Below are 51,162 nucleotides of genomic sequence, written 5' to 3' on the forward strand. Positions count from 1 at the left end.
CACAATTGGTTCTGATACCGGATTCCCTCCAAAACAAATCGTACCATCCAAGTCCAAAATAGAGTCCATCTCCCTCATCCTTCACTGTTCCTATGATTTCTCATCGGTCTTCAACCATACAATCAATTCCCCGTTCCTTACAAAGACAGGATGCGTCGTAAGCCTTTCATGAGAAATCTCCTTACAAATCCCGGTCCTTTCATCAAATGTCCAACCGTGCAGAAAACATACAAGCCCACCCTCCTCTGTTTCTACGGGGTATCCCATATGTGGGCAAATGCGAGATGCCAAAAGATAAGCAAACTCATTCTTTAATAAATAGTACGGCTGGCTCTCAATTTCAACGGGTACCGGAAAATGATCAAAGTCTTTTTCCTTTCCCAACTTATATTCATTCATCACTTCAACCTCGCGATCTATTTTCATTAGGTTTCACAAGTATATAAAAAGATGATCAGCACGTAACCGTCCAAAACAAAAAAGTTCTAATCCTCCATTTCTTTCGAAAACTGGATGGCATAAAAAGTTCAAGGATTGGCGGGTTACGAGCTCCGTTGAATCCTTTATATTAATCCCATTCCATGAATCAACATATAGGAGGGGTGAGTACGATGCCTAAACGACCTTACAATTTTTATGCCGGACCGGCAGTGCTTCCACATGAGGTATTAGAACAAGCACAAGCAGAAATAACGGATTTTAAAGGGATCGGTTTATCCTTAATGGAGATTTCACATCGTTCGCCCGAGTATGAAGAAATTCACAATGAAACCCAGCATTTATTTAAAGAGTTGCTGCAATTGCCTGAAGGGTACCATGTGCTGTTTTTGCCCGGCGGCGCCAGTCTGCAATTTTCCATGATCCCGATGAATCTTCTCGTGCCGGGCAAAGTAGCCAACTATATCCTGACCGGTGTCTGGGCGGACAAAGCGATTGAGGAAGCCCGTAAAGTGGGCGATGTATATGTCTCCTATTCAGGAAAGACAAACAACTTCACGGAAATGCCTTCGCTGAAGGATATACAGGTTCATGCGCAAACCGATGCTTATCTGCACATCACTTCGAATGAAACCGTCAATGGAACGCAGTTTCACAACTTTCCTGCTATCCGGAACGTTCCGGTCATCGCGGACATGTCCAGCGACATCCTTTCTCGTCCGCTCGATGCATCGAAGTTCGCTTTCATTTATGCCGGCGCTCAAAAAAATCTCGGCCCTGCCGGAGTAACCATCGTTATTTTACGGGAGGAACTGATCCAACATCATACGGCCCCATTGCCCGCCATGCTGGACTATCGTACGTATATCAAGCACAACTCTCTTTACAACACTCCACCCGTCTATTCGATCTATATGGTGAATCTTGTGTTAAAGTGGATAAAACGCAGCGGCGGTTTAAGCGTTCTGGAGAAACGTAATGAGGAAAAAGCGAGACTGATCTATGATACCCTCGATCAAAGCGGCGGATTTTATAGGGGATTTGCACAGCCAGCCAGTCGATCGCTGATGAACATTACATTTAAAGTGTGGAATGATGAGTTGGAGAAACTCTTTTTCCAAGAAGCAAACACCCAAGGATTTGTCGGACTGGAGGGCCACCGAAGCTTGGGGCATATTCGTGCCTCCGTATACAACGCCATGCCATATGAGGCTTGTCAAGCGCTTGCCGATTTTATGAAAGACTTTCAAAGACGTTATCGTTGAAATCAAAAGGTTGGCATCCCCGAAGCCAACCTTTTATTCTTCCTTATCCGCTAGGATATCCATGTAGTGAGCCAGCTCACTTGATCGAAGTACAATAAAACCCCCAGCAGTATCATGATTCCCCCGCCAATTCTCATCATGAGCCCGGAATATTTCAACACCAGCTTTATTTTCCCGATAAAATAGCCCATAACCAGAAATGGAATACCAAACCACAGGACATAAGCCGTTACATTCACAAAAGTAGGCCATGGGGACGGATTCATCATATTCGAGTACATAATCGCCCCGAAGATGGGACCGATGCAAGGTGTCCATCCGGTTGCGAACACGATTCCGGCAAGGGCAGAACCAAACTTCGGACTGATCCCTTTCATCGGGGTCGAAAAGCGCAGCTCCCGCATGAGAAAGCGGGGACAAACAGACCCAGCAGAAAACAACCGAGCAAGAAAATAAATACGCCTCCGAGCATCCGGACCAAATCGCGATAAAGCTCAAATCAATGCCCCAATAAGCTGGCCGAAAAGCCTAACAGGTAATAAACTAGCGAAAACCCGGCCAGAAATAATACCGAATGTAGGAGTACAGTTCCGGAGACGCCCGATGCGCCGCGCGACTGAAGGTCGCTTATAGAAATGCCTGCAATATATGAAAGAAAGGAAGGGTATAACGGCAACGTACACGGGGATATAAAGGCCAACACCCCTCCGCCAAAGGCGATCCATGCGGTGACATGATCCATATGAACCAACCTCCTGACCTATCATCAATTTGAATGGATGGCTAAGAAGCATCCAGGCGAAGCTTTTCCAACAACGCTTCGATATCATCAACACTTCGCAGTTCCCCCGTCCTTCGCTCCACAATCCGACCGTTCCGGTCAATGAGCAGCGTAACCGGCAGCCCACTAATTCGATAGCTTTTTTTGATTTTATTGGTCTGATCCATCGCGATCGAAAAATTCAACCGCAGTTCTTCAGCGAACCGTCTCACCCGCTCCGGGTTTTCTCCTACATTGACAGCAATCATTGCGATATCGTCCGTTTGCGCGTAAGCTTCGTTCAAGAGCGACATTTCTTTGACGCATGGGCCACACCAGGATGCCCAAAAGTTTAGTAGAACGCCGGTCCCCCGAAAGTCGGCCAAACGCACCGTTTTACTTTGCAAACCGGGCAGCTCAAATGAGGGCGCTATACTTCCAACACTGCTGTCTTCCTGATTTTGCGGCAAGCTGTGCACAATCGCATAACCAATGGCGACAACCGCAAGCGCGAACAGGCCCCACTTTGTCCACACTCAACGGGCAATTCTGTCCATATCCAGTCCCCCTTTGCTTTCTCATCCCCTATCGCTGCAAAGCTTTAATATCTTTGATGATTTTCTCATACGGCGTGTTTTCCATACCGTCATATCTGGCAACGACTGTCCCGGACTGATCCACCAGATAAAAGGAGGTGCCGTGTATCACCTGATCGGAAGCGCCATCCTTGGCGATCGGAGCTTTAAACGATTGCAGCACAAACGATTTGATTTCGTCAAATTCATAACCGGTCAAAGCGCTCCAATTCGTAAAATCGGCATCGAATTTTTCCAGGTAGCTTTTCAACGCAGTCGGATTGTCTCGCTCGGGATCAACCGAGAAGGAGATCAGTTCCGCCTCCACGCCGGCCGACTGCAATCGCTTCTGCAGTTCGGCCATATTGGCCGTCATCGTCGGGCATACCGTCTCGCAATACGTAAAGATGAAATCGGCCACCCATACTTTTCCTTGCAAATCGGACAAGGAAACTTCCTGCTCGTCCTGGTTGATGAATGCGAAAGGTTCGACCGGGTAGCTGAGTTGGTTCGGCTTGCCGTTGCCGCATGCCGCTGTCACCATCAAGACTAGAATCAACAAACCGGCCAATGCTGCTTTTTTCATATAAATCCCGCCTTTCTCATTTCATTTTGGCTAACCATTGCGCCAAACCTTCGATCTCTTCTTGCTCCAGCCTGTTTTTATATGAAGGCATTCCCTTTTCACCTTCTTGGATAATCATGATCAGTTGTTCTTCGGTTAATCTGGACCCGATTTCTTGCAGGCTGGGCCCAACCCGGCCGCTTAAATCGGTAGCATGGCAAGACATGCATTGCTTTTTGTACAAAGCAACCGCTTCGCCATCTGCAGGCGTTGAAATGCTCGACTGAAGCACGGTGTCATCTATCTTCTGCCCGCATGCGGACAAAAGCAGCAGCACCGTCAATGCCACTGTGAAACCATACATTTGCCTCATCGTTCTCCCGCCTCCACTTCTCCGTTACCTGTGCTGACCACAAATTCCCTTTGCGGCATAACGTGCATGTCCCTTGCCGTTACATGGGCGATAACAACGTAAGTGCCTTCTCCCATGAATGCTTTGTTTATGGTGTAGATCCCGTTCCCTTGCAAAGTCGCTTCGATCTTTTCATGCTTGTCGCGATCTTTTTTCCAAACCTCAAACTCCACTTTCTGCGCGTCATTAACAGCCTGTTTGCCTTGCGTGACATATGCTTCGATTTGCGTGGACATTCCCGCTTTAATGGAATCCGAAAGTATTCGGATTTCCACCTGAACCAATTCAGCAACCTCATTCTGTGAAGACCGCTCGCCTGAACAGGCGGTTATCAGAACAAATACAACAGCAACCATGATGATCCCTAACTTTTTCATATTCTTGCCTCCCACCGCCTTCATTTAAAAGGGTCGCCCAGGCGTATCCAAAATCATAATGAAAAAGACAATCATCAAGTAATTGACTGAAAAGAGAAAGTTCGTTTTGGCCCACTGGTCATTGCGGTCCGCTGCGGTTCCCCGCCATGTGTGCCAGGCCCAGCCCAGGCCTGCGAGCAGAGATACAATCAGAAATACGGGGCCCGAGTAGTCCAATTCATAGATCAACAGGACAGTTGGCAGCAGCAGTACAACATAAGGAATCATTTGCAGCTTGGTTCGCCGAATTCCTTTGCGCACTGGCAGTAGCGGATAGCCTGCGGCCCTATATTCCTCCACACGCCGAATGGCAAGCGACCAGAAGTGGGCAGGCTGCCATAGAAATAATAGGGCAAACAAGAGCCACGCACCCGCATCAATTTCATTAGTATATGCGCAATAACCGATTACCGGTGGCATCGCGCCGGATATGCCGCCGATCGACGTACTCCAGGTAGAGGTCCGTTTCAACCACATCGTATAGACCACCGTATACACGAACATGCCGGTCAAGCTCAGCGAACCGCATAGCGCATTTACTTTCCCGAACAAGATGATCTCACCGGCGATGCCCAGTATCAGGGCATATAGGATCACATGTCTGATGCGAATCCGGCCTGCCGCAAGCGGACGTTTTTTCGTTCGTTCCATCCTGCGATCCAGTTCGGCGTCCCAAATATTGTTGACCACGCAGGAAGCGGCCATCGTTAACGCCGTTCCAAGTAATGTCCACAATAGCAATCCCCAGTCCACCTGCCAACGCGATGCCAGCCAGAAACCTCCGAATGCGGCAATCAGATTAAGCTGAAGAATGCGAGGTTTGGTCAGTTGCACCCAATCCGAAATCAAAGCTTTTGGACTCATAAAGCCACCATGTTATACATCATGATCCACATCGATCCGGCAACAATAACAAGCAGAATAACTAGCCCCAATATAAGGGAAATCAAATTGTAACGCGGCTTCTTCTCTTCGCGCAAATGCATGAAGAACAACAATTGCACCGCCAGCTGCAGGACGGCTGCTATTATCAGCGCGACCGAGTTGGCCGTCCCCTCCAGCCAGCCATTCAGGACAATGGCAATCGGGATAACGGTCAAAACAAGGGAACATAAAAAACCAATTGTATACGATTTAAACGAGCCATGCGTTTCTTCCGACGAATGTGTCGCATCCGGTTGTGCCATTTAGCTCACCCCCATTAAATAAACGACCGTAAAGACGAAAATCCAGACAATATCAAGGAAATGCCAAAACAGGCTGATCACATTCACCTTGCGTCTCGTGACCGGCGTAATGCCCTTCCTCGCCAATTGAGTCATAATAGCGATCATCCACACCAGCCCGATCAACACATGTAAGCCGTGCGTTCCGACCAAGGTGTAAAACGCCGATAAAAAGGCGCTGGTGCCCATCGTTGCCCCTTCATGGACCAGATGAGCAAATTCGCTCATTTCTAGCCCAATAAAGATCGCGCCTAACAAGGCAGTCACGCCAAGCCAACCAATCAATGCCCGACGTTTGCCCTTATGCATGGCCAGTAGTGCCAACCCACAGGTATAGCTGCTGGTCAGTAAGATGAAGGTGCTTGCGATGATGCCGCTTAGTTCAAACAACTCGGCAGCTCCCGGTCCGCCGTTGGTGTTTCCGCGAAGAACAATATAAGTGGCAAAAAAAGTACCGAAGATCATCACATCGGTCATCAGGTAGATCCAGAATCCGAACGTACGCATTCCCTCCAGATCCGGATGGTCGTGATGCTCCGCATGAAATTCGGTTTGATGTACCGATCCCGACGAATGAGATTGTGCCATTAAGCTATCACCTTGCCTTTCCGCGCTTCCGCTTCCGTACGTTCAATTTCCTCGACCGGAATGTAATAGTCGGTATCGTAGTTGAAGGAATGGGCAAGCATGCAGATCGCTACACCAGCTAATCCTGCGACAATGAACCATGTCCAATGGAACACAAACCCGAAGCCGGCAACAAACCAGCAGGCCGACATGATAATGGGAATACCTGAGTTTTTGGGCATATGGATTGGCGCCAATTTTTGGGGCGTTGTCTTTACTAGCTCTCCCTGATCCTGGCGCTGCTTCCGCTCCCACCACTCATCCTGGCTGGTCACTTGAGGCAGCACAGCGAAGTTGTAATGCGGCGCCGGAGAAGGAATCGACCATTCCAGCGTTCTTCCGTTCCATGGATCCCCTGTCGTATCCAGATTTGCTTCCCGATGTTTTACACCATGCGCGATTTGCCATACTTGGAACAGGAATGCAATGCCCATCAGCACAGCACCGATGGTGGAAACCAAATTCATTTCCCACCAGCCCTTGTCCCATCCGTACGTGACGACACGCCGCGTCATACCCATCAGCCCCAGCACATATTGCGGCATGAAGCACAGATAAAAACCGATATTCCAGAACCAGAACGCCCATTTGCCGATGCGCTCGTTCAGCTTGAAGCCGAACAATTTGGGCCACCAGTAATACAAACCGGCAAAATAGCCGAATACAACGCCGCCGATGATGACATGATGGAAATGCGCAACCAGAAAGTAGCTGTTATGAAACTGAAAATCGGCTGGAGCTACCGACAGCAGCACGCCCGTCAGTCCCCCTGTCACGAAGCAGGGAATAAAACCGATCGTCCATAACATCGGCGTTTCGAATGTAATTTTGCCCCGAAACATCGTAAACAGCCAGTTGAACACCTTTGCACCTGTCGGAATGGCGATCAACATCGTCGTCAGGGCAAAGAAGGCATTGACATCCGCCCCCGTTCCCATCGTAAAAAAGTGATGCGCCCACACGAGGAACGATAGAATGCTAATGATCATCATCGCGTACACCATCGACTTGTAGCCGAACAGTTTCTTCCGGGAGAAGGTCGAGACGATTTCCGAGAAAATGCCAAACGCGGGCAGGACAATGATGTACACCTCGGGATGCCCCCACATCCAGATCAGGTTGATATACATCATCGGATTGCCGCCGCCGTCCAGCGTGAAGAAATGTGCACCGGCGTAGCGGTCCAAAAACAGCAGTGCCAACGTCGCCGTTAGGATTGGGAACGAGAAAATGATCGCGATACAGCTCGACAACACTGACCACGGAAACATAGGCATCTTCATCAGCTTCATGCCTGGCGCACGCATTTTCAGAATGGTCACAATGAAGTTGATCCCGGTCATCAGACTGCCGATCCCGGAAATTTGAATTCCCCAGATATAGAAGTCTTGCCCGACGCCCGGATTGTACATCAACTCCGAATACGGCGGGTAAGCGAGCCAACCGGCGTCCGGCGATCCGCCAATGACGAAAGAGAGGTTAAACAGCATGGCTCCGGAGAAAAACAGCCAGAAGCTAAGCGCGTTCAGAGATGGATACGCCACATCCCGCGCCCCGATTTGCAGCGGGACCATCACGTTAAACAAGCCAAACATAAACGGCATTGCCATAAACAAAATCATGATGACGCCGTGCGTCGTAAAGATCTGGTTGTAATGATCCGGCGCCAAGAAGCCGAACTCCGGCATAACCAGTTGCGTCCGCATCAGCAGCGCGTCCACACCACCGCGGAACAGCATCAAAAACGCCGATAAAATATACAGGATGCCGATTCTTTTATGATCGACAGTGGTCAGCCATTCCCGCCACAGCCATCGCCATTTCCTGAAATACGTTAATACGGCAACGACGGCAATCAGCGTAAACCCGATACTGACATCCGCCCCATAAATCAACGGATCGCCTGTTACAAAAAAATCGGAAGCAAAGCTTTTCACTTCGTCCCACATAAGCAACTCCCCCTTAGCTGTTAATGTCCCGCCACCGTCTCTTCGAGCTCGAACTTTTGCGCTTCCTCCCATGACAACCCGTGGTTGTGGGACGACGCGTATTTGGTCACCGTCATTTCAAACAACCCCTCAGGGAGGGAAGAAAAGGCCTGCACCTGCGAGACGGAAGGTTCTGCCAACTGCATATACCCGTCTAACGTTAATGCGGGCGAACCGTCTTTGATCCCTTCCACCCACCTGTCAAACGATTCCTGTGACGTTGCCTCCACATCAAAGTACATATCGGCGAAATGAGTGCCCGTAAAATTGGCGCCGGAGCCCCAATAGGTCCCTTGCTCATCGGCCTGCAAATACAGCGTCATGGCCATGCCGGACATCGCGTACATCTGGCCGCCAAGCTGAGGGATCCAGAAGGAATTCATCGGTGAATCGGCTGTAATTTCAAACCGGACTGGTACCCCCTGCGGAATCTTCAGCTCATTCACTGTCGCGATGCCCTGTTCCGGATACTGGAACAGCCATTTCCAGTTCAGGGAGGTTACTTGGATAGTCAACGGCTTTTGCTCCGACTCTAATGGTTTGGAAGGCTCCAAGGCGTAAGTGCCTTTCACCGTAATTACCGCCAACATTAAAATGATGACAATTGGAATCCCCCACCAAATGGCCTCCAGTCTCATACTGTGCTCCCAACGGGGCGTATAAGCCGCTTTCCGATCCTTTCTGTCGCGGTAACGCCAAACGATGATCGCAGTCAGAATGAGAACCGGGATAATGACGATACAGCACAGCACCAAGGAGACGAGCATCAAATCCCGCTGTTGCTCGGCGATCGGCCCTTTGGGATCCAGTACGATCATGTTTTGGGTACATCCGGTAGTGAGCAGCAGCATGATCGGCATCAGAACTGCTGCTAACCGCTTGCAAGCTTTCGATAATTTCATCGTACTCAGCTCCTGTCGACTTTCTTTCGTTCTTGAATCAATCTCACTGTATAAGAGAACGATATAGGTGTCACCAACCACTGAATGGTAACATGCAACCAACCATGTTCAATAAATTGCTACATAATCAGATGATTGGGACAATAAAAAACTCCTCCGCGCGGCAGAAGAGTTGTACGTCACATTTGACGTTGCTTCCATTCTGTAAGCACACTGAACAGCAACGTTGCCAAACCATTGTGGAGAAGGCCTGCAAATAAATACACCTGAGCATTAGGGATGGTTACGGTCAGCCATGCGCCGCTACCCATTTGTCCAGCAACAAGGAAAAGCAGCAACAGGACTTCGGAGGACACTCCATTCCCTCTTCCTGATTCGCTCCATCGAACGAAGATAGAGAATACAGCAAGGAAGAAAAACAGGAGCAATGCAGCCACCCGATGAAGGAACACAATTCCGGATGCTCCGGACATACAGGAAATGATTTGTCCATTGCATAACGGCCAACCTGCACATCCGCCATCCGCTTCCATATGGCGGATGAAGGCCCCCAAATAGACAACACCATAACAGAAAAGCCATATCCCCCATACCGTCAAAGCAATGGGCTTGGGCGTTTGATTCCATTTCGTTTGTCCTACTCCTTTATTCATGCGGGTTATCCATAAAACCAGTAGCATACTGCTGGTAACCGCAAACAACGAAATACCAAAATGAAGCGCCATCACAGCGGGTTGCTGCGGTCATTTCACCGCAGCGGCTCCCATGAGCGCCTGAGTGACCGTAAACAATAGCGTACCACCTGCGTACACCAGCGCTTCCCTACTGCGCTTGTGGTGACGCCATGTATAAATGAAGGTGGCCAGCACCAGGAAACCGACGATCCCGGTGACCATTCGATGTGAGTACTCAATGAGGGATTCCAGCGTATAGGCAGGAATAGACTTGCCGTTGCACAATGGCCAGTCTTTTCCGCATCCGCGTCCGGAATCGGTTTTGGTCACGATTGCTCCAGCTAACAGCACAATAAACATACCTATGAAAGAGGCCCAAGCCAGCAGCCGATAACGCAACGAAAACAGATGGCTCACCGCCTTCACCTCTTTCTTTAATCGGGAATGACATACCTGCCTTTTGGTCTGGTCGCTTCATGTTGCTGCGCGCCATCCACGATAACTTTAATCTTCTGCAGAGTTGAATCCTCCGATCCTTTTACCGGGAGGCCCGCTTCCACATGACGCTTAATGTAATCGATGATTTCACGGGTTATCATCTGCCCGGGCATCAGGACTGGAATTCCCGGGGGATAGACATAGATAAATTCCGTGCAAACGCGTTCGCAGGATTGGTCCAGATCCAGTGACTCCGAACGTGTATAAAATGCTTCTCTTGGCGATAACAAAAAACGTGAAGCGGTAGGAACAGCAACAGGAACTCGGGGGACTGCTTTTTCACCAAGCCGGAACGTTTCCGACAAACGCCGCAATGCCTGAAGCAATCGTTCAACCTCTCTCTCGGTATCGCCAATCGTGATCAGACACAAAATGTTCGACAAATCGCTCAGCTCAACTTCGATGTTATTCGTTTCCCGCAGCCACTGTTCCGCTGCAAAACCGGATATAGGCAGCTGCTCCAGATGAATGCACAGCTTGGTCGGATCATAATGAAATACCCCTTCTTTTTCACATATTTCATCCCCATAGCAATAAAGACCGGGAATCTCGTTGATTTGGCGCCGGGTATCCTGAGCCAACCGAATCGTTTGTTCTGCCAAAGATTGTCCGTACAATGCAAGCTGCCTTCTGGCAGCATCTAGCGAAGCGAGCAGCAAATAAGATGTCGAGGTGGTCGTCAGCATGCTCATGAACGTACGAATGCGCTTAATGTTCACACGATTGCCCTTTACATTGAGTACGGAGCTTTGCGTCAGCGAACCTCCTAATTTATGCACGCTCGTGGCCGCCATATCCGCACCCGCCTGCATTGCGGACATCGGAAACTGATCGTGAAAATGGAGCAGCGTGCCATGTGCCTCGTCTACTAGAACCGGGATGTCGTAACTGTGAATTAACTCGACCATTTGAAGTAGATCAATGCTGGTCCCGTAATAAGTCGGATTGATGAGCAGTACGGCCTTTACATCCGGTTTCCGTTCAATGGCTTGCCGAATCGATGCCAGGGCCACGCCATGCTCGATTCCAAGCCGCTCATCCTTCTCCGGTTCCACCCATACGGGGATCGCTCCAGCAAAAATGACAGCGGATAAAATCGATTTATGCGCATTACGCGGAAGAATAATTTTGTCGCCTGGGGAACAAACTGACATCAGCATCGTCATAATGGCTCCAGTCGTTCCTTGTACGGAAAACAGCGTATAGTCCGCGCCAAAAGCATCTGCCGCCAATTGCTCAGCCTCGCGAATCACACCTGCCGGTTGGTGGAGATCATCCAGCGGTACGATATTGATCAAGTCGATGGACAAAGTATTATCTCCTAAAAAGGCTCGAAATTCCGGATCCGTCCCCTTCCCCTTCTTGTGGCCGGGAATATGAAATTGCAGCGGATCGCGGGCGGCATGCTGCTGCAGTGCTGTAAACAACGGTGTTTGGTGGTGATCCATGCATAATCTTTCCTTTCAGAGAACGCGATCCTTGCTGTCGCCGCCATCTTCCATAAAGAGCTTCTTTGCTAGAAGTATGGCATTGATCAGCCTATCGACATCTTCTCTCGTATTGTATACATAAAAACTTGCACGGACGGTCGCCGAAACATCCAGCCACCGCATCAGCGGCTGGCAGCAGTGGTGACCGGCTCTAACCGCCACCCCGCTAGAATCCAGTATGGTCGCCATATCGTGCGGATGAATGGAACCGACATTAAACGTGATCAAACTCTTTCTGTTTGCCAACGGCCCGTATATAACAACATCCTTGATAGAGGACAATTGCTGTACCGCATAATGGAGAAGGTCGGCGTCATGCGCCTCAATATGCTCCATTCCCACTTCGTTCAAAAAATCGATTGCCGCTCCCAGCCCTATCGCCCCGGCGATCATTGGCGTACCGCCTTCGAAGCGCCAAGGGGATTCACGCCATGTTGCCGAGTACAAATCCACATGATCGATCATTTCGCCGCCAAATTCGATCGGCTGCATCGTCTGGAGCAGTTCTCGTTTGCCGTATAACACGCCGATACCGGTTGGTCCACACATCTTATGACCCGAAAAGGTATAAAAATCGCAATCCAAATCTTGTACATCCACCGCCATATGTGGAATGCTCTGCGCTCCGTCGACCAACACGATTGCCCCTTTCCTATGTGCCTGATGGATGATTTCCTTCACCGGATTAACAACGCCCAGAACGTTGGAAATATGGGAAATCGCTACGATTTTGGTCCGCTCCGAAAGTGTATTTTTCACATCCTGCATATCGATCGTGCCATCGGACTGCAGCGGAATATAACTCAGCGTGGCCCCCGTCGCGGCTGCGACTTGCTGCCATGGAATCAAGTTGCTGTGATGCTCCATGGGCGTCATGACGATCTCGTCCCCTTCTCGGCATATCGCTTTGGCAAAACTGCTCGCGACCAAATTAATCGCGGTTGTGGTGCCTCTGGTAAAGACGATTTCCTTTTCTGAACGGGCATGTATAAACCGGGCTGTTTTGACCCTCGCCTGTTCATAGGCATCGGTTGCACGCGAGCTCAGCGTATGAACGCCACGATGTACATTCGCGTTATCTCGTTCGTAATACCGCTTAATGGCTTCAATGACCTGGATCGGTTTTTGCGAGGAGGCTGCACTGTCCAAATACGTAAGTGGGTGCCCATTGACTTGCTGATTGAAAATCGGGAAATATTTTTTGATATCCGCAACATGCATTCAGCGCACCTCCCGCAAGTCGGTAACAATATGAACCAATTCCTGGGCCAGTTTCTGCATGGCAACAAAATTTCCCGATTCGATCCAATGCCGATTCACCAGGTTTCCGCCTATCCCAACTGCGAAAGCGCCAGCCTCCAGAATCTCCCGAATGTTGTGCAAACCGACACTTCCGGAGGCGATCATCGGAACATGATCCAGCGGTGCGCGAATTTCCTTCAAATAAGCAGCGCCGCCCAGTGAACCGGTCGGAAATACCTTGACGGCTTTCGCTCCGGCTTTGACCGCTCTTACGATCTCCGTTGGCGTCATGACGCCGGGATAAACATCGACTTGATTCCTGGCGCCATAGGCAATGACTTCTTCGTCCAGATTGGGCGAAACGATAAATTGAGCGCCTGCGTCAATCGCTTGTCTCGCCATCTCGGCATCCAGTACGGTGCCGACACCGATTAGCAAATCGCGGCCGTACGCCTTTCTCCAGCGTTCGACCAGCGTGTAGACTCCCTCGGTGTTGGTTGTGACTTCAAGAAAACGAATACCGCCTTGCACCAACGCTTCAACGGTTCGATCCCCAACACCCGGATGCACGCCTCGAATCATCGCCATGATTTTTTCTTTATTCAAACGTTCTAGTATATTCATAACGTAGCTCCCCTCCCTCACCGTAAATTTAATCCGAATATAACGGGTATCTTGCATCGCGTAACCATCCATTCTTGGTTTTTTCCTTACCATCCGCTTTTCCGATCAGATGAAATCGGCTTGCTCATAAGTATCGTCAAATGGGTGGTTACTTTTCGGGAGAAACCATTTATATTCATGCCATACGACCAATTTTTCAATGTAGGAGGGGATAAAGCTTGAACGATACATTCAACATCAGGGTGCGAGATACACTGCAAAAAATGACTCCCTATTCGCCGGGAAAGCCGATCTGGGAGCTTCAAAACGAATTAGGACTATCTAACATCATCAAATTGGCCTCAAACGAAAATCCGCTGGGGCCATCACCCAAAGCGCTTGAAGCTGTTGCAAGCTCGTTATCCGATATTCACCGCTATCCGGATGCAAGCACCACCCGCTTGCGACAAGCACTTGCCACAGGGCTCGAGATGATTCCGGAACAATTCATCATCAGCAACGGCGGTGATGAGTTGATCACACTCGTCGCCGAAACGTTTCTTGAACCGGGCGATGAAGTGATTGTCTGTTCGCCTTCCTTTAGTGAATATGAATTTGGCGCGCATCTGATGGGGGCAACCATCGTTCCGGTAGCCCTTGACGAATCCTTTCGGTTCGACATCGACGCCATTGTCGGAGCTGTGACCGCGCGGACCAGATTGATCTGCCTCTGTTCGCCCAATAACCCGACCGGCACCTATCTATCGAAAGACGTTCTGCATCACCTACTCGACGTTTTGCCGAAACATGTCGTTATATTGCTCGATGCCGCTTACAGCCAGTTTGCGACCGCGTCTGACTATACAAACGGGTTGGAATTTGTTCGTGCCGGGTACCCGGTTATCGTGCTGCAAACCTTTTCCAAGATATACGGTCTGGCGGGACTGAGAGTCGGGTATGGGGTTGCATCCGAAACCATCATTCAACAAATGATCAAGGTAAAAGAACCATTTAATGTGAATGCTCTGGCTCAGGTCGCTGCCACTGCTGCTCTTCATGACGCTGAGCACGTACGTTTGACGCTGGAAGCAAATACGAAAGGCAAATTGCAGCTTTATCAAGCCTTTCAAGAGATGGGCTTGTCTTTTGTAGAAAGCATGGGTAACTTTGTGTTGGTCGAAATCGGGGCCGAGGCAAAACACATATACGAAGCCCTCATGACCCGAGGGATCATCGTACGGTTCGGAGGGATCTGGAACCTGCCTTGCCATCTTCGCATTTCAGTTGGATATAGGGAGGAGAATTCAACGTTCATTCAAGCCATGGCTGATATTTTGACGCACGACAATTAAAATACCGATATGTCTTAAGTAACATAACTCTGGAGATAGGAGCTGAAAGCTATGCTTACAGAACAAACTTTACAGGGCGTTATCGTTCCCATCGTTACACCGTTTAATCAACGCGGAAATTTGGATGTGAAATCGTTCAAAGAACTTGTCAAGCGATTGGTGAGCAAAGGGATACACGGTCTCGTAGTAAACGGAACGACCGGGGAATCGCCGACCGTTGAAGAAACCGAATTGGAGACCTTGATTTCAACAGCGCGCAACGAAATGGGGGAGATTCCGCTGATTGTAGGCACCGGTTCCAATAACACCGTTGCCACCGTTAAAAAAAACACTTGGGTCAAATCTCTTGGAGCCGATGCTGCACTCGTCGTTACTCCCTATTACAATCGTCCTTCACAGCAAGGCATTATTCAGCATTTTCAGGCTTTAGCCGAGGCAGACCTGCCCATTATTCTATATGATATCCCGCATCGTACCGGCGTATCGCTGGAGCTGGAAACGGTGAAGGCCATTATGGGGATGGATCATGTCATTGGACTGAAAGAGAGTTCAGGTAATATAAAGCGTGCTTTTAAGCTTGCCCGTTCCCTGACCAAGCCAGTCTTATGCGGAGAAGACGAGTTATTTTTCGCTTCACTTTGCTGTGGGGGGAAAGGCGGGATTTTAGCTAGCGCCAATCTGGATAGCGATCAGTTCGTTCAAGTATATGAGTTATTCCGGGCTGGAAAAATAGAGGAATCGAGTCAACGATTTGACCAGTTGCTTCCTCTTATACAATTCCTGTTTTCGGAGCCGAATCCCGCTCCGCTAAAATGGCTTCTCGCCGAGCGCGGACATATCCGCTCAGATCGGCTTCGCCTGCCCATGACCTCGATTAGTAGCGAAACAGCAAAAAAGGGAGTTCAACTGCTATAAGAGACATCAAGGAAATCTAAAAAAATTCGATAGCGGCATTATTGAATGTAACAGCTAACAAGGAGTTGAACAGCTCCTTGTTAGCATTACATTCTTAACGCTTGTCTGCTCAGACAAATATGTAAAATTGGCAAATCGGATAGTTAGCAAAGGATATTCCTAAACGAAATGTCTTATGATGGATAGCAAAAGTAAAAAAGCGATTACGAAACAGAGGCGCATCAACCATTTATCTTGGCGATCAAATATATTCATGACAGGACCCCCTTCACATATCGAGCATTGAATAGAAACAGCCTAAGCAGAAGAACAAGGGATGGAACCAGCAGCACGAAACCCGCGGCAAAGGCAACGACCAGTGCCCGTCCCATTGCCGGATTTGTCACGCCACCATACAACGTCAAATACGGGTATAGTAGGTAGGTAGGGAAGATGAGAAAGGCCGTATCCGTAAAATGCGAATGCGAACTGCAACATCACCATCACAAATGCAATTCCATAGGATTTGTGGTGGCTGCTTCGGATACTCGGAGATACCCTCGTATAATCCATGGCTGTCTGCCAACCTCCGCATAAAACCAATGTACGAATCCATAGACGGAGGCGTCGTCACGCAATTGGTATTCCTCTTCCTAATCTCCTTCGCTTTCTCAAACAGTCTCTGCCGGAATGCGTGCAACATTTCCCCTCTTTGCTCCATCGAAACATGCGCTGGCATGCGATAAAAGGAGGACGTACTTCAATACCCGCATAAGCGAGTGTCCATACTTGATCTCGATCAGATGATGCTCTAACATACCAATCTGCCGATCTTGCCATAGTCTTCTGCATCGGCACCCGTTGGCGTAACGAAGGAGTGAGAGGGCAAAGACCCGATCCTTGTTGCGTCTGCAAAAAGAGTTGCAAGGCTGCTCGTATGACATGCTCGTCAGTCATACGACAATTGTATTCACGCGATATATATTGCTCGCCTGACAGCACAGACAGAGCACAGACCAACGGTCCATTGGCGGACTGTTCTATTTGCTTTGCGATGAAGTTGGTACGATTGATTGGGCTGTCGCCCTGCAACAATTGGTTGATTTGATCACCGAGATCGCAACGAAGGCAGGGAAAAAGATTTCCGCTCTTATTCAACGTCAACTCCAGCGGGCAACTTTATACAGTGACTTCAGGCAAAGCCGTTGTCCGTCCACGATGTAGCGCTTGTTATCGTTCTTGACCATGCCAATCACATGAAGCCCGCGATTCATGACTTCTTGGATGAGCGGCGCATGGGTACACCTCATCTCTAATGGTAGAGTATATAACTAAAGTTTCATTGGAGGGCGCACACCCTCCTGCTAGGCCTAAATTAATGTCCTAGACTGTGTTTGTTTTATTGAACTCCCTCGGTACGATTTAATTTTCTCACGATTGCTCGCTTATTCGCAGGATTTCATCCTTTTTTTAGGGAATGAAAGTTAGGAAGAGTGACCCCATTATAGACGTTGGCAACATGAAGGCGTACGGAAATAAAGGGGGAGGTTGTCGCCCCATTCATTTCCAGATACTGCACACATTCTCCACGCCGCCCAGGGAGGTTTTCACTCCCATGTCTCACAGGACAAAAATCATCCGAAATAATTGAGCGCAGGTGAACCCGGATTTTTTCTTGAAGCCCGCGTTGTTCAAGTGTTTGATGACTTTCAGTTCCTGAAATGCTGGTTTGATTTAGGTTGGCAGTTGATCGAATGGCTGTTTTTGCTCTATCATATAGAGGACACCTCTTCTGTGTGGTAGTGGAAGCTCGACACTCTCACTTTACCAAACGAAGTGGTGTTTTTCTATTTATCAAGCTTGTTATACAATCAATCATACGTTCAGGCTGCAAGTGGTCTTATACTGATTTATTAGGTGCGAAAGTTGAGTTAGGAAGTCCAGTCTAAGACTTTATTTTCATTTCACACCTGATGCCTGGTTTTTATTTCGTGAACCTCCTTTCTTGCTCATGTTTGATTACGAGAAAAAGCATAATACAAGTAAGTATATAAATCAAACGATATTCGTATAAAGCGTTTAGTTCGTAAAAATCTTTTATTGTTATTTAGTTTTTATGTATACTATATAGACCAGAGGAGGCAACGAAAACATGAATTCCAATACAGGGAACGATACCAATCCCCAAAAAGAGATGAGAAACAAATTAGTCAATAAAGTGCTTCCAATCATCGTCAAAAATGGCTTCCAATCATTGCGGATGGAAGAGATCTCGAAATATATGGATGTAAGCAAAGCAACGATGTATAAATACTTTGCTTCAAAAGATGAAGTTTTAGAAAGTATTGTGGCTTCTCTTATCGACTATATAAATGAATTGGTAGTAAAATTCTGCGATACTTGCCAATCTTACGGAACGGGGTTTCAGCAGTTGTTTGAACAATCACTCTTACTGGCCGCATACATTTCAGACGTTTTCTTAACGGAGCTGCAAGCGATGTATCCGGAACTTCACAGCCATGTGACAGATGCGATGAGGCTGCGGGAAAAACATATTTTGCAATTTTATCAGGAAGGACAAAATAAACATATATTCAATGAGTTCAATGGATATCTGATCTTCTTGCAGGATAATGTCCTGGTCCGGGCCATGCTGGATATAAAATTTTTAATGTCTTATCACTTGACCCTTAATCAAGTTCTAGTGGATTATTATCAATTGATGAAGCATCAACTGTTTAGACCAGAGCAACTGCATACTGTAGACGATACCAAATTTACAAGCAAACTTGATTTTTTGGCGAATAAAATTACCCGTGACCTGTTTTGAAAGCGCAACTGCATTTTTTTGCAAAATGGTATAGCCGATCCGTCTGCAATGAATTGCATGTTGCTAACCGGAAGATGACGGAACGGGACGAACTTGTTCAACGTTTGTAAATTAAAGATCATCATCGAAAGTACAGCCTGATGGAGACTAAAACTGGGAGCAACCGAGCAGGCAACGCTTGAAACGCCTTCTCGTTTGCTTTTTTTATTTTGTGAATTTACATTGTCGCTTGCTCAAACTTTTCCTCCTGCATCATCAACCACATACTTCCTCAGCGACCCACACGTTCAGCTGTGAAGCTGACCTGCCAAAGCTTGCAGTTAAAAAGTGATGTAAACTTCATTAAACCCAGGTTCAGCTCAGTGTAGCTCCGCTTAATTAAGACGGTAGCTCCCGCTCATTGACTCACTGGCTCTATGTCATTGAAATATTCGAATTAAACTAATTTTACATATAACGTTTAATTTGTTTGACTTTTGTCGTTGACTGATGCTACACTACGTCTTGAAAATGAATTTATCCATTTGAGGAGGATCACAAATGAGTACGATTTTGATTACAGGCGCTTCTTCAGGGATTGGAAAAGCAACAGCCCGCTTTTTTGCGGATAAAGGTTGGAATGTGATTGCCACGATGCGTTCCCCGGAAAAGGAAACGGAATTGACAGGACAGGAAAACATTGAGGTGATAAAGCTGGATGTCGAGAATCGCAATGAAATCCACGAGGCCATTAACTCCGGCATCGCACGCTTTGGAAGGATCGATATTCTGCTGAACAATGCAGGCTATGGAACAATGGGAGTTTTTGAAGCGGCGACGGAAGAACAACTCCAAAAACAATTTTCGGTAAATGTATTCGGAATATTTGCGGCAACTAGGGCGATCTTACCGCACTTTAGAGCTAACAAGAGCGGAATTATCATTAATGTCTCTTCCATGGGCGGGAAGATTACGTTTCCCAACGGTTCGTTGTATCATTCCACCAAATTCGCCATCGAAGGCTTCACCGAGGGGGTTTATTATGAACTCGCCTCACAGAACATAAAAGTCAAGATTATCGAGCCTGGAGCCATCGCCACTGATTTCATGAGCAGATCCATGGATCATCTCGTTGATGAATCGCTGACAGATTACAAAGAATATCTAGACAATATGAACCGGAAATTGTTGACCATGTTTGCAGGAAACAACTTTACTCAGGCAGAGGAGGTTGCCGCGGTCATCTATCAGGCGGCGACGGACGACTCAGACCAGCTCCGATACGTAATCGGAGAAGACGCCAGATCAGCTATTGAGATGAGAAATCAGGCAGGCGACGAGGCATACGTGAAAAATACGGCGCAAATGTTTGTATAAGCCTTCTCACGATTTCAACGTGAACGGCAAAGGAGGCGTCTATTGCGAAGACGGCGATATCGCGGAGGTCGTATCGGCAGACAGCCCGCTGCAGCGTGGAGTCCTTAACTTTGAGAAATGGAAGGAGACTAAAAATGAGAACAGTCGAATTGGGAACACAGGGTCTAAAAGTGAGTATAGAGGGCTTGGGCTGCATGGGCATGAGTACGACCTATGGCCCGAGTAACGACGAGGAGAGCTTGGCTACGCTTCGTCGTGCCATCGAGCTCGGTATCACTTACTTCGACACAGCAGAGGTTTATGGGCCTTTCCACAACGAGGAACTGCTTGGACGCGCATTCGCAAGCATTCGTGACCGTGTAGTCATTTCGACCAAGGTCGGATTCGGCCACACTGATGACGGCCAGCTCAAAATCGTCGACGGCATACCTGTCGTGAATGGCAGACCAGAGAATATCATCGGGGCAATCGAGGGGTCGCTACGCCGGTTGAAGACGGATTATATCGACCTCGTATATCTTCACCGCATCGATCCGACGGTACCGATCGAGCAAACAATCACGGCGATGAGCAAACTGGTCACGGACGGTAAGATTGGCCACATCGGTCTGTCTGAGGCATCTGCTGGCACAATCCGACGAGCTCACGCTGTTCACCCCATCACTGCCGTTCAGACCGAGTATTCCCTATTCGAGCGCGGTGTGGAGTCAAACGGCGTGTTAGAGACGGTGCGCGAGTTGGGCATTGGCTTTGTTCCTTACTCGCCGCTAGGACGTGGGTTCCTGACCGGTCAGCTTAAGGTCGATCAGCTCGACCCTACCGACTTCCGTAACTATGACCCTCGGCTAAGCGGAAAAAATTTAGAGTCCAACATGCGTATCGTCGAGGCGATCAGCCTCATCGCTAAAGAGAAGGGAGTTAAGCCCTCCCAATTGGCCTTGGCTTGGACCATCGCACAGGGTGGCGTCCCGATCCCCGGTACCCGACGGATTAAGTATCTGGAGGAAAATGTCGCCGCGGCGGATATCATTCTGTCTAAAGAAGAGTTGGCCAAGTTCGACGAAGTTGCCCCCGTTGGAGTCGCATCGGGTGACCGTTATGCCAAAGGCTTAATGACGCAACTCACCCTATAATCAATTAGCCCAGTATCCGGAATCAATACAAGACAGGAAGTACGTTTCACCGACAACGTAGGTCGCTGTCGGTCCGGGAAGCCGCCAGGTTACAGTCGTTCCCGGACAATTTCTTTTTTGAAGGGCCGCGAACATCCATTTTCATACAAATTAGAAATGCGGTTCCTCCCCTTATGGCAGAAAATATTGCGAAAAAGATTGATCTGAAGTTGAACGATAAATTCGAAAAACAATTGACTTTAAATTTGTAGTGACAGCCTGTCTTTGGCATGTATATAGTTGGAAAGCAATAATTTCAAGACCCCACATCTTCAGATTTGGGGTCTTTTGTCATTTTTTATTGCAAACATCAACCTAGGCGTAAAAGATGGCACGGGGCTTGCCTAGGCATATCCGGGTTTCCATCGGTACAATGGAGGAGAACGAAACCTTTATTTCGAACCTTCAAGTGATCTTGAAATAAATGAGAAATAAAATGAACCAACCTTAATCCAGAAAAAGCCGGACTAAGGTTGGTTTCGAGTTTTCACATATTACGGTGTTACATTCCTCCTCTTCAGTAACTTCAACATAGCCATACCGGCCAATAACGCCCAGACTGGCGTTGAGACACACAGCATATTGACATGGAGCGCGGCTATTGAAAAGGTTACAAGCACGGGTATGAACAGGACCCTATCTGAGAAAGAGCTCTTCAGCCCTTTAAGAAATAACCCCATTAATGAGAATCCTGTCATCATGGTTACAAATGGGGACGGCAATGCATTGATCATATCAATCACTCTCCATGACAAGGCACCAAAGCCTATGACAATCAGACTCGAAATGAGGGCCGCCCCATATCTTTTTCCCTTGGGTCCCGCTTCCGCACTGCTGCAGAGGGCGCTCATCAATCCTCCGACAGTCGCAGCGTTCCCCCCAAACAGACCTGCGACTATACTTGCAAACCCGGATGCCGTCAGAATTTTATTCACGGGGGGATGAAATTGATTGCCTTTCAACGATGCAAGCGCTACTGCAAGATCGTTACTCAAGATTAACACAGACATCGGAACCGCAATCGACAATAAGCCTTCCATTGTGAAGTGAGGGATCACTGTTAATGGAGGAATAAACTCAACATGCGGCAAGGTAGGATACCGGTATTCGAAGCTCAGTCCAATTAGACCCAGAAGAAGTGAGCACAATGCCGGAGGTAATCTTTTGGAGACTCTAGGTATCAAGAAGTACCCTATTCCGGCTAATAGTCCGGCATATGGTAACTCAACGGCTGCAGGAATGATTCCAATGACATAAGATAGCAGAACTCCTGCCAGCAATGCGTCAATTAATGGTTTGGGTATAAAATCTATTACTTTTGCGAATATTCCGGAGACTCCCGCCAACAGAATAAGTACTCCCGACATCACAAATGCACCCGCCAGTTGGGGATAGGAAAAACCGATAGCAGTTGTACCTAGGAAAGCAGTGGCCGTAATGGAGTGAGCGCCGGCAAACGGGACCTTGTATTTCAAGGTCAACAACAGATTCAATAAACCTCCAATAACATATGCCGAGGTGAACCATGAGACAAGCTCACCTTTGGATAACCCAGCAGTTTCCGCTGCTTGAACAACCATTATTGCTCCACCGGTACAAGCCAGCAAAGCAGACATAAAACCGGTCATTATCGTTTTTGTGCCCACGATAACCACCTCCCGCTTATTATCATAAGAGGAACTTAAAAACATGTCGACATCCACTTTCATGGGGTTTCTGCTGCCATTTCATAATTAACTTTTGGACATAAAGGATACACAGTATTGAAAAATCCTGATATATCAAGCATCAGGAAAGGATTCGTTTAAAATCCTCGATCTCTCAATTATTATCATGATAATAAAAAGGCAATGATATTAAACCATCCAATTGAAAGGGAGAGATACCATCCACAGAATGCTAAATGATATTGACGAAAAAGTCGGTTAATTTTGATAAATAAGTGGTATTATAAAATTCAAATTTGTCTGGTTTGGTTAGATCTGACTACTCAAGGGGATTATAAAATGTGGAAGCCTGATCGCAGTAATAAAAAAGCTCTTTACGAGCAAATTGCCGACCATCTCGAGCAAAGAATTTCATACGGGGAATTTCCTCCGGGCAGTTTACTTCCCTCCGAACGGAAACTAGCCGAACAACTTGATGTGAACGCAGCACCATTATTTCGGCATTCGCGGAGCTTCGATCCATGGGAATTATCGAAAGCCGTACTAGCAGCGGAACGCGAGTTAGTACATCCAAATGGGGGGCGACTCCAAAGCATACCCCAAACTGGAGCCGGTTTGCCGAAGGAGGAAGCTTTCTTCCTAACTTACCGTTTATGCGGAGGATCCGTGAAGCACTTGTTCAATATCCTTCACTGATCGATTTTGCGAGCGGTGAACTATCGGCTGATTTAGCTCCAACAGATGAAATCGCTACGTTAATGAGTAAACACGGATATACCTCTTATTTGGGTTACGACAACCCCCAAGGTTCGATTCCATTAAGACAGGCTTTAGTTGATTATCTGCAGAATTATCGAGGAATCCAGACAACGGAATCCTCCATTCTAATTACATCAGGATCTCAGCAATCGTTATATTTAATAACACAATGTCTTCTGTCTCCTGGTGATGCTGTTGCAATAGAAGATCCTTCCTACTGCTATTCACTGCCTATGTTCCAATCGGCGGGACTTCGTTTATTCCGCCTACCAGTCGACAATCATGGCGTACAGCCAGATGATATTCGCGCTTTATACAAAAAGCACCGAATCAAGATGGTGTTCTTGAATCCGAATTACCAGAACCCATCAGGAACGGTACTAAGTTCTGAGCGGCGCAAACGTCTTCTTGATTTGGCAAGCGAATTAGGTCTTCCTATTGTAGAAGATGATCCATTCAGCCTGACGTCTTATGATGTTGATCCTCCTCAGGCGCTCAAATCAATGGATTCCGTGGGCTCGGTTCTATATATCGGCTCGTTCTCCAAGATTGCCGCTTCTGGCTTACGGATCGGGTGGATGGTAGCACCTCATTCCATTGTGGAACGGCTTGCGGATGCCAGACAACAGATGGATTTTTGATTAAGCATCATCCCACAGCAGGTAGCGGGACAATTTTTACAACCATCTATTTTGATCCTCATTTGGATAGTCTTCGTATGCAACTGCAATTTAAACGGGATTTGCTCATCGAATCCTTAGAAAAGGAGCTTCCCGGTCTAATCGATTACGTGGTGCCAGAAGGAGGATTGCATCTATGGTGTAAATTGATCCCGGATATCCCCGACGGTAAACTATTAGAGGAATCGATTAAGAAAGGAACTATTTTTGTGCCAGGGAGTGTTTATGGTTCCGATTCTGGTTACGTACGTTTTACATTCGCCAGACCGAAACCAGAGGAAATTGCTCCGGGGATATCCAAATTTGCTGCAGCACTCCGTGAGTTAATTGAATGACGTTTACAGAGTAGGTGAATAAAAGAAAACAACCGCCGAGATCGTATCTCCGCGTTTGTGTATCGATCTATATACGTATTCCATAAAAAGGAATGATTTAAAATGGATGGTCACCAAAGACCTAAATTTCCCCATCTTTTTCATTGCCATGATCTTCCCATCTTCTTGAGTAGGCTTTATTTGTAACCCAGAAAGTCATCCAAGCAAGCACGATGATAATGAGTGCAGCGGCTATCCATACTCCCACCGGAACATTCATGTTTGTACCTCCTATTAATTAATATTCGTCTCGGTAAGCATTGCTCGGATATTATCATAACCATGTTTAGTGTTTCTGTAACCGTCCAATTTATTGACAATTGACCCATCCACTTGTGACGGTTGGTTCAGTCGATTAATTCTCTCTGGTTACCCGCAATCCTTCGCGTTATTCGACATTGAATCTTAAAACAAGGAGCAGTTGCGGTTGCAAAAATTTCATTCAACCAAATTACCCGTTAATTCAACCTTTACTTCAGAAGTTTACCATCGTATTCCGATAATTGAATTGCGACCAACCAATTTAATACCAATGTCTTCAACATCTATGGAAGGGTCCTTCAAACCAATATTAACAATTCCACCATTTGCCTGATCAATATAATTAGTATATTCTCCATTTCGGGTTTGGACGCAACATCGAATCCGTTTACGGTGGCGGTTCCGATATCTGGTTTGAGCAGCGTGGTGAGGATTTTGACAACCGTTGTCTTGCCCGCCCCGTTGGATCCGAGCAGGGCGAAAATACGGCCCTTTTCCACCTCGAAATCCACCATCCATGCCTTTAAGGGCAGCATAGGTCAGCTTATCCATGACTGCGCCGTCAAAGCAGATGGTTTTGATGGCACGGTAATATTTTTTTGACCACGAAGACGTCGGAAAAGACACGTTCTTGAGTGTCGCGCCCTTAAACGAAACTTCGTTCAGTGCCGCCTTGTCAAACTTGACGCCGATAAAGGTTTGCCCGTCAAAACACAGCCCACCCAGGTCGGAATATTTGAACTCCACGCCGTCAAAGATACAGTTTTCAAAGATTGTTTTTCTAAGGTCGGTCGCCGTTAATATGACGTCGGCCAGCTTTACGCCTGTAAATTTAACTCCGTTCAACCCTGACGAGCTGAAGTTGGTGCACACAAGAATCGTTTTATTGAAGCTTGCATTTCTAAGGTCAAGCGCTGAAAAGCTGCAAGCTATCCGTGCGCTGCTGTCAGGTCAGACGGTGGGCAATGATATAAGGGTCGCGCTTGCGTGGTGCATCGGAATTATGCTCGTAGCTTATATCTTTGCGATTGATAAACACCATTTATGCCTTTATTTTTTCAAAAAGGAGCAGACGGCGGATGTATTTGCCGAATCGCGTCCCATAGAAGCACTTAAATGATTATAGCCGTCTTGAGCGGGATGAAACATTATTATATTGATATTCCTAATTACGTAATAGAAATGGATGTTTCTATTTTCATAAAAATAATGAGAAAAAAGGAGCCTTCTTTTAAGCTCCTTTTGACTTGGGGGCAACCATTGGCAACCAATATAGAAAGGAGATGTACAGGCTCACCAGAGGTAAGTGGTGATCACAATAGGAAACCCGAAATTACCGATAGCCGTAGTAAACAGAGTGATGATCTGACGAGAGAGTTACGTATAGGCATTTCACAGTATGTAGAATTTTATAATACAGACCGCCCTCATTAATCACTGGACAATGTAAATCCTGATGACATTTACTCTCAACATATATTAGCAGAAGCATCGTAATCGGATGACCGAATTACCCACTTCAAACAAAGGAGGACATAACTTAATTTATTGAAATTCGTGTCTTGACAATGAGCATTATAAATTACCCTAAATTACAATTTTGAATATTATCAAAAATACAGTTCCATTAGTCCATAGCATTGTAAATTTTGAAAAAATAAACTAGGCATTTGTGCTCAATTATTGATGAAAAGGGAAAATTTACTTTTTATTTACTTCCTGTTATCATTCATCAAACAAAACTGAACTATTCTATAAAAATGAAAATTAGGAGGTTAAAAGAATGAAAAATCAAGGTAAACGGCTTGTATCCACTATTATTGCTCTAATAATGTTGTTTAGTTTGGCTTGCAGTGCATGGGCAGAGTCTAATAGTTTAACTTCAGGGAAGTCTAAGAGAATAACTCCTTTGGGATTTTCGTCTAACGTAAGAGCGTCAGACACATTTTCGTTTAAGACATCTTCAGCAAAAGATAAATTAAATATTACAAGCGGTAGCGTTCCAGATTATATTTCTATAAATGATGGAACTAAGAATATAAATTTGTCTAATGCTAAAATCAGTTTACTAAAAGGCACAGATGGAACAGCATATTCTATAACTAATTTACCTACAGTTGATAAGGCTAAATCGTACACGTTAAAAATTAGTAAGTCTAAAAATTCTTTAGATAAAATTGCTTTTAAACCAGCAAATTCTTCTAACACGGATCTTAAAGTGCTACATAACGCCATTCACATATCAAGCATCGACAACGCTAATAGCTCTATTTATATGATACCTCAATATAATGTTGAACAATTGCTTGCTGAAATTGACTCAACAGACAATTCTATTCAAAATTATTCTGTTACAGATAGTTCGGGATCAGAAAAAAGGTTATCTGATGAAATAGTTAATAATGATATATTAACTGTTGTTGCTGAAGATAGAACGTCCAAAAAGTTTACAATACATATATCAACTTTAAAAGCAAACTTGCAACAATATACAGTAGGTCAAACTCAAGATATAATATTAGAATATTCTATTAATAGAACCACACCTGAAAGAAAATATTTATACGGAACGTTAACATTTAATTTGCCAGATGGAATAACAGCTTCATCTACAGATACTTTCGATTTAATTGGTCGTGGTTTCGTACAATTAAATGATGCTGCTATAGCTTCTGCAAAAGACTATAACCATTCAGGAAGAAACTGGGTTAGAGATATAAATTCTAATGAAGATTTACGAACAAAAGTGGAAATAACTAATGGTGGAAAAACTGTCTCTATAAAGAATACAGATTTTAGCGCTTACAATGGTGTTGATGTTATTCTTGTTTTGAAAAACAAAACAATTCCAAGTCAAGGCGGAACTTTCAGTGCAACTTTTAGTGGCAAGGCTTATTCAGGAACACCTCGCGAAGTGGATTATACTGAAACAGGAACTACAAACTTCAATGTAACTTCAAACGTAACAAATTTAGTTAGAAAAGCTGATGATGTTTCATATAACACACCAACAACTGTTGTTCTAGAAGCGGATTCAATTAATAAACAAGCTAGTGTTTATGCAAGCTTAGACAAAGGATTAACTTGGGTTAATACAGGAGCAGTTTTAAATTCACAACAAGCAATACTTACTAACCTTTTACCAGATACAAACTATTACTTTAAGCTTGTAACATCAGATGGAAGTTCAAACATGGTAAGCTATTATTCAGGTATATATGACGTTACAAATTTTGGAGCTGTTGCTGACGCAACAGTAACAGATAGCGCTGGTGACATTATTAGATATACCGGAACAGATAACTCTGCTGCTATAAATGCAGCAATTGTTGCAGCAAGCAAAAATGGCGGCGGAACGGTTTACTTCAAAGGAAACTCAAATTTCGCCTCTAATAGCATACATTTAAGAAGCAACGTATATTTATATTTTGACAAAAACTCTCAACTTATAGCTTTAGACAATATCGACTCAAGAGAAGATAGTTTAAATTATCCTTTCGCATTGGGGCAAGATGACGGTCATGGCTATTGGGAAGACGCTCTTATGTGGGGCGTTCGTGTAGAAAATATAAAGATTCTTGGAAATTCAGCTAAATTTTATGGAAATATGAATTTATATACTGGCTATAGTAGTCCTTATGTTCCTGGTAAAGGAACTAAAACTATTTCGTTAAAATTATCTAAAAATATAGTTATTGGAGGAACAGATGAGGATAACGTTTTAACCTTTGAACAAGGTGGCTGGTTCTCTATCAACTCAACTGGCTGTGATAACATTAGAGTTCAAAATATGTTATTGCCTAACTCTACTTCTGGTCGTCAAAGAGATACATTCAACTTTATGCAAAATAACGACGCATCTGCTTATAACGTTACAACTTTGAAGTCTAGTAATGACGTAGCAAAATTAGGAAGCGATTTTTCTTTAGGATTTGTTAGACACGTTTCTAATATAAATATTGAAAAAATTGTTGCTGGCGACATAGCCGGTGGAAATGTATTCCAATTAGGCTCAGAAACAGTTGGGGATATTGAAAATATAACAGCAAAAAATTTATCTCTTACAACAAATGCTAACAAAACTGGCGTTGCCATATGGGTTAACGACGGTTCAAACGTAAGTAACGTAGTCCTTTCAGATTTAGATTTAGAAAACACATCTGGTGGAATTGCTTTTGGTGTTTCTCCGCGTTTTGAAAGCTCTGGGTTTGACGAAGATGGAATTTTTCAAACTTCAAGACTACCTCTTGGAATTAGAAGACCTGGTTCTATTTCAAATGTAACGGTTGATGGGGCTGTTTTATCAAAGAACGCTGGAGGAGATGGAGCGTTCCCAATTGTTATTCAAGGATACAAACGATTTCCAAGCACTGGATCTGCAGGCCAAGTTGACGTTGGTTCGGTTGGAACTATTGTAGATGGAGAAACTTATCCAGTCAGCAATATAACATTTAAAAACCTTGATCTTACTGCTTCCTTTAACCCTGCCAAAACTGCTTCTATGCCAGTTTTATCAAACACTACAAAAGTTATAGCTGAAGCTAAAAATGGAGGTAACTATAGAACATCATCATATGCAAATGCTAGTTTGTTCCCTGCATATGGTATTCTTATGAAATATGTAGATAATGTAACGATTCAAGACAGTTCAATAAAATATGAAGACGCATTAAGAAATGATAGATTTGCTATTGTTATTGATAATGGAACTGACGTTAATTTAAGCAACCTAGATATTTTACAAGGCGGGTTAATTGGCAGTGCTATACAAGTTAGAGGTACCTCAAGTTATAATTTTAGCAACATAGGTGTTAAAACTTTCAATAAAAATTATAAAACACAAACTGCAACTGTGTATCCTAACGCAAATGGCAATTCAAATTTTGATAGTTCCGTAGAGGCAAATTTATCACAGTCATATGTTTTCCCAAGCATTGTCTCTGACACAGCTGTAGATATTGCATATACAAGCACACATATTAACTCTGTTTCAGGCAGTGCAATTGACATTAAAGTTGGAACTACAGTTGGGGATGTTTTAGGCGAGTTAATATCCCTAAATGGTGTTCAAACTATTTCAGTTATAGATGGTAGTGGAAATGCTGTTGCTTCAACTGTAGTTATTACAACAGGTAATAGTCTTAAAGTTATTTCAGCTGATGGAACAAAAACTACGTCATTACCATTTACTATCGATGGTGCCGTACAGGCAAATTTATTACAATCATATGGTTTCCCAATCATTACCTCTGGCACAGATGTAGATCGTGGTTCACTACCTGATGCAGCATAAGCGCAATGGACATCTCTGATGATTCAGCGCAAGCGGAGGACATGGAATTAACAGAAAAGTGGTGGTGCAAGTATAACACCTTGCACCACCACTTTTCTGTTTTAGTCAATTGTTGCCTTCTTCAGCAGGGGAAAGCACTATAGTACGAAGCTAGACCGCGATGGTGAAGGAATAGCTAATGAGCGAATATTTATCAGCAGGCACGTCTGGATTACCGGAAGAATTGTTCGACGATTTAATCCATGCGACAAATTTGAATCCCGGTGATCGATTGTTGGAAGTGGATTGTGCTACAGGAAAGGCTACTCTCCCGTTTACCAAACGCGGATTTAATATCACGTGCGTAGAACTAGGCGCTGAGCTTGCTGCAGTTGCCCGTCAAAACCTTGTCGGAATGGACGCTGACATATAATCAACGGGATCTTCGAAGACTGGCAACCGGAGGCGGAGAATGGGTTTGATCTGGTATTCGCTGCAACCGCTTGGAAATGGATTGATCCCGAAGTTCGATACATTTAGGCATGGCAGGTCCTTCGTCCACGATTCTTTTGTATTATGGTACTAGGTTCTTGTCGTAAGCCATCGACAAAGAACCTGGCACCATAATTGTAAACGACATATCTTTGATCCTTTTACTTTGTTAATAGGCTTTTCCAACTGCAATCAAAAATGACACAAATCTGCAACCTGTGCAGATCGAATGTAAAAGAAGATCGGGGCAATAATACAATCTTTCTGACTAACTGTCTCTATCGCCCAGCGTTCTCGGTAGATCTGACTGATTTCGTCGGCCCCCAATTTGTCGGCAGGGGGATGTAGAGTGTTATGGTCATGAAGCTATAGCGGTATTAATGAGGATTAAAACCCTGCGTGAACAGCTATATTCACTACCTAACATTCGGGATATTCTAATGAACGAGGTATTTTAACATCTTCAATACGGATTTAATATTACAAAAATATTCAAAGAAGACCTTTGGTGGAAACATAAAAAGACAATTCGTCAATGAATACGATGAATTGCCTCACTGCTTCATTTTTAATTCGAAAACGTATGTTTAACATACATCATCTTTCGCCTATAACTGATTGTCGTGTACTGGTTTTATATATTATTTGATTTTTTTGGGTCAACGTCTTTTCTATCTCCGCGAGCTTGAAATGCTTTTTTTTCAATTCATCTAACCGTTCCTTAAGCTGCTCGATTTTCGTTTCATACGCTTGTTGTTTTTCTGAATAGAGAGTGAATTCTTTTTCCTGAATCCCCATCTTCTTCAATTGATTTGTTGCCTTTTCAGATGTTTCTATTTCGGCATTGTATTTCTTTTTTAAAAGCATTTTCTTAAGCGTTGAGGATTGAACTTCTTCATATATCGGTTTGTATTTAGAGTACGTTTCAATGGTTTGAATGGCTAGCTTCATTTTTTGATTCATTTTATTTGCATCTTTTATGACCGCATTGATCTCCCGAAGTTGATGTTCGATTGTATTAACTGCTTTGTTCAAGTCGCTTCGGCTTTTCAAATTTTGATTTGTAATAAATTTAAGTTGTTGAGACAGTTTGGATATTTCAATATCCGACTTAAAATCCCTTTTGGTATTTCTTTGTTTTGAATAGGTGGCATTACGATCCGTCAACGTACGAAGAAGAGCAATAGTCAGGATTAAATTAACGGCTAATGATCCTCTTCTAAATTGGTACTGCCTTGCAGCCTCCAGTAGTTGATTTTGTTTTGGTTTACTATTAAATCGATACTTATACTTCCGTTTCGATTCTGTGAAATTAAATTCCGCAAGTTGAATACGTTCTTTAATCTTTTCTTCCGAGTATTCGTATCCAAGTGTTTTCCCTCTTACCGATCTCTCCATATCTGGATGCTTGAAAGTCATATACTTAACACGGCCTTGCTTAATCGTATAGCGAAGCTGCTCCATCTGTACCATAAAATCTTCAAATGATTTCGAGGATTTTATGACGGTATCAATATCATTCCTAATTTGCGTTTTCCATGAATTCCCGCGCTTATCATCTTTCCATTCCTTATAAGATTTTGATATAGAATCCTTCTGGAACGGAATGACATTGAGGTTATAATCCTTCGCAACCTCATCTGAATATTCCCTTGCGTCTTTTAGGCTTTGCTTGCATGCGTTGAATTTCCTTCCATCAAGCGAGACCGAATTAATAATGATGTGGTTGTGATAATGCCCTTTATCCAAATGGGTGCTGATAATAAATTGATATTTGTCTCCGAACATTTTTTCAGCCCACTTCAATCCAATCTCATGTGATATGTATGGATCGGTTATTTCTTTCTCCTTGAAAGATTGAATGAAATGAAATCCTAATGTCCCCTCTTCCTTATTGTGTTTTTTCTTATTTCCAATCATCTGCTTATAGGCTAGTTTGTCATTTGTTGCACAATTCACGCCTGTCACTAACCAGCCTTCATCTGTTTTTGTCTCATTTACGATGTATTTTAGGGATCGATTCAATGTCGTTCGTATGGTTATTTGTTTTACGTAAGGCACTTTAAAAATCACCCCCCATCGTAAAATTTTTCGATCTGTCCATAAATGCCTTCTAGCTGTTTCTTCAAATATTTAATATCATCCAAACTGACATATTCCACTTCATTAGCACGACGAGCTACTTGGTTGATGTTATTTCCGATCTTATTGACTTCATACACTAGTTGCTCCACCTGAGAAAAATCTTGTTTAATGATATATCCCTCCAGCGCCATTTTCCGAAGGTACTTGCTTCGATCCAGTTCTGCGATCGCCGCTTTTTTATCGATCATTTCCATTTCATGTCCCGTCACGAAGAACTTAACTTCCTTATTTCTATACCGGTTTTTCGGCAATCATATCACCTACTTTAATGGGTCTTAGGGCAAGCCCTAAAATAATTGGGGTCTTAGGGGGAACCCCTAACAAGCAGTAATTACGGAAGTGTGGCTACCCTTCCAATGCTTGCTTCCCCACTCCATCACTATTCTATCTCCCCCCATTTTATCATTTCCATCATTTGGTTTAAATGAGCCTGAAATAACAAAATTTTCAATCCCAACTTCCGTGGTGTATACCGTTACGAATGCAGCCACTTGTCCCCCACCTCCTGTTTTCCATTTTACACCGGATCAAGTGGGGTGTCTCTATATTGAAGTGAGAAGAGCATGCGAAGGTGCTCAACGCATTGGCTTAATTTCATTTCCCTCGGAATCTATGAACTTTACCGCCAACTTCCCATTTAAGCCAAAGAATTGTTCGACCTCTGTGCCTAGGCCGATAGATCGAAGCTGATTGGCCATAGGAATTTCGCTGAGCAACACTTGTATATCCTTTTCTATTCTTTCAAGTATCTCAACAATCCGTTCGAACCCTTGAAATAGCCTGCTTCATCGAGGGCAGTCGTTTCGCCTCAATTCTGTGTTTTTATCGATCTTTAAATGTAATCTCATCTGTTGACAAACTATAACCCCCTAGGTCATATATTGATATGGCGATACATCTATAGAGCCATTAACATTAATCTCATAAAACTCAACAGTAAATTTATTATCCTCCCATTTAGTAATGCAGAAAACTGGTCGATACATAAATTCATAATAAGCCGATGGCTAAACGTACTTCTCATGGCATCCTTTTTGAAAATGAACATCTAATTAAATCTGCTGGAATACAGGCTGCAAAAGAATTTTTTGTGACTGGTACCTGGCATTCACATCCAACAGGCTCTAGCCTGCAGCCATCTATTATTGATAAGAATACTATGTTGCGAATTATTTCGGTGATTAAATCGACCAACTGCTGCAGGGCGACAACCCAGTCGATTGAGCCGACTTCATCGCATAGCAAATAGAACAGTCCGCCAATGGACCGTTGATCAGTGCTCTGTCTATGCTGCCAAGCGAGCAAAATATATCGTGAAAACACAATCGTTGTGTGACTGACAAGCATGTCGTACGACCGGCCTTGAAATTCCTTTTACAGGCGCAGCAAGGACTTGGCGCATTTGAAAAATACTTCAATCTCCCAGCGCATCTTGTAAATTCGGATGATATCGGGGGCACTCAAGGTCAAATCCGTCGAGAGAATTGCCAGCCACTCGTTCTTCTTGGATCGATGACGGACAAACACGACACGACTATTACGGGAATACCGGGGACAAGCTCCGTACGAATGAGACGCAAGATATTGCGGTTCTTACCTTCTACCTGCGGTGCGGCTATATACAGGGCCTTCAGGCATAGTCTTTGCCCGTTCACGAGGTAACGCTTGTTATCGTTCTTTACCATACCGATCACATGCATCCCGCGATTTACGACTTCTTGAATGAGCGGCGCATGTGTAAACCAACTTTTCATAAGTTGCGTAAGAAGCAGACATGCCAATCGCAACCAGCGTGCGAAACATCATAAATCTTTACCCATGAAGGGTTCATGCGACCGAATAATAATCCACCATTTTCAATTTTTGAATTTTCTTTTGTCAATGCACATATTTTATCTAAAGCATCACTAGACACTTCGCCACGAAAGCAGGAAAGAAAATAACAGCCCTTATTCAACGTCAACTTCAGCAATGGATCACTGGTTTACCCAACTACATCAAGGCGTATCTACCCATTTCAAGCTGCGAAAGTTGAGTTAATAACGCCTAGATTCAACAAACCTTCTCTAACAGCTCTTGTCCAGATGTGTGAGGATAGGTGCAGAAACGCTGCGCTTTAACAAAATGGTATTCCTCCTTCAGGATCTTGAATTTTTTCCTAACTGTCAAGATTGCATTTCATTATTTCTTTCTTGCCTCCGATAATTTTAAGGGGTATTTTTATGTTTAAGTTGCCTATTTTTGGGGTCAAAGGCAAAGGGGCTGTCCCGTTTGCGAGGACAACCCCTTCTTTGTTATCAGCGAACACCGATTCTTCTTACTCCATTACCCTTTTACGGCACCAGCCGTAATCCCCCGGTTAATTTGGTCAGTAAAGCCCAGATAAACAACGATGGATGGGATGCAGATAATCGACAACACCGCGAATTGGGCGCCGTAGTTAGAAGAATATTGCCCCATGAAATAAACGACTGCAAACGGAAGCGTCCGCAGCGAATCTTTATCGATGTAGTTAACAGCCATAATGAACTCGTTCCAGCAGCTCAGGAAAGCAAGCACGGATACGGTGGCGATAGCTGGCTTGAGAATCGGCAGGATAATCCGATAGATCATGCCAGATACATTGAGACCGTCAATAACAGCCGCCTCTTCGAGCGCGCGCGGAACGGACTCCATAAATCCAGTGATGATATATACACTGATAGGTATTTGGAACGCTGCATATGGCAAAATGAGTGCCCAATAGGTATTTAAGATGTGAACCTGATGAAAAAGGCTGAAGCTCGGCAGCAGTGTAGAATAAATCGGGATGATCATTGCCGCCATAACAAGAGCTAGAACTGGCTTGCGCAGCCGCCACCGCATTCGTGTAATCGCATAGCTCAGCGGGACAGAGCACACCACAATCAACGCAATTGAAACGGTAGAAATCAGCACACTATTCCAGAATAGAAGCGGAATATGCGCATTTTTGAATGCATCCGAGTAGTTCTTCCACATCGGTGGATTAGGCCATTTTAGAATGTCAGAACCGAAGAAATCACCGCTCTTCAGCAAGGAGAAGTCAAACAGCCAAATGAGCGGAAACAGCTCCGCAGCTACTAGAAGAATCATCAAGGCGGCGAAGATAATTCGAAGAATCGAAAAGCGGGTCCGGGTTGACTGCTCTCTTATTTGCGGCTTCGCAGTTTGTAATTGTTTAACGTTCATCGGTTATCCCTCTACTTCTCGGCTCAAGGCTCGGTTCATGATGACAGTGACGATCAGACAGATGACGACCAATAGAATGGAGATCGCATTTCCATAGCCGTAAAGACTTTCCCGGAATGCCTTGGAATAGAGATAGGTCGACATAAACTGCGTGCTGTTCGCAGGTCCTCCGCCTGTCATTAGATAGACCGTTTCCATCTGTTTGAATGCCGAGACGACAGCGAGCACCAAATTCACTCGGATCACAGGCATCAGCAGCGGGAATACAATTCGCATGTTCAATTGAAACTGGGATGCGCCGTCAAGCATGGCCGCTTCATGCAGATCCTTCGAGACACCTTTAATGCCCGCATAATAGAGCAGAAATGCATAACCGAAGCCCTGCCACATGCAAACAAAAATGATACAAATGATCGCCCACACCGGATCGCCCAGCCAATCCTGCTTCCAATCGGGGAGATGTACGATATCGAGCAACCGGTTCAGCAGACCGAACTGCGTATCAAAGATACTGGTCCATAACTTCGTGGTAACGAATGTAGAGATGATAGCCGGAATAAAAATACAGATGCGCAGAAACTTTTCATAGCGTCCGCAGTATTGCACAAGCATAGCGATCAGGATTGAGAATGGATGCTGGATAAGAATCAAGCCGGCCGCAAGCAAAATCGAGTTTAAGAGCGACTTCCAGAATATGCTGTCTCCCCCGAATATGTCTGCATAGTTGCTGAATCCCACATACTGGTAAGTACCCACGCCCTTCCAATCCGTCAGACTATAGTTAAAGCTAAATGCAATTGGAATGAAAATTAACAATGATATGAGCAGAAGGCCCGGAGCAACCAGCCATATTATCGTTTTTTTGTCGCTCAAGATTTTGTGCATATGTCTCCACATCCAATCCTAGATTATCCCTTAAAACAATCAGGGACAGCGGTAAATCGTCGCCGCCCCGTTGTTATATCTCTAAGTTACCCTTTATTTTCCTAGCGATTTTTTGGCTGCATCATTGATTGCTTTGGAGAACTCATCAGGATTGATTTTGCCGCCTTCCAGCTGTTGCAGTGAATCATAAAACGTCTTCTGCGTGTCGGCGGTGAATTTGTCCTGCGCCTGCGTACCGGAATAGGAAGCTGCGCCGTTGAAGATTTTGCTGAGGTCCTGCTGAACCGGTGTTTCTTTGCCGGTCAGGAACTGATCGTATTTCTGAGCTGGGAAGGTAATACCGTTCTGCCATACGCCCTTCGCCCAGTTCTCAGGCTTGAACATCCAGGTCAGGAATTGGATCGCTTCCGCTTTGTGCGGAGACTTCGCGGATACGGAGTAGCCTCCACCGAACCAAGCCGTCAGATCATTGGCCGAACCTTTGCCGCCTTCGATAGCCGGCAGTGCGAATGCACCCATATTGTCTCGAACTTCCTGCGGGAAGTTGGTGTCCGTAGCCATCCCCATTTCCCACTCGCCCATCATGTACATAGCCGCTTTACCTTGACCGAACATGTTGCGGGCTGTGCCGTAGTCCTGGTTCAGGAAGCCTTTGCCGAACGCGCCTGCGTCAACCCACTTCTTCATAGCCGTCGCGGCCGCTACTGTGTTTGGATCATCGAAGCTGCCGCTGCCGTCCATTGCTTTCTTGGATACATCCCAGTTGCCGGCGTAACGCTGCAGAAGCGTTTCGAACCAGATGCCTGAGGTCCAGGCGTCGCGGCCGTCCATTGCGATCGGAATGATATTCATCGCCTTGAGCGTATCGATCGCTTTCATCAGATCACCTTCCGTCTTAGGGACCTGAATTCCGTTATCGGCGAAGATTTTCTTATTATAATAGAGGACAGAGAAGTCGGAGTTCCGTGGGAAGCCGTACAGCTTGCCGTTGAAGCTGAAGCCTTCGAGCGCCGCGTCGATGAAGCCTGCGTCCGCCAGCGTGCTGCGGTCGATCTCGGCGAGAGCTCCACTGTCTACGAGAGGCTTCAGGTAGTTGTTGTTCCCCCACGACGTAATGATGTCGGGAAGCTGGCCGGAAGCGTTGTATACTTTGATTTTGTCCTGAAACTGCGGGTCCGGTGAGAGCGTCTCTACCTTGATCGTTACATTCGGATTTTCCTTCATATAGGCATCGATCAAGTCCTGCTCCATCTTGCCTTGTCCAACCGTACGGTCGGAGTTGTTCGTGAAGAAGCTAAGTGTATATTTCTCTGCAGCCGCGTTTGAATTTGAGGCCGTATTGCTATCTTTTGCTGTATTGCCACTGTTTGACGCCGTATTGTTGGCTGCATTTGTACCGCATGCGGCCAGCAGTCCAACCGATGCGATAAGAACAGCCATGCCCAATCTTGATTTCTTCCAGGAAAAACCTTTCATTATATCCCCGCCTCATTTTGTTTGTTGTTTCTTCCTCATTATAGAAACAGATGTGTCTCTTTGAAAGATCCCATTCTTCAGAAGCTTTTGTACAGATTTCATATCAACGGCTCCAGCCTCCCAGACTATTCCAATATTTTCAGTCGATGCGTTAATAATTTGTTCGTTTTTTCGATTTATTTGTACATTCATGCTATATTTGCGCTGCTGCTACTTTCTAACATTGCATTCATATGTGAAAGGATTATAGTAAGAGATATCATTGACTAGCGGAGAAGGATACACGAAATGTATACAATTTTAAGGAAATGGTATTTGGATCTGCCGATCCGCAGAAAGATTCTGCTTTGGTTCGTTCCTCTTCTTGTCGTAACCATTATGGCTACGGGCCTCTATTCCTTTCGTATCGCATCCAACGAAATCACGGACAAGATGGAAGCAGAGCAGCTCAATACAGCTAAACAAGCGATTGACCATCTGGATTTTATTGCACAGGATGCTGTCAATATTTCCAACTATTTGTTCCTTACGCCAGAGATTCAAGCCTTGCTGCGGCCCGATCCAGTAGATGGAGGGTACGTCACGAATCAGACCGTCTTCGACTCTATCAACCGGCTCATGGTGACGCGGCCCTATTTTCAATTCCTGACCGTGTACTCGACCCATTTTGCTCCGATCCAGTTCAATAATAAAGGACTCTCCTCCGCCATCCCCTTCGAGGAATACAGAAGCGTCTACGATTACGAAAACATATTAAAAAATCCCAAAATCGAATCGTGGAGTGTGGAGGTCCCGGGCCGGAAGAAAAGTATTTTCTATGGCGATACGAAAATCAAACTCTTGCTGACGAAAGTTCTCAAGAACAACTCGACTTACAAACCGGAAGGCATTCTGCTGCTGGGTATCGACGAGAAAGATATTCGCAAATCGTATACGCCTCCAGAGGGAAACGTTGAAATCGCCGTCGTTAATACAGATGGTACCGTGCTGTCGGACAGTTCAGGGAAGTGGGTCGGCACCTCAATCAACCAAATGCCTTATTTCGATGGGGACATTCAGAGTCCGTCGCAGATAGGCGGTAAGATTGACACATCGAAGTGGGTGTTCGCCCATGTCGAATCCGCCATTACCGGCTGGCATATACTCGTCGTCCAGCCGCGCAGCGAACTCTTGAAGCAGCTGAACCGAATTACCTGGGTGACGGTATGTATCGTGTTTCTTACCCTCGTGCTGAGCGTGTTCGTTTCCTTTGCGGTTTCCGGCGTCATCATCGATCCCATGCGTAAAATTTTGACATCGATGAAGAAATTCCAAAAGGGCAATTTCTCAGAGCAGGTTGACCTTGAAGGACAGGATGAAATCGGTCAGTTAGGTGCTGGGTACAACATTATGGTGCAGCGAATCAGGGAACTCGTCGATGATGTGTATTCCTTTGAGCTCAAACAAAAGCAAGCCGAACTGAAGGTGCTGCAATCTCAAATCAACCCTCATTTTCTGTATAACACCCTGAACACGATCGCGTGGACGGCACAGAAGAATGGGGACCGCCAAGTCGGTGACATGATTTATGCGTTGTCTGGAATCTTCAAGCTCAGCTTGAACCAAGGCAAAGATATCATTAATCTTCAACAAGAATTCAAGCTGCTCGAGCATTACCTTTTCCTGCAAAAAATGCGGTCGCCAAATAAACTGGCGTACGAGTTGAACCTTTCCCCAGAGCTTGAAGACTATGCAGTGCCAAAGCTGCTGCTTCAGCCGCTGGTTGAAAATGCCGTCGTCCACGGCATCGAACCGCTGACTGACGAGCTTGGTTTCATCGAGGTAAATGCATCCATTACAAGTGGCTCCATTACGATAGAAATTACAGACAATGGCATTGGAATTACTGCAGAGAAGCTGGAAGAGCTGCTCCAGATATCCCGCGAGGGAAAGCCCCCGCCTGGAAGCGAAGGCTTCGCGATTGCCAATATTTGCAAACGGATAAGAATATATTACGGTGAAAGCGCAGCGTTCAATATTCAAAGCATACCAGGTTCAGGCACACGGGTTCTGCTGGTATTGCCAGACAACAGGAGGTAACGGACAAGATGCTGAAGCTGTTAATCGTGGAAGATGAAGAAGCGACACGCGAAGGACTACGATCACTGATCAACTGGGAATCGCTCGGCATAACCATTTCCGGTCTAGCCGCGAATGGGATGGAAGCACTTCGAATGTTCGAGGCGCTTCCGGCTGATCTGCTGTTAACCGATATTCGCATGCCCCTTATGGATGGCTTGCAGCTGATCGCAGAGCTGCGAAAACGCGGTCATGATATACCTTGTGTGCTGCTGTCGGGTTATAACGAATTTGAGTATGCTCAGCGCGCAATGCGAAGCGGAGTATCCGACTATGTCATAAAGCCCTGCTCTCCGGATGAAATCCTTGCGGTATTTGCCACCCTCACAGCCCGGATTGCCGAGGAGCGCCGGCACACGGATGAGCTGAAAGGTTTGGCTCAGCAGCTTCATGTGCATCTGCCGCATGCCAAAACTCAACTATTCCGCCAATGGCTGAACTACCCGGCGATGGTAACGGAGAAAAGACTTGAGCAGATGAAAAGCGTAGAAATGGCCATTGGATACGAGCATGTGATCGTCATGACATTCCAAATAGATAGCCGCATGCTGGAAAACTTGAACTACGACGAGACAGGCACGCAGCTGCTCAATTTCGCAGCGGCAAATATTATTAAGGAGTCCTTGGAACATGCTCTTCTGCAGCCCATTGAGATCGTCCAAGAAGGCGATCTTATTGTGGCAATCGGCAATGGACTCATTGAATGGATTGGAGATAAACTGCACACTGGTTTGGTACTGGTCGCAGCTAATTTGAAGCAATTTCTTAATCTGACGGCCAGTGCAGGGATAAGTCGTTCTCAAACCGACATCAACAAGCTGCACATCGCTTATCGTGAGGCACTTGAGGCGCTCGAGCTGAGATTCTTCCGGGGTGCGGGTCATTATTTCTACAGTGAAGCTGCAGGACAAAAGAAAGAATCACTGCCGGATTGCATTAACCCTGTGGAGCTGCTCAAGCTGGAGCAATCGGCATTAGAGCATATGCGGGGAAGTTTGTATGCCGAGGTGCTTAACGATACGGAACGCTGGCTCGCCGCCTTCCAGGCGGATTATCATCAGTCGCGTAAACAGATAAACGGACGGGCGCTTTTGTTTCTGAACAGGCTGCTCCATGTTGCACAGGAACGTGACAGCAGCGAGACAGATCTGTTGGGCTATTTTGACCAGATCAGCGAGCAGCTGCAGCTCAACGAGACCCTAGAGGAGTTATCCGGCTTCGTCTACGGTTCAATCCGTCGGATCGTAGAAGTGCTCAACCCGCAGAAAGCGCCAAAACGCAAAGTTCAGCAGGCACTCGACTATATCGAGGAGCACTATCGTTCATCGGGGCTTTCACTCGCCGGGGTTGCCAAGGCACTGTTTGTTTCCAGCACGTATTTGTCCACCTTATTCAAACAAGAACTAGGCGTCAACTTTCTGGATTACGTTCACCAGTACCGTATCGAGAAGGCCAAGGCACGTCTGCAAGCCGGCGATCAAAAGATCCAGACCGTTGCCCGCGAGGTCGGCTACTTCGATGAAGCCCATTTCACGCGGACCTTCAAAAAATGGACGGGCACTCTGCCCTCCCAATATAAGAAGGAGCGACTGCAGCGAAGCTGATTGATGATCGCATTTGGCAGACTCTCAAAGCCTAAGTCCCGTATTAACCGGGTTAAAGCCTTTTTATTCTCCCTTGGAAAAAATTCCGCCTAGTTAAAGGCGGATGCTGCGCTCTTTTTTTAAATAAAGATGTCTATAGGTTTTATAATATGGGGGAGAATATGCGTGCTGCTTGCTCCATTATGCGCTGTGGATAGGAGCGCTGTTCCAATTCTTCCATAAGCAAAGGTACGGAATCATTTAGATCGCGCTCAAATTGCTCTGTGAGTTCCCACGCCGCGCCGGTAATGTACAACATTTCAATTACCTCATAATTCAGACGAAAACTTCGCATATCGTGCCAATGCCGCAACCTTTACGTCCGGTGCGCTGGTGATTGGGATAAGCAGCTTTCTTCCGACGTATATGCAGGCGTGATGGGTCATTCAGCTATCGTAGCGGGCTTTACACTGACCGTAATGACGGTAGGATGGCCGACAACTATTCCGAGAACGGTGTAACTAGCCAGCTGTATGGTGCTTAGCAACAATATCTTTTCGGCTTTCGTTCAGAATCGGACAAGTGGTAAAATTGGAGTATAAATAAAGAAATTATCGGCATAAACTAAAAAGAGCCTTCGCCGCTGTAACGGCAAAGACTCTACGGACAAAAAAGCTGTGGTTGAACCCCACGGCGCGCTAAGAATGAATCTAAGCGAAACCCACCGTTAGGCGACCAACCTTACGCGGTGGGTTTTCGCTTGTTTAGTTTCCGTTTCATCCATCGATAGAGCTTCCGAATACTAAACACTAGACTTAGTATCTAATTTGGTAAACATGTCCGAAAGGGATCTGTTGATTTCCTTACAAATTCTTAGTGTCAGAAATGAGAAAACGGCTTGCCATTAATTAGGTTAGCCGTTTTTGTATGTAAGATCCTCAATATCCCGTACGGGTATATACATCACCCCATAAGGCTGTCGTAACTTCAGGATAGCCTTATACGGATTGCTGGGCTAGTCTCCCTTGCATTGCAGTAGCCGCGATCTTAACGTTTCTGCCATTGTATTGAACCAGTTTGCTGAGGAAGAATGGAATGACCCCGGCGTAAAATAGTGGTTTTCTTCTATGTATTCGATATGGCGATTAACTTTCTCTGGCATGGTTTCTGCTGACCAGTTTTCTTGCAAAGCCCTTCTTATAAAATTTAAAGGTGATTTAACGGGCCTTGGTGATTGTCGTATTATTAATAATAATTCTAATACTCGCTCAAGCGGAAGCGGCTTCAATAGCTCATAAACTGGAAACAAATATCTGAAATCTGCTCTAGTTGAAGCAGCCCTTTCCGTTGCAGCGTCAAAAACCTACCTCGTTGCCATGTAGTACAGCAGCACGAAAGGGTAAAAAACCGAGCAGCAATAAATGTAGCCCATGCTATGTTAAGAATTGCCTCCTATCTCTTAACTCGTAACAAAATGTATGCAGACTTAGGGGAAGATTACTTTGACAAACAAAAGCAACAATCTATTGTTAAGTACGCCGTTCTGCACCGTTCCGACGTCATAAACAAACGAAATGATTCCGCTCACGACGGTGTGAACCGAGTGGCACTCGATTACCTTCGGACCGACCTCATAGTTCGGCTTCGCCAAATTGCGGCCGGAGCGGATGACCCAAAGCCCGCTTTGTCGTTCGAAAGTGCACTCTTGTAACGGCGCTGCTGATCGGCAAACAGCTGTGGAATTTGCTTTTTGAAGACAGCCTGCGCAAAAGGGAAAGAGTAAGCCTCCGCATAAGCAAACGCGGAGGCTTCGCATTGCTGCGTATTCACAGAGCTATCCTATTCGGATGGAACATTAATCACTTTATGCTCAAACAGCCATGTAACCGATTCTTTGATGGATTCCAGAGAGCTATACTTAGGCTGGTATCCAAGCAGCCGTTTTGCTTTTTCAATACTACAGTTGGGACTGTGCGCAATGTGATCCCAGGTCGCCTGAACCTCCTGCTCGGTTACGGTAAGGCGCCATTTCTCCCATGGGAGAAAGGATAGATTCGCCTTTTTACCGAACCATGAAGCGACTGATTCGGCATATCCCCGCAGGGTCACTGCCGATGGGGACACAACATGGAAGCTCTCTCCGACGGATGCTCCCCAGTTCTCGATCGCTTTCTCGAACGCTTGCGCCACATCGTCTGCGTGAACGTGATGAACGGTTTCCATCCCGATATTCGGTAACGCCACTTCCGCTCCCGTAGCCAAATCGGCAAAAACTTTTGGATTAAAATGTCCGGCCGGATTTAGTGGGTTCCATCCCGGACCGACGATATGACCCGGATGAAGCACAGTTGCTGGAAAACGTGAGCGTCGTGCAAAATCCAGCAAATACTGCTCGATTTGGGCTTTCTGTATGCCGTAATTCCCAAAAGGTCTTCTCGGCTGGTTTTCGGTAATCGGAACTTCTACGCCGGGACCGTGCACCCAAATGGTGCCGCAGCTGATAAAATGGCATATTTCGCCCTTCAAAGCTTCCGCAAGCTGTTTCGTGCTGTCCAATTCAAAGCTGATCATGTCTATTACTACGTCGGGCTTTAATCCAAGGATCTTTTTCCCGAATTGACCGCTTGCTTCTTCAGCAGTCCGGTCTGCAGCAATTTGCAATACTTCCTTCCATGCAGCGTCAGGAGAGTACGGGGAATGTTGCCCCCTGCTGACGTTGACTACTTCGTGTCCCGCTCTGACAAGTCGCGGAACGAGATACGTTCCGACATGACCGCTGCCTCCAATAATGACAATTCGCACGTTCGTCACTCCTCTGGTTAGTGTTAACTGCATAACAGCTTTGGTGCTAGTATTTCAATTGTAATTATATTGAAAGCGCTACCTCAAATTTATATATAATATATAAACATTCGTTATTACTATGGGAATTTCCTCCTATGATTAAAGTTTTAGACCATCTTGATACTGCAAAACAATAACGACTGCCACTGATGCCCGTATTACCGTACCCATTTTCTGTTTTCGCAATTTGTCTCCGTTTAATAACACGGTCATCTTTCAGTTATTATTTTTAATATCGCTCATCGTTTCACCCACATCACTACAAGCTGCAACCTTGAATAGTCCGGCAGATGTTGTTTTGAAGAAAAAGTATCCCAAAGAAAGAATCGCCTTGGTAAAGTCAGCAGATATCAATTATGACACAAGAAAATTGAACATTTCATTTTGACTGAAACAGGCAACTTTTATCTTGTCAATTCAAAGGGTATTATCGTATTAGTAAGCGTATTATCCTTCGAACACTCAGAAAGAAGTATATCGTTTGAAGAATGGCTCTCTTACCAAAGTCCTCGATATTGGTTCAGACCATCGGTAACTGAACTGGTTCAGAAAATCAGTTAATTATAATGTAATAGAGCCGGTAGGATATTCCCTATCGGCTTTTTTTCATTTCGATATGTTTGCTGTGACAGCTACGCTGGTATTACCCCCAATATGTGTGATCTTTTCATGCGCATTGTAGCGATCACTTTTGTTTATACATAAAGCCTGATGTCTAGCTCCCATGATAGATCATTCCCTTCATCTAATTGATCGGAGACGATAATTTAAAAGTGGTAGCAGCAGTCTAGGAATTATGGAGATGGCTAGAGCCTTTATGCGCATATAGAGCGCGTTAACGCTATGCTGCGAGTGAGATGTCCGATATAATAAAAAATGGAAGCGAAGTCCTAATAAAAGGAGTGGAGTAGAGCATGTCGAAGCAAACGATCAAATGGGGAATACTCGGTCCGGGCGGGATTTCATCCACATTCGTCAAGGATCTGGCCTATACTGCTGGCGCGGAGCTTATAGCCGTCGGCGGAAGGAGCCTGGAGAAGGCGGAACGCTTCGCCAAGGAATATCATATTCCGCGGGCGTACGGCTCGGTTGAACAGCTTGCCTGGGATGCCGATGTCGAAATCGTTTATGTTGGAACGCTGCATCCCGCGCACAAGGAAAACGTGCTTGCCCTGCTGCGCGCGGGCAAAGCCGTGCTATGCGAGAAGCCGTTCTGCATGAATGCGGCGGAAGCGAAGGAAATGATCACCCTTGCGGGCGAAAGCCGTATTTTCCTGATGGAAGCAATGTGGACGCGCTATCTGCCTCCTATTCGCAAGGTGAGGGAATGGCTTGCCGAGGGCAGGATCGGCGAGGTGAGGATGCTGAAGGCCGACTTCGGCTTTAATATCGGCTGGCAGCCGGAAAGCCGCTTGCTGGACCCCGCGCTAGGCGGCGGCGCGCTTATGGATGCTGGCATTTATCCGGTCTCGTTCGCGTCGATGGTGTTCGGTGGGCAGCCGGCCAAAATCATGAGCAGCGCGAGGATCGGCGAGACTGGCGTGGATGAGCAGTTCTCGCTGTTGTTCGAATACGAGGGCGGGCGCACGGCGGCCTTGAACGGAGCCGTTCAGCTCGGCATGGTAAACGACGCCTATATCTATGGAACGAACGGCTATATCCATGTTCCGAATTTCCTGTTCGGCAAATCGGCCTCCCTTCACGTCGCGAAGGAAGAACCCGTTGCGTATGAGGATGACCGTCCATCGAATGGCTATGCTTTTGAGGCGGAGGAAGCGATGGCTTGCTTGCGCGAGGGTAGATTGGAGAGCGCCGTTATGCCACTCCAAGAAACGCTTGACATTATGACTACGCTTGACGAGATCCGGCGGCAGTGGGGTCTTCGCTATCCTGCGGATGGATTAGTGTAATCATTTGAAATAATGGCTTTCCAGTTAGCTCAGGCACCTTACATGGATTTGATGTAACGTAGATTGGCTAATGTCCTCTAGGGTAATCGAATGTCTCATCCGCAAATCTTCCCTGTCTATGTTATTTCATAAATGCAAACAAAAGGTGCTGGATTTGATTCTTGGCCAGCACCTTTCTATCAGTTTGTGTAGATCTTAATGGGCTACATAATCATATTATTCCGCCTCGTTATTACCTTGTTGATTTGGAGACCAGCTATAAGTAAGCATCAATAAATGAGAAAATGCTCTGCTCCCTAAATATGGTTTGGAAAAAGCATCATTTCTTTTCGGCTGCTGCCGATACGTTTTTAAAAGAAATTCAGGCCAAATTTGGCGAATGATCAGGATTTTATTCGTCAACCAAACCGGAAAGCATATCGATCCGCTGTCGGTACTCTTCGACGAGCAGATTATCTTTCCATGAAATCTCTTGCAACTACTCGTGCTGTTTGGCCACGTCATTATCCAACAGGCGCCAACAAAATAGTTATGTATCGAATTTTTACCCTCATTTAACTATTGTTATGTATCGAAAAACAATTGATTTAAGTGATTTTTCAATACATAACTTATCTTGTAGAGTAGAGAACTGAAATTTCATTGGAGGGCGAAATCCCTCTTCTTTACTGTTCCAGCTCCCCCTGCATCACCGGACGTGAGGTTTTCCCTCATCCGGCTTTCCGATGTTCTTCTTTCTTCCGCGTTACGGTATTTTCCTAGCCTACAAGTTTCTTTAATCCAGAATGCCCGGCAACAATCCCCACTAGTCTGGAGTCACTGTGCTTCTTACGACGATTTCGCTTCTTATTCCAGAACAGCGTCAGTCTTTTCCGAATGTACCAATCGATTTTATTCAGGAATTGATCTGCAAAGGAATCCATTGCATAGTAATTTCTCCACCCTTGTATTTTAGGGTTGAGCTCCTTGACCATTTGGTTCATTGTCCAGAATAGTCGGTTACGTGGCTCCGTGACTTCCTTTATCTTTTCCTTCATCTTCTTCATGGCTTTCTTCGAAGGATAGCTTCGTAGAATGTAGCTCACGATCTCGATGTTTCCATGAAAAAAAATGACAAAAGAACGGCTCTGTTCGCAAGGTTTGCGGTAGAGCCGTTTTTCGTCATCTAACTCCACAGCCTAGTCCCATTTTTGTAAAGATATTTGTGGATGAGGATCAATGGCGGACGAACACGCCTATCCCGTTAGCCACTGAGCGCTCTGAGCCGTCGGACGGGGTGTTTTTCACGGTTACCTTTTGCTCCCCGGGCTGCAAGGCAGCGAGAGTGGAGGAGCCACCGCCGTCCAGGTTGACCGCGTCGTGCGCGCCGAACGACCACATCAGCTGGGCCAGCTCGCTGACACTCATTCCGACGCTTGCGGCAGCCCGGCCGTCTAACACCGCCAGATATACGTGCCTGCCGTCCTCGCTGACACCGGCCGAGGTCCTCGGCGCTAACGTTGTGTCGTCCAGACTGTTCAACGGCTGACCGTCACGTAGAATCGGGAACCCGCCGACAGCAAACTCGAAACGCGGAGCGTCCTTGGTGACAAGACGGTAGTCGACTTTAACCCGGTCCCCTAGCTTGAAACCGCTGAGTTCGTCGACTCCACCCTCGCGGCCGACCAGGACGATAGTATCATCCGGGATCACACCGGCACCGGGCTGAGAATTAATCGAGGTTACGATACCGTTCTGAACCGTAATTTCCAGGGTGTCGGTGCTGCATAGGGCATTCCGGTTAGTATCCGTTCCGCAGGTCGGCCTGACCCGTGAGGTGGCACCCCAATCGTGGGTGTACACACCGACTCCGTTGACCGGTAATGCATACTGATTGAGACCGTCGAGGTCGAATAAACCATTCTTGGTCCGCACCTGGCCTTTCAATGTTAAACTGGACACTCGGGCCCGCCCGTCGACGCCCAGCCCGAACACGTCCTGCGTTGACGTGCCTGCAGGGAGGCCGGGGCCAAAACGCTGACCGTTGGGAACGGCCGCCTTAAGAGACTCGCCATCGGCAATCTCCGGTCCCACCGAAGAGTTGGTGGGCGCAACGCCCTCATGCGTTTCGCTGATATTGAAGAAGTCGCCATTCACCCCGGCTACTGCGTGCTGTTCGTCAGCCATCTGCGACACCGGTTCCCGCTGAGCTACAACGTCCGGGTGCAGCAGATCTAGCTCAACCTTCGGGTTGTTCAGGTCCGCGTCCACCAGGTGCCCGGCAGCAGATCCATGTGACGTGATTACTCGAAACGACCGGTACGTCACCCCTGGCGCCACCTGCTCGGTTCCGGTAAACTGGACGGTGCCATCCTCCGAAGAAACTGCAGCATATGCAGTGGTCGCCTGCGGCACGAGCACGCCCTGCACCCCGCCGTAAACACTTAGAAGCAGCGTTCCCATTGCAATTAAAGCAAGCGTTCTTTTACCGGTTGTTGTTTTTGCATTTTTCATCTATTATTCCTCCTATGAAATAATGAAGTATGTACCAATTCCTTCCCTTTCTTCCGTTATGCTTAAAACATAAAAATTATATACTAGATTTGTATTTTCATTGTTTGTTGATTGATAAAATTTTGTAAATTCAAAAGAAGTATGGTATTTTCAAAAGAAGAATTTCACGGTAAGCGGAAAATCATGGTACTGAATCGACCATGCCGGCAGCCTTTGAATTGTTTATTGATTCACAATCAATTCAACAAACCTGCCCGTCCCTCGGTTTTAAGGGTTTTTCTTACGTTTACTCGCTCCTTCGCAGGGGTTAAGCTTTATGTATCCAAAATGCCATTTTGTTAAATAGAGGAGTTTGTCGCGGAATAAAAAAATCCCTGCCGAGTCCAGCAGAGATTTAAGAGACTATGAAGATACCTGAATAGTTCAAAGATGAGGATACATGGACGTGCGCGAGCTGTCCCAAAAGCATGTAAGCGCTGTAATGCCTGCTGTTGCTGCATCGCAACTTTTATAGCCACATGTGAGCGTCAACTTGATCCATATAGTTATATCTGTTTCCGCATCCTCTGAGTCAGGCGGCGACGGACGACTCAGTACAGCGGTAACTCGTTGGATCGGGGACGAATTCGGCAGGGATTTGAACTAAGCGGAAAAAACTTAGAGTCCAACATGCGTATCGTCGAGGCGATCAGCCTCATCGAATGTGGCCCGGTTCGTCAGCTCAATCGGCTGATTATTCTCAGGGAAAATTTGGACAATTGGGGATGGAGCGGACTCCCCCCAGGAGTATCGTCGTCCATTCCAAATAACAATGGAACGATGAGCCCTATGATTTGGCTTTTGGACCGTTAGATGCTATCAACATACACAACAATTACCACTTAGAATCGAACGGATGGGGGAGACCCACGGGATGCAGCTTCGCCAGAAACTTAGATGTCAACGGGGGGACAACAAGCTGTCATGAACGGAGTCATGATTCGCATGTTCCATCGTGATGACGACATTTCCCTTTTTGTGTCCTTTGTCGACATACCGGTGAGCTTCAACGATTTGTTCGAAAGGAAAACATCTGTCAATGACCACTTTCATCTTCCCCGCCTCTGCAAGTTTCTTGAGGAAATTCAGAGCTTCAGCCGTTTCGGGCGGATTTTGGCCAAGAATCAATTTCTTTCCGCTTGTCAATTGAGTCCATAGCATTCGAATGCCTGGTAACGGTTCAGTAGCATTTAAATAGATTCCTGCTTTCTTTAGTGATTTCATACAAGCTGAAAAGGAACTCTTGTTTACCGCATCAAAAATAACATCAAAAGCCTCTCCACGATCAGAAAAATCTTCCGCCGTGTAATCAATGACCTCGTCGGCTCCAAGAGATTTCAGTAATTCTAAATTGGCGGTACTGCATACTCCTGTAACCTTTGCCCCGAAATGCTTGGCAAGCTGTACGGCATATGTACCTACGCTTCCTGAAGCTCCATAAATGAGAACTTTTTGTCCACTTTGAATGTTAGCTTTTCTAAGATAATATAATGCCGTGCGTGCCCCAATGGGAATGGCCGCGGCTTCCTCATAAGTAATATTGTTGGGTTTCATGGATATCGGTCCATCTACAGGCAGACACCTATATTCGGCATAAGCACCTGACCCTGCCCCGAATAGATAGACACATAGAAAACCTCTATAATATATACGTGGAGGGATTTAATAT

Annotated in this window: 39 protein-coding genes and 9 pseudogenes (1 of these 48 only partly in view); 15 read left to right on the forward strand and 33 right to left on the reverse strand. The window is 45.9% G+C overall.

Going from position 1 to position 51,162, the window contains the following annotated elements; genetic code table 11:
- Positions 1 to 69, reverse strand: the beginning of a protein-coding gene (locus ACFPYJ_RS00705) for an HAD-IIB family hydrolase (protein WP_379186110.1). It extends 675 nt beyond the left edge of the window; the window shows 69 of its 744 coding nt (coding positions 1-69); it begins with the start codon at positions 67 to 69; the stop codon falls past the left edge of the window.
- 21 nt (positions 70 to 90) lie between these two features.
- Positions 91 to 399 (reverse strand): Rieske (2Fe-2S) protein, encoded by a 309-nt coding sequence (locus tag ACFPYJ_RS00710; RefSeq protein WP_379186111.1) that lies wholly within the window; start codon positions 397 to 399, stop codon positions 91 to 93.
- A gap of 212 nt (positions 400 to 611) precedes the next feature.
- Here ACFPYJ_RS00710 and serC point away from each other — a divergent pair, with 212 nt between their 5' ends.
- Positions 612 to 1,703 carry a 3-phosphoserine/phosphohydroxythreonine transaminase gene (serC, locus tag ACFPYJ_RS00715; RefSeq protein WP_379186112.1) on the forward strand — a complete coding sequence of 364 codons (1,092 nt, stop codon included), beginning with the start codon at positions 612 to 614 and terminating at the stop codon, positions 1,701 to 1,703.
- Between the two features lie 50 nt (positions 1,704 to 1,753).
- On the opposite strand, the gene ACFPYJ_RS00720 is transcribed toward serC, so the two are convergent.
- The 14 genes and pseudogenes from ACFPYJ_RS00720 to ACFPYJ_RS00790 all read right to left on the reverse strand — a co-directional run bounded on the left by ACFPYJ_RS00720 (position 1,754) and on the right by ACFPYJ_RS00790 (position 13,702).
- Entirely contained in the window at positions 1,754 to 2,080 is a 327-nt protein-coding gene (locus ACFPYJ_RS00720; RefSeq protein WP_379186113.1) for a sulfite exporter TauE/SafE family protein, read from the reverse strand.
- Between the two features lie 406 nt (positions 2,081 to 2,486).
- The gene (locus ACFPYJ_RS00730) at positions 2,487 to 2,999 is read right to left on the reverse strand and encodes a redoxin domain-containing protein (RefSeq protein WP_379186115.1); all 513 of its coding nucleotides are present in this window, start codon (positions 2,997 to 2,999) and stop codon (positions 2,487 to 2,489) included.
- Positions 3,000 to 3,048: 49 nt separating this feature from the next.
- Complete coding sequence (locus tag ACFPYJ_RS00735; protein ID WP_379186116.1) at positions 3,049 to 3,624, reverse strand: SCO family protein; 576 nt, start codon at positions 3,622 to 3,624, stop codon at positions 3,049 to 3,051.
- Positions 3,625 to 3,640: 16 nt separating this feature from the next.
- On the reverse strand, positions 3,641 to 3,976 hold the full coding sequence (locus tag ACFPYJ_RS00740; protein ID WP_379186117.1) for a c-type cytochrome: 336 nt from the start codon (positions 3,974 to 3,976) through the stop codon (positions 3,641 to 3,643).
- Positions 3,973 to 4,392, reverse strand: coding sequence for a FixH family protein (locus tag ACFPYJ_RS00745; protein ID WP_379186118.1), 420 nt, complete (start codon positions 4,390 to 4,392; stop codon positions 3,973 to 3,975). Before ACFPYJ_RS00745 ends, ACFPYJ_RS00740 begins: the two co-directional genes overlap by 4 nt.
- Positions 4,393 to 4,416: 24 nt before the next feature.
- A complete protein-coding gene (gene cyoE / locus ACFPYJ_RS00750; protein WP_379186157.1) occupies positions 4,417 to 5,280 on the reverse strand; it encodes a heme o synthase in 864 nt (287 codons plus the stop codon).
- 11 nt (positions 5,281 to 5,291) lie between these two features.
- A complete protein-coding gene (gene cyoD / locus ACFPYJ_RS00755) occupies positions 5,292 to 5,618 on the reverse strand; it encodes a cytochrome o ubiquinol oxidase subunit IV (RefSeq protein WP_379186119.1) in 327 nt (108 codons plus the stop codon).
- A complete protein-coding gene (gene cyoC / locus ACFPYJ_RS00760; RefSeq protein ID WP_379186120.1) occupies positions 5,619 to 6,245 on the reverse strand; it encodes a cytochrome o ubiquinol oxidase subunit III in 627 nt (208 codons plus the stop codon).
- Positions 6,245 to 8,233, reverse strand: coding sequence for a cbb3-type cytochrome c oxidase subunit I (locus ACFPYJ_RS00765; protein ID WP_379186121.1), 1,989 nt, complete (start codon positions 8,231 to 8,233; stop codon positions 6,245 to 6,247). The genes cyoC and ACFPYJ_RS00765 overlap by 1 nt, the downstream gene beginning before the upstream one ends.
- A gap of 20 nt (positions 8,234 to 8,253) precedes the next feature.
- A complete protein-coding gene (gene cyoA / locus ACFPYJ_RS00770; RefSeq protein ID WP_379186122.1) occupies positions 8,254 to 9,174 on the reverse strand; it encodes a ubiquinol oxidase subunit II in 921 nt (306 codons plus the stop codon).
- A 179-nt stretch (positions 9,175 to 9,353) separates the two neighbouring features.
- Positions 9,354 to 10,274: pseudogene (locus ACFPYJ_RS00775) on the reverse strand (COX15/CtaA family protein).
- Between the two features lie 8 nt (positions 10,275 to 10,282).
- The gene (locus ACFPYJ_RS00780) at positions 10,283 to 11,794 is read right to left on the reverse strand and encodes an aminotransferase class I/II-fold pyridoxal phosphate-dependent enzyme (RefSeq protein WP_379186124.1); all 1,512 of its coding nucleotides are present in this window, start codon (positions 11,792 to 11,794) and stop codon (positions 10,283 to 10,285) included.
- A gap of 15 nt (positions 11,795 to 11,809) precedes the next feature.
- Complete coding sequence (locus tag ACFPYJ_RS00785) at positions 11,810 to 13,057, reverse strand: cysteine desulfurase (RefSeq protein WP_379186125.1); 1,248 nt, start codon at positions 13,055 to 13,057, stop codon at positions 11,810 to 11,812.
- Entirely contained in the window at positions 13,058 to 13,702 is a 645-nt protein-coding gene (locus tag ACFPYJ_RS00790; RefSeq protein WP_379186126.1) for a bifunctional 4-hydroxy-2-oxoglutarate aldolase/2-dehydro-3-deoxy-phosphogluconate aldolase, read from the reverse strand. It abuts the gene before it with no gap.
- 218 nt (positions 13,703 to 13,920) lie between these two features.
- Between ACFPYJ_RS00790 and hisC the strand changes: the two genes are divergently transcribed.
- On the forward strand, positions 13,921 to 15,033 hold the full coding sequence (hisC, locus tag ACFPYJ_RS00795; RefSeq protein ID WP_379186127.1) for a histidinol-phosphate transaminase: 1,113 nt from the start codon (positions 13,921 to 13,923) through the stop codon (positions 15,031 to 15,033).
- A 51-nt stretch (positions 15,034 to 15,084) separates the two neighbouring features.
- Positions 15,085 to 15,948: a 4-hydroxy-tetrahydrodipicolinate synthase gene (gene dapA, locus ACFPYJ_RS00800; protein ID WP_379186128.1), complete on the forward strand. Its 864-nt coding sequence runs from the start codon at positions 15,085 to 15,087 to the stop codon at positions 15,946 to 15,948.
- Positions 15,949 to 16,199: 251 nt separating this feature from the next.
- Here the strand turns inward: dapA and ACFPYJ_RS00805 are convergent.
- Positions 16,200 to 16,455, reverse strand: a pseudogene (locus ACFPYJ_RS00805) (cytochrome d ubiquinol oxidase subunit II); the annotation flags it as partial.
- Positions 16,449 to 16,529 (reverse strand): annotated as a pseudogene (locus ACFPYJ_RS00810) (cytochrome ubiquinol oxidase subunit I); the annotation flags it as partial. The pseudogenes ACFPYJ_RS00810 and ACFPYJ_RS00805, both read right to left, overlap by 7 nt.
- Positions 16,530 to 16,821: 292 nt before the next feature.
- Between ACFPYJ_RS00810 and ACFPYJ_RS00815 the strand changes: the two are divergent.
- The 5 genes and pseudogenes from ACFPYJ_RS00815 to ACFPYJ_RS00835 form a co-directional block, all read left to right on the forward strand.
- A pseudogene (locus tag ACFPYJ_RS00815) lies at positions 16,822 to 17,151 on the forward strand (hypothetical protein); the annotation flags it as partial.
- Between the two features lie 928 nt (positions 17,152 to 18,079).
- Positions 18,080 to 18,757, forward strand: a complete 678-nt coding sequence (locus tag ACFPYJ_RS00820; RefSeq protein WP_379186129.1) for a TetR/AcrR family transcriptional regulator — start codon at positions 18,080 to 18,082, stop codon at positions 18,755 to 18,757.
- Between the two features lie 540 nt (positions 18,758 to 19,297).
- Positions 19,298 to 20,113 carry an SDR family oxidoreductase gene (locus ACFPYJ_RS00825; RefSeq protein ID WP_379186130.1) on the forward strand — a complete coding sequence of 272 codons (816 nt, stop codon included), beginning with the start codon at positions 19,298 to 19,300 and terminating at the stop codon, positions 20,111 to 20,113.
- Positions 20,114 to 20,247: 134 nt separating this feature from the next.
- A complete protein-coding gene (locus tag ACFPYJ_RS00830; RefSeq protein ID WP_379186131.1) occupies positions 20,248 to 21,246 on the forward strand; it encodes an aldo/keto reductase in 999 nt (332 codons plus the stop codon).
- A 14-nt stretch (positions 21,247 to 21,260) separates the two neighbouring features.
- On the forward strand, positions 21,261 to 21,497 hold the full coding sequence (locus ACFPYJ_RS00835; protein WP_379186158.1) for a DNA cytosine methyltransferase: 237 nt from the start codon (positions 21,261 to 21,263) through the stop codon (positions 21,495 to 21,497).
- 282 nt (positions 21,498 to 21,779) lie between these two features.
- On the opposite strand, the gene ACFPYJ_RS00840 is transcribed toward ACFPYJ_RS00835, so the two are convergent.
- Complete coding sequence (locus ACFPYJ_RS00840) at positions 21,780 to 22,931, reverse strand: benzoate/H(+) symporter BenE family transporter (RefSeq protein ID WP_379186132.1); 1,152 nt, start codon at positions 22,929 to 22,931, stop codon at positions 21,780 to 21,782.
- A gap of 360 nt (positions 22,932 to 23,291) precedes the next feature.
- Here ACFPYJ_RS00840 and pdxR point away from each other — a divergent pair.
- Positions 23,292 to 24,726 (forward strand): annotated as a pseudogene (gene pdxR / locus ACFPYJ_RS00845) (MocR-like pyridoxine biosynthesis transcription factor PdxR).
- Between the two features lie 121 nt (positions 24,727 to 24,847).
- Here pdxR and ACFPYJ_RS00850 read toward each other — a convergent pair.
- From ACFPYJ_RS00850 to ACFPYJ_RS00860, 3 genes and pseudogenes are all read right to left on the reverse strand, one after another.
- A complete protein-coding gene (locus ACFPYJ_RS00850; RefSeq protein ID WP_379186133.1) occupies positions 24,848 to 24,985 on the reverse strand; it encodes a hypothetical protein in 138 nt (45 codons plus the stop codon).
- A gap of 400 nt (positions 24,986 to 25,385) precedes the next feature.
- Positions 25,386 to 25,538, reverse strand: a pseudogene (locus ACFPYJ_RS00855) (ATP-binding cassette domain-containing protein); the annotation flags it as partial.
- A gap of 1 nt (position 25,539) precedes the next feature.
- A pseudogene (locus tag ACFPYJ_RS00860) lies at positions 25,540 to 25,953 on the reverse strand (pentapeptide repeat-containing protein); the annotation flags it as partial.
- Positions 25,954 to 26,142: 189 nt separating this feature from the next.
- Here ACFPYJ_RS00860 and ACFPYJ_RS00865 point away from each other — a divergent pair.
- The 3 genes from ACFPYJ_RS00865 to ACFPYJ_RS00875 all read left to right on the forward strand — a co-directional run bounded on the left by ACFPYJ_RS00865 (position 26,143) and on the right by ACFPYJ_RS00875 (position 30,731).
- Positions 26,143 to 26,460, forward strand: coding sequence for a hypothetical protein (locus ACFPYJ_RS00865; protein ID WP_379186134.1), 318 nt, complete (start codon positions 26,143 to 26,145; stop codon positions 26,458 to 26,460).
- Positions 26,461 to 26,809: 349 nt separating this feature from the next.
- On the forward strand, positions 26,810 to 30,319 hold the full coding sequence (locus ACFPYJ_RS00870) for a hypothetical protein (RefSeq protein WP_379186135.1): 3,510 nt from the start codon (positions 26,810 to 26,812) through the stop codon (positions 30,317 to 30,319).
- Positions 30,320 to 30,497: 178 nt separating this feature from the next.
- The gene (locus ACFPYJ_RS00875) at positions 30,498 to 30,731 is read left to right on the forward strand and encodes a class I SAM-dependent methyltransferase (RefSeq protein ID WP_379186136.1); all 234 of its coding nucleotides are present in this window, start codon (positions 30,498 to 30,500) and stop codon (positions 30,729 to 30,731) included.
- Positions 30,732 to 31,387: 656 nt separating this feature from the next.
- Here the strand turns inward: ACFPYJ_RS00875 and ACFPYJ_RS00880 are convergent.
- The 7 genes and pseudogenes from ACFPYJ_RS00880 to ACFPYJ_RS00910 form a co-directional block, all read right to left on the reverse strand.
- Positions 31,388 to 32,851 carry a relaxase/mobilization nuclease domain-containing protein gene (locus ACFPYJ_RS00880; RefSeq protein ID WP_379186138.1) on the reverse strand — a complete coding sequence of 488 codons (1,464 nt, stop codon included), beginning with the start codon at positions 32,849 to 32,851 and terminating at the stop codon, positions 31,388 to 31,390.
- An 8-nt stretch (positions 32,852 to 32,859) separates the two neighbouring features.
- Positions 32,860 to 33,186 (reverse strand): plasmid mobilization protein, encoded by a 327-nt coding sequence (locus ACFPYJ_RS00885; RefSeq protein ID WP_379186139.1) that lies wholly within the window; start codon positions 33,184 to 33,186, stop codon positions 32,860 to 32,862.
- Positions 33,187 to 33,252: 66 nt separating this feature from the next.
- Positions 33,253 to 33,426 carry a hypothetical protein gene (locus tag ACFPYJ_RS00890; RefSeq protein ID WP_379186140.1) on the reverse strand — a complete coding sequence of 58 codons (174 nt, stop codon included), beginning with the start codon at positions 33,424 to 33,426 and terminating at the stop codon, positions 33,253 to 33,255.
- A 679-nt stretch (positions 33,427 to 34,105) separates the two neighbouring features.
- Positions 34,106 to 34,720 (reverse strand): annotated as a pseudogene (locus ACFPYJ_RS00895) (IS4 family transposase); the annotation flags it as partial.
- Between the two features lie 540 nt (positions 34,721 to 35,260).
- Positions 35,261 to 36,145 (reverse strand): carbohydrate ABC transporter permease, encoded by an 885-nt coding sequence (locus ACFPYJ_RS00900; protein WP_379186141.1) that lies wholly within the window; start codon positions 36,143 to 36,145, stop codon positions 35,261 to 35,263.
- Positions 36,146 to 36,148: 3 nt separating this feature from the next.
- Positions 36,149 to 37,030, reverse strand: a complete 882-nt coding sequence (locus ACFPYJ_RS00905; RefSeq protein WP_379186143.1) for a carbohydrate ABC transporter permease — start codon at positions 37,028 to 37,030, stop codon at positions 36,149 to 36,151.
- Between the two features lie 93 nt (positions 37,031 to 37,123).
- A complete protein-coding gene (locus ACFPYJ_RS00910) occupies positions 37,124 to 38,506 on the reverse strand; it encodes an ABC transporter substrate-binding protein (protein WP_379186144.1) in 1,383 nt (460 codons plus the stop codon).
- Between the two features lie 288 nt (positions 38,507 to 38,794).
- On the opposite strand from ACFPYJ_RS00910, the gene ACFPYJ_RS00915 reads away from it, so the two are divergent.
- Both ACFPYJ_RS00915 and ACFPYJ_RS00920 read left to right on the forward strand, forming a co-directional pair.
- Positions 38,795 to 40,585 (forward strand): cache domain-containing sensor histidine kinase, encoded by a 1,791-nt coding sequence (locus ACFPYJ_RS00915; protein WP_379186145.1) that lies wholly within the window; start codon positions 38,795 to 38,797, stop codon positions 40,583 to 40,585.
- 8 nt (positions 40,586 to 40,593) lie between these two features.
- The gene (locus ACFPYJ_RS00920; protein ID WP_379186146.1) at positions 40,594 to 42,228 is read left to right on the forward strand and encodes a response regulator; all 1,635 of its coding nucleotides are present in this window, start codon (positions 40,594 to 40,596) and stop codon (positions 42,226 to 42,228) included.
- Positions 42,229 to 44,046: 1,818 nt separating this feature from the next.
- On the opposite strand, the gene ACFPYJ_RS00925 is transcribed toward ACFPYJ_RS00920, so the two are convergent.
- Positions 44,047 to 45,009, reverse strand: a complete 963-nt coding sequence (locus tag ACFPYJ_RS00925; protein ID WP_379186147.1) for an NAD-dependent epimerase/dehydratase family protein — start codon at positions 45,007 to 45,009, stop codon at positions 44,047 to 44,049.
- Positions 45,010 to 45,965: 956 nt separating this feature from the next.
- Here ACFPYJ_RS00925 and ACFPYJ_RS00930 point away from each other — a divergent pair.
- Positions 45,966 to 46,961, forward strand: coding sequence for a Gfo/Idh/MocA family protein (locus ACFPYJ_RS00930; protein WP_379186148.1), 996 nt, complete (start codon positions 45,966 to 45,968; stop codon positions 46,959 to 46,961).
- Between the two features lie 758 nt (positions 46,962 to 47,719).
- Here ACFPYJ_RS00930 and ACFPYJ_RS00935 read toward each other — a convergent pair.
- The 3 genes and pseudogenes from ACFPYJ_RS00935 to ACFPYJ_RS00945 all read right to left on the reverse strand — a co-directional run.
- Positions 47,720 to 48,136 (reverse strand): group II intron maturase-specific domain-containing protein, encoded by a 417-nt coding sequence (locus tag ACFPYJ_RS00935; protein ID WP_379186150.1) that lies wholly within the window; start codon positions 48,134 to 48,136, stop codon positions 47,720 to 47,722.
- A gap of 40 nt (positions 48,137 to 48,176) precedes the next feature.
- Positions 48,177 to 49,454 (reverse strand): phosphodiester glycosidase family protein, encoded by a 1,278-nt coding sequence (locus ACFPYJ_RS00940; protein WP_379186151.1) that lies wholly within the window; start codon positions 49,452 to 49,454, stop codon positions 48,177 to 48,179.
- A gap of 939 nt (positions 49,455 to 50,393) precedes the next feature.
- Positions 50,394 to 51,095: pseudogene (locus ACFPYJ_RS00945) on the reverse strand (NAD(P)-dependent alcohol dehydrogenase); the annotation flags it as partial.
- Between the last annotated feature and the right edge of the window lie 67 nt (positions 51,096 to 51,162).

Origin of the sequence: Paenibacillus solisilvae (assembly GCF_042656405.1) — a bacterium.
Lineage (GTDB): Bacteria > Bacillota > Bacilli > Paenibacillales > Paenibacillaceae > Paenibacillus_Z > Paenibacillus_Z solisilvae.

Excerpts from the sequence above, each read along its gene's own strand:
- ACFPYJ_RS00710 (WP_379186111.1), bottom strand. The coding sequence starts at position 399 with ATGAATGAATATAAGTTGGGAAAGGAAAAAGACTTTGATCATTTTCCG.
- serC (WP_379186112.1), top strand. The coding sequence starts at position 612 with ATGCCTAAACGACCTTACAATTTTTATGCCGGACCGGCAGTGCTTCCA.
- ACFPYJ_RS00720 (WP_379186113.1), bottom strand. The coding sequence starts at position 2,080 with ATGAAAGGGATCAGTCCGAAGTTTGGTTCTGCCCTTGCCGGAATCGTG.
- ACFPYJ_RS00735 (WP_379186116.1), bottom strand. The coding sequence starts at position 3,624 with ATGAAAAAAGCAGCATTGGCCGGTTTGTTGATTCTAGTCTTGATGGTG.
- ACFPYJ_RS00740 (WP_379186117.1), bottom strand. The coding sequence starts at position 3,976 with ATGAGGCAAATGTATGGTTTCACAGTGGCATTGACGGTGCTGCTGCTT.
- ACFPYJ_RS00745 (WP_379186118.1), bottom strand. The coding sequence starts at position 4,392 with ATGAAAAAGTTAGGGATCATCATGGTTGCTGTTGTATTTGTTCTGATA.
- cyoD (WP_379186119.1), bottom strand. The coding sequence starts at position 5,618 with ATGGCACAACCGGATGCGACACATTCGTCGGAAGAAACGCATGGCTCG.
- cyoC (WP_379186120.1), bottom strand. The coding sequence starts at position 6,245 with ATGGCACAATCTCATTCGTCGGGATCGGTACATCAAACCGAATTTCAT.
- ACFPYJ_RS00765 (WP_379186121.1), bottom strand. The coding sequence starts at position 8,233 with ATGTGGGACGAAGTGAAAAGCTTTGCTTCCGATTTTTTTGTAACAGGC.
- cyoA (WP_379186122.1), bottom strand. The coding sequence starts at position 9,174 with ATGAAATTATCGAAAGCTTGCAAGCGGTTAGCAGCAGTTCTGATGCCG.
- ACFPYJ_RS00780 (WP_379186124.1), bottom strand. The coding sequence starts at position 11,794 with ATGGATCACCACCAAACACCGTTGTTTACAGCACTGCAGCAGCATGCC.
- ACFPYJ_RS00785 (WP_379186125.1), bottom strand. The coding sequence starts at position 13,057 with ATGCATGTTGCGGATATCAAAAAATATTTCCCGATTTTCAATCAGCAA.
- ACFPYJ_RS00790 (WP_379186126.1), bottom strand. The coding sequence starts at position 13,702 with ATGAATATACTAGAACGTTTGAATAAAGAAAAAATCATGGCGATGATT.
- dapA (WP_379186128.1), top strand. The coding sequence starts at position 15,085 with ATGCTTACAGAACAAACTTTACAGGGCGTTATCGTTCCCATCGTTACA.
- ACFPYJ_RS00820 (WP_379186129.1), top strand. The coding sequence starts at position 18,080 with ATGAATTCCAATACAGGGAACGATACCAATCCCCAAAAAGAGATGAGA.
- ACFPYJ_RS00825 (WP_379186130.1), top strand. The coding sequence starts at position 19,298 with ATGAGTACGATTTTGATTACAGGCGCTTCTTCAGGGATTGGAAAAGCA.
- ACFPYJ_RS00830 (WP_379186131.1), top strand. The coding sequence starts at position 20,248 with ATGAGAACAGTCGAATTGGGAACACAGGGTCTAAAAGTGAGTATAGAG.
- ACFPYJ_RS00850 (WP_379186133.1), bottom strand. The coding sequence starts at position 24,985 with ATGAATGTTCCGGTGGGAGTATGGATAGCCGCTGCACTCATTATCATC.
- ACFPYJ_RS00865 (WP_379186134.1), top strand. The coding sequence starts at position 26,143 with ATGATTATAGCCGTCTTGAGCGGGATGAAACATTATTATATTGATATT.
- ACFPYJ_RS00870 (WP_379186135.1), top strand. The coding sequence starts at position 26,810 with ATGAAAAATCAAGGTAAACGGCTTGTATCCACTATTATTGCTCTAATA.
- ACFPYJ_RS00875 (WP_379186136.1), top strand. The coding sequence starts at position 30,498 with ATGAGCGAATATTTATCAGCAGGCACGTCTGGATTACCGGAAGAATTG.
- ACFPYJ_RS00900 (WP_379186141.1), bottom strand. The coding sequence starts at position 36,145 with ATGAACGTTAAACAATTACAAACTGCGAAGCCGCAAATAAGAGAGCAG.
- ACFPYJ_RS00905 (WP_379186143.1), bottom strand. The coding sequence starts at position 37,030 with ATGCACAAAATCTTGAGCGACAAAAAAACGATAATATGGCTGGTTGCT.
- ACFPYJ_RS00910 (WP_379186144.1), bottom strand. The coding sequence starts at position 38,506 with ATGAAAGGTTTTTCCTGGAAGAAATCAAGATTGGGCATGGCTGTTCTT.
- ACFPYJ_RS00915 (WP_379186145.1), top strand. The coding sequence starts at position 38,795 with ATGTATACAATTTTAAGGAAATGGTATTTGGATCTGCCGATCCGCAGA.
- ACFPYJ_RS00920 (WP_379186146.1), top strand. The coding sequence starts at position 40,594 with ATGCTGAAGCTGTTAATCGTGGAAGATGAAGAAGCGACACGCGAAGGA.
- ACFPYJ_RS00930 (WP_379186148.1), top strand. The coding sequence starts at position 45,966 with ATGTCGAAGCAAACGATCAAATGGGGAATACTCGGTCCGGGCGGGATT.
- ACFPYJ_RS00940 (WP_379186151.1), bottom strand. The coding sequence starts at position 49,454 with ATGAAAAATGCAAAAACAACAACCGGTAAAAGAACGCTTGCTTTAATT.